At 35.7% G+C, this 57,671-nt stretch carries 61 protein-coding genes, 3 pseudogenes, 1 riboswitch and 1 other annotated feature (2 of these 66 only partly in view); of the genes and pseudogenes, 10 read left to right on the top strand and 54 right to left on the bottom strand.

The annotated features are described in order from the left end of the window. The 9 genes from BN986_RS17755 to BN986_RS17795 form a co-directional block, all read right to left on the bottom strand. On the bottom strand, positions 1–310 hold the 5' portion of the coding sequence (locus BN986_RS17755) for a short chain dehydrogenase (protein ID WP_040982626.1). The gene continues 290 nt to the left of window position 1, outside the view; 310 of the gene's 600 nt are visible here — the first part of the coding sequence; its start codon is at positions 308–310; its stop codon lies off the left edge, out of view. 185 nt (positions 311–495) lie between these two features. Next, positions 496–1,941 carry a Na+/H+ antiporter NhaC gene (nhaC, locus tag BN986_RS17760; protein ID WP_040982628.1) on the bottom strand — a complete coding sequence of 482 codons (1,446 nt, stop codon included), beginning with the start codon at positions 1,939–1,941 and terminating at the stop codon, positions 496–498. A 37-nt stretch (positions 1,942–1,978) separates the two neighbouring features. Further along, on the bottom strand, positions 1,979–3,130 hold the full coding sequence (gene iadA, locus BN986_RS17765) for a beta-aspartyl-peptidase (protein ID WP_040982630.1): 1,152 nt from the start codon (positions 3,128–3,130) through the stop codon (positions 1,979–1,981). A 184-nt stretch (positions 3,131–3,314) separates the two neighbouring features. Next, positions 3,315–5,351 (bottom strand): sigma-54 interaction domain-containing protein, encoded by a 2,037-nt coding sequence (locus BN986_RS17770; RefSeq protein WP_040982632.1) that lies wholly within the window; start codon positions 5,349–5,351, stop codon positions 3,315–3,317. A gap of 235 nt (positions 5,352–5,586) precedes the next feature. Next, positions 5,587–6,300, bottom strand: coding sequence for a phosphotransferase family protein (locus BN986_RS17775; protein WP_392392306.1), 714 nt, complete (start codon positions 6,298–6,300; stop codon positions 5,587–5,589). Positions 6,301–6,367: 67 nt separating this feature from the next. After that, positions 6,368–7,114, bottom strand: coding sequence for a class I SAM-dependent methyltransferase (locus BN986_RS17780; RefSeq protein ID WP_040982636.1), 747 nt, complete (start codon positions 7,112–7,114; stop codon positions 6,368–6,370). Positions 7,115–7,322: 208 nt separating this feature from the next. Further along, on the bottom strand, positions 7,323–7,661 hold the full coding sequence (locus BN986_RS17785) for a DnaJ family domain-containing protein (protein ID WP_040982638.1): 339 nt from the start codon (positions 7,659–7,661) through the stop codon (positions 7,323–7,325). Positions 7,662–7,900: 239 nt separating this feature from the next. Next, on the bottom strand, positions 7,901–8,332 hold the full coding sequence (locus tag BN986_RS17790; RefSeq protein WP_040982640.1) for a hypothetical protein: 432 nt from the start codon (positions 8,330–8,332) through the stop codon (positions 7,901–7,903). Between the two features lie 162 nt (positions 8,333–8,494). Then, complete coding sequence (locus BN986_RS17795) at positions 8,495–10,660, bottom strand: type IA DNA topoisomerase (protein WP_244445036.1); 2,166 nt, start codon at positions 10,658–10,660, stop codon at positions 8,495–8,497. A 345-nt stretch (positions 10,661–11,005) separates the two neighbouring features. Between BN986_RS17795 and BN986_RS27430 the strand changes: the two genes are divergently transcribed. After that, positions 11,006–11,155 carry a hypothetical protein gene (locus BN986_RS27430; protein ID WP_187378580.1) on the top strand — a complete coding sequence of 50 codons (150 nt, stop codon included), beginning with the start codon at positions 11,006–11,008 and terminating at the stop codon, positions 11,153–11,155. A 217-nt stretch (positions 11,156–11,372) separates the two neighbouring features. Here the strand turns inward: BN986_RS27430 and BN986_RS17800 are convergent, their stop codons facing one another. Continuing rightward, entirely contained in the window at positions 11,373–11,885 is a 513-nt protein-coding gene (locus BN986_RS17800; RefSeq protein ID WP_081922254.1) for a DUF4306 domain-containing protein, read from the bottom strand. Positions 11,886–12,033: 148 nt separating this feature from the next. Between BN986_RS17800 and BN986_RS17805 the strand changes: the two genes are divergently transcribed. After that, on the top strand, positions 12,034–12,738 hold the full coding sequence (locus tag BN986_RS17805; RefSeq protein ID WP_187378581.1) for a hypothetical protein: 705 nt from the start codon (positions 12,034–12,036) through the stop codon (positions 12,736–12,738). A 108-nt stretch (positions 12,739–12,846) separates the two neighbouring features. Here the strand turns inward: BN986_RS17805 and BN986_RS17810 are convergent, their stop codons facing one another. The 18 genes and pseudogenes from BN986_RS17810 to BN986_RS17895 all read right to left on the bottom strand — a co-directional run bounded on the left by BN986_RS17810 (position 12,847) and on the right by BN986_RS17895 (position 27,601). Continuing rightward, on the bottom strand, positions 12,847–14,196 hold the full coding sequence (locus tag BN986_RS17810) for a DUF6612 family protein (RefSeq protein WP_040982644.1): 1,350 nt from the start codon (positions 14,194–14,196) through the stop codon (positions 12,847–12,849). Between the two features lie 216 nt (positions 14,197–14,412). Then, positions 14,413–15,324, bottom strand: coding sequence for a sensor histidine kinase (locus BN986_RS17815; RefSeq protein ID WP_040982646.1), 912 nt, complete (start codon positions 15,322–15,324; stop codon positions 14,413–14,415). 15 nt (positions 15,325–15,339) lie between these two features. Beyond that, positions 15,340–16,089 (bottom strand): ABC transporter permease, encoded by a 750-nt coding sequence (locus BN986_RS17820; RefSeq protein WP_040982648.1) that lies wholly within the window; start codon positions 16,087–16,089, stop codon positions 15,340–15,342. After that, positions 16,086–17,003 carry an ATP-binding cassette domain-containing protein gene (locus BN986_RS17825; RefSeq protein ID WP_040982650.1) on the bottom strand — a complete coding sequence of 306 codons (918 nt, stop codon included), beginning with the start codon at positions 17,001–17,003 and terminating at the stop codon, positions 16,086–16,088. Before BN986_RS17825 ends, BN986_RS17820 begins: the two co-directional genes overlap by 4 nt. A gap of 105 nt (positions 17,004–17,108) precedes the next feature. Further along, entirely contained in the window at positions 17,109–17,789 is a 681-nt protein-coding gene (locus BN986_RS17830) for a response regulator transcription factor (protein ID WP_040982652.1), read from the bottom strand. Between the two features lie 75 nt (positions 17,790–17,864). Then, positions 17,865–18,147: pseudogene (locus tag BN986_RS17835) on the bottom strand (hypothetical protein). A 287-nt stretch (positions 18,148–18,434) separates the two neighbouring features. Then, positions 18,435–18,806: a cupin domain-containing protein gene (locus tag BN986_RS17840; RefSeq protein WP_052400882.1), complete on the bottom strand. Its 372-nt coding sequence runs from the start codon at positions 18,804–18,806 to the stop codon at positions 18,435–18,437. A gap of 35 nt (positions 18,807–18,841) precedes the next feature. Then, positions 18,842–19,642 (bottom strand): GNAT family N-acetyltransferase, encoded by an 801-nt coding sequence (locus BN986_RS17845; protein WP_040982654.1) that lies wholly within the window; start codon positions 19,640–19,642, stop codon positions 18,842–18,844. Between the two features lie 28 nt (positions 19,643–19,670). Continuing rightward, positions 19,671–20,960, bottom strand: a complete 1,290-nt coding sequence (locus BN986_RS17850; RefSeq protein ID WP_040982656.1) for an acyl-CoA thioester hydrolase/BAAT C-terminal domain-containing protein — start codon at positions 20,958–20,960, stop codon at positions 19,671–19,673. Positions 20,961–21,031: 71 nt separating this feature from the next. Next, positions 21,032–21,493: a GNAT family N-acetyltransferase gene (locus tag BN986_RS17855; protein WP_040982658.1), complete on the bottom strand. Its 462-nt coding sequence runs from the start codon at positions 21,491–21,493 to the stop codon at positions 21,032–21,034. A 213-nt stretch (positions 21,494–21,706) separates the two neighbouring features. Beyond that, positions 21,707–22,822 carry a 5-methyltetrahydropteroyltriglutamate--homocysteine S-methyltransferase gene (locus BN986_RS17860; RefSeq protein WP_040982660.1) on the bottom strand — a complete coding sequence of 372 codons (1,116 nt, stop codon included), beginning with the start codon at positions 22,820–22,822 and terminating at the stop codon, positions 21,707–21,709. 99 nt (positions 22,823–22,921) lie between these two features. Beyond that, positions 22,922–23,023: riboswitch (SAM riboswitch) on the bottom strand. A 75-nt stretch (positions 23,024–23,098) separates the two neighbouring features. Then, the gene (locus BN986_RS17865) at positions 23,099–24,016 is read right to left on the bottom strand and encodes a hypothetical protein (RefSeq protein WP_040982662.1); all 918 of its coding nucleotides are present in this window, start codon (positions 24,014–24,016) and stop codon (positions 23,099–23,101) included. Positions 24,017–24,177: 161 nt separating this feature from the next. Further along, a complete protein-coding gene (locus BN986_RS17870; RefSeq protein WP_040982664.1) occupies positions 24,178–24,930 on the bottom strand; it encodes a Fic family protein in 753 nt (250 codons plus the stop codon). Between the two features lie 263 nt (positions 24,931–25,193). Then, on the bottom strand, positions 25,194–25,472 hold the full coding sequence (locus BN986_RS17875; RefSeq protein WP_052400884.1) for a hypothetical protein: 279 nt from the start codon (positions 25,470–25,472) through the stop codon (positions 25,194–25,196). Positions 25,473–25,567: 95 nt separating this feature from the next. Continuing rightward, the gene (locus tag BN986_RS17880; RefSeq protein ID WP_040982666.1) at positions 25,568–26,146 is read right to left on the bottom strand and encodes a type 1 glutamine amidotransferase family protein; all 579 of its coding nucleotides are present in this window, start codon (positions 26,144–26,146) and stop codon (positions 25,568–25,570) included. Positions 26,147–26,423: 277 nt separating this feature from the next. After that, the gene (locus BN986_RS17885) at positions 26,424–26,951 is read right to left on the bottom strand and encodes a DUF6141 family protein (protein WP_040982668.1); all 528 of its coding nucleotides are present in this window, start codon (positions 26,949–26,951) and stop codon (positions 26,424–26,426) included. 22 nt (positions 26,952–26,973) lie between these two features. Continuing rightward, positions 26,974–27,363, bottom strand: coding sequence for a hypothetical protein (locus BN986_RS17890; RefSeq protein ID WP_040982670.1), 390 nt, complete (start codon positions 27,361–27,363; stop codon positions 26,974–26,976). 34 nt (positions 27,364–27,397) lie between these two features. Continuing rightward, the gene (locus BN986_RS17895; RefSeq protein ID WP_040982672.1) at positions 27,398–27,601 is read right to left on the bottom strand and encodes a helix-turn-helix transcriptional regulator; all 204 of its coding nucleotides are present in this window, start codon (positions 27,599–27,601) and stop codon (positions 27,398–27,400) included. Positions 27,602–27,880: 279 nt separating this feature from the next. Here BN986_RS17895 and BN986_RS17900 point away from each other — a divergent pair, with 279 nt between their 5' ends. Next, the gene (locus BN986_RS17900) at positions 27,881–28,453 is read left to right on the top strand and encodes a DUF2087 domain-containing protein (protein ID WP_040982673.1); all 573 of its coding nucleotides are present in this window, start codon (positions 27,881–27,883) and stop codon (positions 28,451–28,453) included. A 75-nt stretch (positions 28,454–28,528) separates the two neighbouring features. Further along, positions 28,529–29,758 carry an MFS transporter gene (locus tag BN986_RS17905; RefSeq protein WP_052400886.1) on the top strand — a complete coding sequence of 410 codons (1,230 nt, stop codon included), beginning with the start codon at positions 28,529–28,531 and terminating at the stop codon, positions 29,756–29,758. Positions 29,759–30,439: 681 nt separating this feature from the next. On the opposite strand, the gene BN986_RS17910 is transcribed toward BN986_RS17905, so the two are convergent. The 11 genes and pseudogenes from BN986_RS17910 to BN986_RS17960 all read right to left on the bottom strand — a co-directional run bounded on the left by BN986_RS17910 (position 30,440) and on the right by BN986_RS17960 (position 38,723). Further along, positions 30,440–31,270, bottom strand: coding sequence for a GNAT family N-acetyltransferase (locus BN986_RS17910; RefSeq protein ID WP_040982962.1), 831 nt, complete (start codon positions 31,268–31,270; stop codon positions 30,440–30,442). Between the two features lie 23 nt (positions 31,271–31,293). Continuing rightward, positions 31,294–31,698 (bottom strand): VOC family protein, encoded by a 405-nt coding sequence (locus BN986_RS17915; protein ID WP_040982675.1) that lies wholly within the window; start codon positions 31,696–31,698, stop codon positions 31,294–31,296. Between the two features lie 61 nt (positions 31,699–31,759). Next, positions 31,760–32,080: a MazG nucleotide pyrophosphohydrolase domain-containing protein gene (locus BN986_RS17920; protein ID WP_040982677.1), complete on the bottom strand. Its 321-nt coding sequence runs from the start codon at positions 32,078–32,080 to the stop codon at positions 31,760–31,762. A gap of 180 nt (positions 32,081–32,260) precedes the next feature. Continuing rightward, positions 32,261–32,788: a GNAT family N-acetyltransferase gene (locus BN986_RS17925; protein ID WP_040982679.1), complete on the bottom strand. Its 528-nt coding sequence runs from the start codon at positions 32,786–32,788 to the stop codon at positions 32,261–32,263. 50 nt (positions 32,789–32,838) lie between these two features. Continuing rightward, positions 32,839–33,159: a YqfO family protein gene (locus tag BN986_RS17930; RefSeq protein WP_040982681.1), complete on the bottom strand. Its 321-nt coding sequence runs from the start codon at positions 33,157–33,159 to the stop codon at positions 32,839–32,841. Positions 33,160–33,332: 173 nt separating this feature from the next. Continuing rightward, positions 33,333–34,403 carry a hypothetical protein gene (locus BN986_RS17935; RefSeq protein WP_052400888.1) on the bottom strand — a complete coding sequence of 357 codons (1,071 nt, stop codon included), beginning with the start codon at positions 34,401–34,403 and terminating at the stop codon, positions 33,333–33,335. A gap of 169 nt (positions 34,404–34,572) precedes the next feature. Then, the gene (locus BN986_RS17940) at positions 34,573–35,355 is read right to left on the bottom strand and encodes an MBL fold metallo-hydrolase (protein WP_081922256.1); all 783 of its coding nucleotides are present in this window, start codon (positions 35,353–35,355) and stop codon (positions 34,573–34,575) included. Positions 35,356–35,525: 170 nt separating this feature from the next. Further along, positions 35,526–35,974 (bottom strand): annotated as a pseudogene (locus tag BN986_RS17945) (ASCH domain-containing protein). Between the two features lie 74 nt (positions 35,975–36,048). Beyond that, positions 36,049–36,882 carry an alpha/beta fold hydrolase gene (locus BN986_RS17950; protein ID WP_040982685.1) on the bottom strand — a complete coding sequence of 278 codons (834 nt, stop codon included), beginning with the start codon at positions 36,880–36,882 and terminating at the stop codon, positions 36,049–36,051. 489 nt (positions 36,883–37,371) lie between these two features. After that, positions 37,372–38,145, bottom strand: coding sequence for a (S)-benzoin forming benzil reductase (locus BN986_RS17955; protein ID WP_244445037.1), 774 nt, complete (start codon positions 38,143–38,145; stop codon positions 37,372–37,374). A 14-nt stretch (positions 38,146–38,159) separates the two neighbouring features. Further along, the gene (locus BN986_RS17960; RefSeq protein ID WP_040982689.1) at positions 38,160–38,723 is read right to left on the bottom strand and encodes a TetR/AcrR family transcriptional regulator; all 564 of its coding nucleotides are present in this window, start codon (positions 38,721–38,723) and stop codon (positions 38,160–38,162) included. A 291-nt stretch (positions 38,724–39,014) separates the two neighbouring features. Here BN986_RS17960 and plsY point away from each other — a divergent pair, with 291 nt between their 5' ends. Beyond that, a complete protein-coding gene (gene plsY / locus BN986_RS17965; RefSeq protein WP_244445038.1) occupies positions 39,015–39,635 on the top strand; it encodes a glycerol-3-phosphate 1-O-acyltransferase PlsY in 621 nt (206 codons plus the stop codon). Between the two features lie 286 nt (positions 39,636–39,921). Here the strand turns inward: plsY and BN986_RS17970 are convergent, their stop codons facing one another. The 11 genes from BN986_RS17970 to BN986_RS18020 all read right to left on the bottom strand — a co-directional run bounded on the left by BN986_RS17970 (position 39,922) and on the right by BN986_RS18020 (position 51,276). Then, a complete protein-coding gene (locus tag BN986_RS17970; RefSeq protein ID WP_040982693.1) occupies positions 39,922–40,452 on the bottom strand; it encodes a GNAT family N-acetyltransferase in 531 nt (176 codons plus the stop codon). 464 nt (positions 40,453–40,916) lie between these two features. Beyond that, the gene (locus BN986_RS17975) at positions 40,917–42,086 is read right to left on the bottom strand and encodes an MFS transporter (RefSeq protein WP_040982695.1); all 1,170 of its coding nucleotides are present in this window, start codon (positions 42,084–42,086) and stop codon (positions 40,917–40,919) included. After that, complete coding sequence (locus BN986_RS17980; RefSeq protein ID WP_040982697.1) at positions 42,087–42,461, bottom strand: MerR family transcriptional regulator; 375 nt, start codon at positions 42,459–42,461, stop codon at positions 42,087–42,089. A gap of 224 nt (positions 42,462–42,685) precedes the next feature. Then, the gene (locus BN986_RS17985) at positions 42,686–43,915 is read right to left on the bottom strand and encodes an MFS transporter (RefSeq protein WP_040982966.1); all 1,230 of its coding nucleotides are present in this window, start codon (positions 43,913–43,915) and stop codon (positions 42,686–42,688) included. Positions 43,916–43,998: 83 nt separating this feature from the next. After that, positions 43,999–44,274: a binding site (T-box leader), on the bottom strand. 154 nt (positions 44,275–44,428) lie between these two features. Beyond that, the gene (locus BN986_RS17990) at positions 44,429–45,181 is read right to left on the bottom strand and encodes a PIG-L deacetylase family protein (RefSeq protein ID WP_052400892.1); all 753 of its coding nucleotides are present in this window, start codon (positions 45,179–45,181) and stop codon (positions 44,429–44,431) included. Positions 45,182–45,344: 163 nt separating this feature from the next. After that, entirely contained in the window at positions 45,345–45,833 is a 489-nt protein-coding gene (locus BN986_RS17995) for a GNAT family N-acetyltransferase (RefSeq protein WP_040982701.1), read from the bottom strand. Positions 45,834–46,027: 194 nt separating this feature from the next. Further along, complete coding sequence (locus BN986_RS18000) at positions 46,028–46,435, bottom strand: YrvL family regulatory protein (protein ID WP_052400894.1); 408 nt, start codon at positions 46,433–46,435, stop codon at positions 46,028–46,030. Between the two features lie 1,038 nt (positions 46,436–47,473). After that, a complete protein-coding gene (locus tag BN986_RS18005; protein ID WP_040982705.1) occupies positions 47,474–48,391 on the bottom strand; it encodes a class I SAM-dependent methyltransferase in 918 nt (305 codons plus the stop codon). 214 nt (positions 48,392–48,605) lie between these two features. Next, positions 48,606–49,139, bottom strand: coding sequence for a GNAT family N-acetyltransferase (locus BN986_RS18010; RefSeq protein WP_040982707.1), 534 nt, complete (start codon positions 49,137–49,139; stop codon positions 48,606–48,608). A 292-nt stretch (positions 49,140–49,431) separates the two neighbouring features. Further along, entirely contained in the window at positions 49,432–50,004 is a 573-nt protein-coding gene (locus BN986_RS18015) for a bifunctional transcriptional activator/DNA repair enzyme AdaA (RefSeq protein WP_040982709.1), read from the bottom strand. 27 nt (positions 50,005–50,031) lie between these two features. Next, the gene (locus BN986_RS18020; protein WP_040982711.1) at positions 50,032–51,276 is read right to left on the bottom strand and encodes an APC family permease; all 1,245 of its coding nucleotides are present in this window, start codon (positions 51,274–51,276) and stop codon (positions 50,032–50,034) included. 471 nt (positions 51,277–51,747) lie between these two features. On the opposite strand from BN986_RS18020, the gene BN986_RS18025 reads away from it, so the two are divergent. The 3 genes from BN986_RS18025 to BN986_RS18035 all read left to right on the top strand — a co-directional run bounded on the left by BN986_RS18025 (position 51,748) and on the right by BN986_RS18035 (position 53,629). Beyond that, complete coding sequence (locus tag BN986_RS18025; RefSeq protein ID WP_040982714.1) at positions 51,748–52,053, top strand: nucleotidyltransferase family protein; 306 nt, start codon at positions 51,748–51,750, stop codon at positions 52,051–52,053. Further along, positions 52,037–52,300: a HepT-like ribonuclease domain-containing protein gene (locus tag BN986_RS18030; RefSeq protein WP_040982716.1), complete on the top strand. Its 264-nt coding sequence runs from the start codon at positions 52,037–52,039 to the stop codon at positions 52,298–52,300. Before BN986_RS18025 ends, BN986_RS18030 begins: the two co-directional genes overlap by 17 nt. Before the next feature lie 90 nt (positions 52,301–52,390). After that, positions 52,391–53,629 (top strand): IS256 family transposase, encoded by a 1,239-nt coding sequence (locus BN986_RS18035; protein WP_040982718.1) that lies wholly within the window; start codon positions 52,391–52,393, stop codon positions 53,627–53,629. 89 nt (positions 53,630–53,718) lie between these two features. Here the strand turns inward: BN986_RS18035 and BN986_RS27725 are convergent. Next, positions 53,719–53,943: pseudogene (locus BN986_RS27725) on the bottom strand (NUDIX hydrolase); the annotation flags it as partial. Positions 53,944–54,210: 267 nt separating this feature from the next. Next, positions 54,211–54,594: a GyrI-like domain-containing protein gene (locus tag BN986_RS18045; protein WP_244445039.1), complete on the bottom strand. Its 384-nt coding sequence runs from the start codon at positions 54,592–54,594 to the stop codon at positions 54,211–54,213. A 231-nt stretch (positions 54,595–54,825) separates the two neighbouring features. Here BN986_RS18045 and BN986_RS18050 point away from each other — a divergent pair, with 231 nt between their 5' ends. Together BN986_RS18050 and BN986_RS18055 are read left to right on the top strand one after the other, a co-directional pair. Continuing rightward, positions 54,826–55,725, top strand: a complete 900-nt coding sequence (locus BN986_RS18050; protein WP_040982719.1) for a helix-turn-helix transcriptional regulator — start codon at positions 54,826–54,828, stop codon at positions 55,723–55,725. A gap of 71 nt (positions 55,726–55,796) precedes the next feature. After that, positions 55,797–56,366 carry a DUF6434 domain-containing protein gene (locus BN986_RS18055; RefSeq protein WP_040982720.1) on the top strand — a complete coding sequence of 190 codons (570 nt, stop codon included), beginning with the start codon at positions 55,797–55,799 and terminating at the stop codon, positions 56,364–56,366. 221 nt (positions 56,367–56,587) lie between these two features. On the opposite strand, the gene BN986_RS18060 is transcribed toward BN986_RS18055, so the two are convergent. Continuing rightward, complete coding sequence (locus BN986_RS18060; RefSeq protein ID WP_040982721.1) at positions 56,588–57,592, bottom strand: sensor histidine kinase; 1,005 nt, start codon at positions 57,590–57,592, stop codon at positions 56,588–56,590. A gap of 5 nt (positions 57,593–57,597) precedes the next feature. Continuing rightward, positions 57,598–57,671, bottom strand: the end of a protein-coding gene (locus tag BN986_RS18065) for a response regulator transcription factor (protein WP_052400898.1). The gene runs 610 nt beyond the window's last position; only the last 74 of its 684 coding nucleotides appear in the window; its start codon lies off the right edge, out of view; the stop codon is at positions 57,598–57,600.

Raw genomic sequence — 57,671 nt, forward strand, 5'->3', positions numbered from 1 at the left:
GATCCTTCAGATAGTGCAGGCCGATTAATACTAAATTCACTTGTCCAAGCTGTTTACTGTTTACGGCAATCATATTCTGCTCCGGTGTCAGTTCATCTACGGTTGCAAAATGCGCAGATCCTGCTGCACAAATAATTGCATCTACCTCGCCTACTTTTTCAAACAATGCTTTTATGCTTTCTTCAGAAGTAATATCTATCGGATATTCCGAAGAATTTCGGCTTGCTTGAATGATTTCTGCATCATTCTTTAATTCTTCATATACTACCTCGCCGATTGATCCAGTCGCTCCTACTAATAGTATTTTCATGGTTGCTCTCTCCTTTTGCTAAAAGATTCTATTACATACATTCCCTTGCTACAGTATCCCATAACGTTTTATGAGATGCATAAATTTTAGCTCATTATGTTTTTAAATAATTATTTGAAAACGAAAGAAACATCCTCCTTCTAACACTTACATATCAGAAAGAGGATGTTTCCACAGTCAACTATTTATTTTTCAGATGGAGCTTTCAAACCCTCGTCCGGATCCGCATCTTCTCTTTTGGCAATACCAATCCCTGTATAGCCCAGGATAATTGCAAAAATGAAGCCGGTATAACACAGAATAGCCCATGGTGCATAACTAAGTGTAGAAACACCCAGTGTACCAGCCATAAACACTCCTGCTGAAGACCAAGGTACAAGAGGAACAACAACTGTACCAGAATCTTCTAACGTACGGGAAAGGGTTTTTGCCTGCAGTTTATTTTTCTTATATGTGTCCTTAAACGTCTCGCCGGGCACAATAATAGAGAGATAAGAGTTCCCTGTAACCAAAGCCATGGTCAGACAAGAAAGCACTGTTGTTAAAATCAAATCACCAGTACGTTTGACCACCTTCATCAGCGCTCCAATAATCACATCCAAGGAACCAGATGTTGTCATAATCCCAGCGAAAATAAAAGCAGAAAAAGCTATTAAAACAACTCCTGTCATAGACTGCATTCCGCCCTGATGGACAAGATCAAGAACTTCCGTAATAACCGTATCCGGATTAAAATTAGCACGATTTACCATTGCTACATCAAATCCTGAAACGGTTGATGCAAAAATATCGGTTACACTGAATCCTTGCATGAATCTGCTGATTACCGCTGCAACAATAGATGAAAAAATAATTGTCGGCAGAGTTGGCTTTTTTCTCAGCGCACCATATAAAACAATTGCCGGAGGAAGCAGCAGCAAAATATTCCAATCAAACATCGATGCCAATGTATCCAGCATGACAGTCATTGTTTCAGGAGTGGAGGCATCAGCAGATGATACATTAAAACCGACAAACAAATATACAATGATACTGATAACAGCTGCTGGAACAGTTGTCCAGAGCATATGTCGGATATGTTCATATAATTCACTTCCAGCCGCTATGGGTGCTAAGTTGGTTGTATCTGATAACGGGGATAATTTATCTCCAAAATAGGCTCCGGCAACAACCGCGCCAGCAGTTGCCGGCAAACTTGCCCCAAGTCCAGTCGCAATTCCCATTAAAGCAACGCCAACCGTACCCGCAGAACCCCAAGAGGTCCCGGTAACAATGGATATAATGGCAGATACTACAAAAGCAATTAACACAATAAAGGTTGGATCAATAATCTTTAAACCATAATAAATCATCATTGGAATTGTACCGGCAATCATCCATGTTCCAATAAGAATCCCAATCGAGATCAGTATAAGAATAGCAGGCATAGCCTGTTTAATTTTTTCTTGGATACCCTCCATCATTTCATCCCAAGTATATCCTAATCTCCATGCAATAAATCCTGCATATACGGAAGCTAAAATCAGCAGAGGCTCCGGACTGAATCCATACACACCAAAACCGATAGCGAGCAACAACAGCATGACTACAATTGGAGAAAAAGCTTCAAATAAGTTAGGTTGTTTTTTCATTTATAAATCCTCCTCATTACCTGGCAACACAAATTCATTATTTTTCAAAGGTCCCTTTCACAAGAAGCTCTTTATTTTCAAGCATATGACGCCCTTTTGCAAATACATGCTCTAAAGCTAATGTCTCTTTATTTAAAAGAAGTACATCTGCATCTTTATCTTCTTGAATACTGCCTTTTTTACTCAGTTTCAAAGCATCCGCTGTATTACTAGTGACTAATGGTAAAATTTCCTGTAAAGCTATATTTTGATTTTTCACCGCAGCAATTACTTGCTGAAATAAGGTTTGTGTACTTGCTACTCCAAAACCAACCATTTTTCCACTTTCATCAAATTTGGGCAGACTGCCATTTCCATCTGAAGAAATGGTCAAATGTTGCATATCTCCACCATTCTCTTTATAGTAAATAACCCACTTTCCCGTTTCTTCATCTGCTGTTATATCAACATAAGCTCCTTTATTTGCCAGACGAATCGCATCATCCACTAACTCCTGACTACGTGTAATATGAGTTGCATAAAGATTCGAAGCAGGCAGTTCATAATCCTCTAAAAGCTGGTGCAGAAGAGCTAAATATTCTTTTCCAGGTCCTGTGTGAAAATGGGTTACCCCTGCTTTCCCACTTAACATCCCGCCAACACGCGCTTCTCCGACGATTTTAGCCAATTCATGTATAGAAGGTTGTCCAGAACGGGAATCGGAAATAGCAATCTCTGCCGCTCCAATAATTTTATCAAATAGAATAATATCTTCTTTTACACTAGATGAAATGGTGGTCGTAGGAACAGCATAATTCCCGGTATAAATAAACGTAGTCATTCCCTCTTCTTCCAAGCCGCGTGCTTTTGCAAGAAGAGAAGTCATATGTCTGGTAGTACCGTCTGTCCCTAAAAGGCCGACAACCGTCGTAATTCCTGATTGAATCATATCACTTAGTTGTATTTCCGGTGTCCGGGTAGCAAAGCCCCCTTCTCCGCCACCGCCAATCAAATGAACATGCGGGTCGATAAATCCTGGTACAGCATAAGCGCCCTCAGCATCGACTATTTTATAATCGATACCGATCCCTTTTATTGCTTCTTCATCTACTTCTCCTATTTTGGCAATTCTTTGACCTACGAATAAGATGGATGCTCTTCCTAACGGTTCTGGAGCATACACTTCTGCATTTTTAATTAATGTAATCATTTATCTGGCCTCCGTTTGCTAAATACTACTTATTTTCTGAAAATAATCCAAGCTATTTTCTATAAAATTTTCATGCAAAAAATATGCCAATAATTATTAGGCTTTTTTTATGCTATTCCAGCGTAGAAAAATAAATTTAGGAGTATTTATAGAATTAGAACAATCCTATAAATACTCCTAAATATCATATATGCTCGATCATGTTTATTCCTAGATTGGTTATTTTTGTTCCTTGCTTTTTAATTCCGGTTTCTACTAAGCCGTATTTCTTAAGTATATCCAATTTCGTGCGCAGCTTACTTTCAGAAATCTTATCAGAAAGCATTGCCTGCAATGTAGAACGTCCTATTCCTGCATTTTCTCCCTGAGTTACCATTAAACACTCTAAAATATCTTTATACAAATGAAGATCTCCAGAATGCTCCAGTAATCTTGTTATTTTATCTGGGTGCATATTGGAGGGAAAGCCATCTTGTATTTGGAATGGCAAATCCGTGATGCTTACCTCTCGTCCATTTACAATAACAGATAAATAGGTAATCAATCCTTCTAATTCACGAACATTACCTGGCCATCTATAAGAAGAAAGCTTTTCCATCACAGCCGGCGAAAAAGATAATTGACTATTTTTCTGTTCTAAGAAATACGTTATTAAATCCGGAATATCTTCTTTGCGTTCTTGTAAAGAAGGGATTCTCAAAGGCAGCTGGTTCAAGCGGTAAAACAGATCATCCCGAAATTCTCCTTTTCGAATCATATCCTCCAGCTGTTTATTCGTAGCAGCAATCACTCTAACATTAACTGGAATAACCGTACTTCCTCCAACACGCATAACTTGTCTTTCTTGCAAAACTCTTAAAATAGCTGCCTGAATTTTTAGTGGAGCATCGCCTATTTCATCCAAAAATATCGTTCCATTCTGTGCAAGTTCAAACAGACCGGCTTTTCCACCTTTTCGTGCACCCGTAAATGCACCTTCTGCATAACCGAATAATTCACTTTCTGCCAGAGATTCTGAAATCCCTGCAAAGTTTACTGCAACAAACGGGCCTTTATTTCTGGAAGAATACTCATGAATAGATTGAGCAAAAATCTCTTTTCCCGTACCACTTTCTCCAGTGATCAATACCGTATAATCACTTCGGGCTATTTTTTTAGCAAGCTGTTGTGTTTGCATCATGATCATACTGTTTCCAACATTATCTTCAAAAGAGTATTTGGTGGTTAAACCTGATTGTAATTTTTTATTCCTTATTTCTTGCTCCATCCGTTCTACATGCGTTACATCCTGAAAAACAAGAACAATCCCTGAAAAAGAGCCTTCCTGCAATATAGGAGTAAGTGTAGCTAATAAATTTAATCCATGCACCTGAATCATTTGCCTGGGAATTTGCTGTTTTGTTTCCATCACTTTATCAATCTGAAATTCATCCAATACATCCGAATAATGCTTGTATAAAACAGCTTGACTATCGATTTCTAAAATGCTGCCTGCTTCCTCGTTAAACAGCGAGACACGTCCTTCTTTATCAATAAAGACAACACCTTCCTGCACGGTATTCAGGACAGCCTGCAAGCTGGAATTAATGTAGTTCTCATTCCGGACAGAATTTGCAAGCTCCCTTCCAATACGGGCAACATTTTTCACATAACCCATGGTAATATGATGTGCATGATCAAAATTATGCTGAAGAATCTTTGAAATATCGAATAAAGTACTTAAATCAAGACGTCTGTTTCCTAAATCAATCACAGACTCTAACCCCTTAGGCACGAGATTTGCTAATCCATGAGTAATGGCTATATCAACATTTTTTAGATCAGGCGGGTTTTCCATGTCTGGAGAATAAGCATAGAAATCTAAGTAGTCAAAACCTAAATACTTCAGCATTGTGACAGATTCACAAGCAATAGCCTCATCATTACTGACAAGCAGACATTGAGCGTCTCTGGGTAATTCAAATAATTTTTCAAGCTTTTTAAAATCAATGGACCGGTTAGCAACTAATAATGGAGCTTTTGTTTTCTCTATATTGATGAAATCTTTGACTAAACTGTCCGGGACAGAAGAAAGAATTAAATCCACATCCTCCAGATAAACCGGTAAAAAATGATTGCTGCGCAGCGTGATGCTATTTCCAAAAACCTCGCGAATATTATCACGAAATGTATAATATAGGTCAATCTCTTTGGTGAGTACCAGAATAACCGGATTGTTCATCGGTGTTCACTCCAATCAGATGTTGCGTTATTTAACTAGTATAAATAATTCATTTCTGAAAATAAAACGAAACTTCATTCAGTGGGAGTTAGCGCCCGTTATCTCCCGCTTAAATAAATTCATTCTTACTCTTTATTTTGAGGCGGGAGTTTTACGGGCGGTTCTCCGTGATAAAACAAAAGCTGCTATAACAATCACGAATAAGAATAAAATAATACAAAGCTGCTCATTTCTGTCAAAAAAATTCGTAAAGTCCATTTTCAAAATATCGAAATTCACTTTCTGATACACGGTAACGATGATAACCTTCATAAAAAGCATTTAGTAATGCTTCATGCTGTATCCATTTTCTTATCGCCAACGATTCATCATATCTTGGATCTCCGACTGTCATTCTAGATACATCGATAAACAGGCTGACTTTACCATCCGTAACAAGCACATTATCCGTAGTACAATCCCCATGAATCATTGTTTGTTTGACAGGTGATGGTTTATTTTCTTTCAGGTTTTCTAATAGTTGTAAATCGCTGTCTGTTTGTCCTTGTTTCATATAGCCTTCAGCCTTATTAAGCTGGATGGACAACCAATCTCCCTGATGATTGAATGATTCCAGTAGGTCTATTTCGTGTAATCTTTGCAAAAGCGCTCCAAAATCCTTGATTAACCGTTTCTTCTCTTCCATATTTTCAGCGCTCTTTAAGGCAGCCGTTAAGCTTACTCCTTGTTCAAATGACATCAGTAAATGGCTCACATCCTGGTCCCCTCCAAAATAAACGTATCTTGGAACTGGAATCAAATGATTATGCTTTAATTTTTGCAGAACAAAAGCCTCTTCCTTCAACCATTCTCTATCCCTTTGCTTAAAGGAGCTTTTCAAAAGATAAACATTATCTGCTTCAACCTTACGAACTTCCGAGGTACAGCCTTGCTCCGCTAATACCTGCATCTTTTTTATTTTCTCTATCTTTTTTTCTATTTCTTTCCTTTGATTTGTATTCACACGGTATTCACCTCTATTTTTTGCCCAGCATCGTAAACTCCCAAGGAATATCCTCCCCATTCCATCCACGATGTTCATCAAATTTTTGCAGTTGAAATCCCGATTCAATTACCGCATTAATCATTTCACTCAATGTATGCAAGCGAACGTACACATTCGGAAAATCATGCTGTTCTTCTGTATTAAAAAAATCTTTATAAGCTAAATCAGCCAATTTCAAATTCTGATTATCAAAATAGGTTACCTTATCCTTATCACTAAGGAAAAATTGTCTTAACGGATGAAAATCACTCAAGATCATTTTCCCGCCTGTTTTTAATATCGCATACAACATATGCATTAATTTTTGAATATCGTGAAAGTAATGTAAGATGCCGCCTTCCAAGTACAGTACATCAAAATACTCTTGATACACTCGCAAATCAATATCATAAATATCCGTAATAATATAATTGATTGAGGTACCAGCGTGCTCTGCAAGCTCCAATGCATACTGTTTATTTTCTTCAGAAATATCGAACACTGTAACTTCCGCACCCAACAAGGCAATTGGAACAGCTTTTCGTCCATTAGATCCGCAAAGATTAACTACCTTCTTTCCTTTGATTTGTTTAAAATAGTCCTTATGTTTTTTCAGGTGAGCAGTAGGATGCTTTGTTATCTGTTCAGCTAATTCTTCAGGAGTTCCATACCTTTTATTCCAATATTCATATGCTCTATACTCCCAGGCAATTTTATTTTTCTTGCTTTGTTTATTCATATCTCCCCTCCTACATACCAAGAATTTTATTTTTAATAACGTTTCAACCTGTTTTATTTTGTTAAGCCATGTATTTAATTCATATCTTGCAAAATGCATTTGTTAACCGATGAGTACATAGGAAGGAGGAGCTCATGAAATCGATTGACCACTTTTATCCCAGCATTACCAAAAACCTCTGGTATCGCGAAGTCCAGTTTCTTTTTAACTACCATTCTTTCTTTGCTGTTTCAAGATTCTCTAAGCTGATATATTTCTTCTGTAACGGCGGCGGACAAAGACCATTATGCTTTTTAATCTGCTTATTAATTTTCTTAATATCCTTTTCTGTTTGAGCCTCCTGCAATAACACACTGATTTCCTTTTGCAGCTTCAACCAAGGCGGTAAATAACCGGCGTCCTTTGCTATTTTTTGAAAATGTTGAAATGTATCCTTTTGAATGTAATCCTTTGACAAAGGGTTTCCTTTCCCCGGCAAGTCTTTTTCATAGCTATAATCATTCTCTTTGATCATATCTCCAATTAAATCATTGTATTTTTTGTCCAACAAATAACCTCCCCTGCACTTATTTGTTTATGCCATCATATCAACCGTTAAAACCCAGAAATGTAAATAATACTGCTACTTTTCAGTATACTATCTTTTTATATTGCGTGCTATTTATCCCATGTATTATTCAAGGAATGGAATACATTTATCTCTCTTAACAACGAAAACCAAACAAAAAAGCTGCCCTTATTAAGTAAAATACCTAAAGGCAGCCCCATGAATTGCATTACGATTTATTACGACATTTTTTTCTTTTCCGAGAAAACTTTCCCTCTCTCCACCCATTGCTGTTTCGCTTCTTTTCTTCTCTTCACTTCTGCTTTCACAAGCTTTGGATAGGTATCTTCGGCAAAGTCCTGCACACTATCCCAATCCGGGAAAAAGACAACCTTCATATCCCTTGAACCATCCGCATTACGCCGTTTAGTTAAGCACACCCCGAAAACCCGGTTCGATTGCTCAATCATCCGTTTAAACAAAATAGGATGTTTTTCCTGATCTCTATACAACTCCTCCACCATTCCCATATAATGTGAATCATAATCATGGAATGGTGTATCCGCATTAATACTTTTACTGCTGCGATAGACTTTACGGTTGTTTGCGTAAATCCATATTAATGTACCATAATCCAGATTTTCCTTTGTACTTACGATAACCTTTTTCATGTTTGTCATCCTGTCTAGAGGAAAATTAGCATGGTAAAAATCATTTTGACATCTCCGTTTATTAAATAATGCTACCTCTACTCTTCAGTATACACTATTTTCCCTTTAAAAGCTTGGAAACTTGGGAATATACACTTCTTACCACTTCTATTTTAAACAAACTTACTTTGAAAACTCCATATTCCAGCTGTAATAGTCATTATCCTTATTCTTTTCATAGCTTAGATAAGCATTGAATTTCTTTCCTTTTTTACTTGTCAGACCCTTTACAAAAGCTTTCTTCTCTTTCAATAGCTGTTTCACCATTGTTTTCGTCGGCTTCTTCCGCATCGAAGCAAGATATTTATCATTTTTCCAAATGGCAAATGTACAGCCCTTCTTCCAATTACTGCAGCCAAAGGCCATATAGCCATCTGTCACCTTACCTCCGCATGCCGGGCATGTTCCTAACACTTCATTCGTTGCCCGTTTGGAGGTAACCTTATTAATAATAACCTCCTCTCCATGCTTGATCGTTTCCACTGATTCTGTTGTAAAATGAAAAATCAGACGCAGAAATTCTTGTTTGCTTTCTTTTCCTCTTTGAATATCCGATAATGCTTTTTCAAGACGGCCAGTAAATTCTAAATCAAATAAATTTTTTACAGGAAAGGTTTCAACAAGCCGTTTTCCAAGATCTGTACAAAGCAAATGCTTACTTTCCGTTGTAATGTAGCCGACATCTTTCAGTTTTTTAATGGTTTCAGCTCTCGTTGCAGCTGTCCCAATACTAAAACCAGTTAAAATACTGCCCAGCAGCTCTTCACTCTCATCCTCTTGATAACTTTTCCCACATGTCTCCATGACACGAAGCAAGGTTCTCTCTGTATGATGCTTCGGCGGTTTGGTAACATGAGAAGTAACTTCGGACCCTGCTACATGAACCTGTTCTTGTTTGCTTACAGCCGGCAGCAGTGTATCCTTCGATTGGATGTTCTCTACTTTTTTCCAGCCTTCTACAAGCTGTACCTTCCCTTTTGAATGGAAAACACCAGGTAAATCCACTTCCAGGATTTTTGTAACCAGCTTTGTCTCCTCATATTCTGCGATCGGCATAAACTGCATAATAAAGCGGTTTTTAATTGCTGTATACACAATTCCTTCATCTGCCGAAAGACGTTTCGGCTTCATATAAGTTGGCGTGATTGCGCTATGACTTTCCACTTTGGCATTATTAAAGACACGCTTTGTTTTCATAAATTTAATTTCATCCTGATAAGGAAGTCCTTCAGCATGCACTTTTAAGACATGCGCCGTCTTTCCAACCAAGCTCTCTTCTAAGGCTGTACTCGCTGTCCGCGGATAAGTAATCAGCTTTTTCTCATAAAGTGACTGAGCCACCTTCAGCACCTTATCGGATGTCCAACCTTTGAATTTATTTGTTATAAACCCTTGCAAATTGGATAGATTGAATAAAAACGGAGGAAACTCCTTTTTCTTCTCTACTTGCTTATCGATAATCATTGCTTGTTTGTTCTGAATTGCCTCATGGATCGGCTCTAATAATTCTTTTTTCTTAAATTTTTCCTCTTTGTTTTCTGTGTAAGTTCCTTCATATTCCTGATTATTCGCTGTCTGAAACGTTGCAGTCAGTTTAAAATAATTTTCCGGTTTGAAATTTTTTATTTCTTGATCACGGTCATAGATAATTTTTAATGTTGGGAGAAGAACTCTGCCTATATTTAATGCTTTGCTTTTCCCTTGTTGATATTTTAATGTTGCAACAGATGTCAAATTAATGCCGATAACCCAATCTGCCCATTGTCTGCTGACCCCGGCATCACGTAATGGCTGCATCTCAGCATTCGACTTGAGATTTTCCAAGCCCTGCAATACTTCCTTTTGCGTCCATTCATTCAACAAAAGGCGGTATACGGCAGCTTTCGGTTTCTTTCCACCCCGGTAAATAATACTATCTGCAATCAACTGCCCTTCCCGGTCATAATCACACGCCGAAATAATCGCTTCCACGTCGTTTCGCTTCATGAGCGAATGAATGATTTTTAATTGTTTTGCAGCCCCGCCATCTGTCTGCGCCCGATTTCTGGGGTTACTTTTCACTTTATATTTAAATTCAGAAGGGATGAACGGAAAGTTGTCCATCTTCCAGCTCCGCATTTTCCCATCATAGTCCTTCGCATCATACAGCTCAACAAGATGACCAAATGCCCAGGTGATCACATAGTTATCCCCTTCAAAATAGCCATCTTTCTTTGTTTTTATTTTTAATGCGTCTGCAATATTTTTTGCGACGGATGGTTTCTCTGCCAAAATTAATCGGATTCCCATTTCAAATTCATCGCCTTTCCTTTAGCGCTGTATCAGTTGACTTTTCGCTCTCCATTGCTCTTATTAGAAACATTCGTTCGACACCCTATTATGCCACAAATCGTACTTTTTTTCTAATGGATCCTCTACTAAAACAGCGGACCTTCCTTTTGTTAACCAAGATATTTTTATTTTCTAATCAACGACCAGATAAAGTCCTCAAAATCGGAAAAACAAAGAATGCATTTTTTTTGAAGGAACCAAGCGTAACGCTCCTGATACGCAGGATTATAATTTACCGGTTTATGGTTACACTAACTCCATAGGTGATACCAATCACCGTGAATATTTTCAGGAGGTGCACTTATGTCCGAACAAAATAAAAACCGTAATAAGGATAAAGGAAAGCAAAATAATCGTAATAAACATAATAAACAGGGGAATGATACGGAGTTTGCAAGTGAAAATAGCGAGTTCTTGAACTTGGACAATAAGAAAAATAAACGAAAAAGATAATATTTTTATAAAATGTGCCGTTCGCTTGGCCTGCTTTTCTGCTTCGGCTAATACATCCAAGGCTGCAGGAATGTTTCTGCTCTTCCCGCAGCCTTGGTTAACGTACACTGTATCTGTCAAAATTTATTTCTTCGTGACAATATATATTTTTAAGCGTAAAAGCTAAATGAATAGCAAAATGTTGACTCAGTTTTTTCAATCATGATGTACCAACACCTTATACCTCCATCTGAGGTTTCCAAGGAGATTTTTTAAATGCGTAACCAATGCTCAAACAGCTTATACCACTGATCAGTAAAGCAGTAAATATCGCTTTGCCTCCCTGCGTATCAGCATCCAATAATAGGATAACACCTAAGATAATAAGCACTGTTGCAAATCCAAACAGAAAAGCGGGGAACTTTTCCTTATTTCTAAGAAACATATATGTTGCCAAAATAATTAAATAAGTAGCAGATAATAACATCACTATTGGAAACAAAGGAGCGAATTGCGATGCATACACGAGTAAATCGAATATCACAATATCATTTGCACCTGTAACTTCCCCATGGATCATTCTGGTAAAAGGTGTGGAATGTTCCCATGACGTTGTATAAATTAAAACCGGGCTGCCCTCATACAAAGCAGCAGCTGTAGCAATAACTAGTAAACAAATACATAAGCCAACCTGTAAACCAATAATCAACGTTTCCCCTCCTAATTCAATTACTTGATAGACGATTTTCATTTAAATAATCATGCTATGTATGAAATTACTTTGATTCTCGAAGTTTTACAACCTGACTAGAATACTTTATGATTAGTTTATCATATTTCCTTCATTATTAAATGAAGACACATAGAAAAATTGCAATTTTATTCCATAGAAAGGATAGATGAATACAATGAAGAACAACATAAAAATTATCTGCTGCCTTCTTCTGCTATCCATCATTTTTTTACTCGCCGCTTGCTCAAATAGTCAGGATAACAATGACTCTTCTACAAATGATGCAACGGAAGAACAAGACCCCGCGGATGGCGAAAATCAAGCTGAAGACGACACAACAACAGATGATTCCGCTGCAGATCCAGATGAAAATGAAGCCAATGATAACCAAAACGAAGAAACAGACAGTTCAGATGATGAATCCAGTGAAGAAGAAGAAAACGAAGATAATAATACATTATCCGGTTATTCTTCCGAAGAAATTGAATATGCCCGTGTCTGGCTGCAGCTCGGACCAAATCAGGATATTGATGAACTTTATGTTGAACATATCCCAGCCGGTACGCCGCTTGATCCAAATGATGAAGACAATGATGTCAGCTACCCTGAGGATGTTATACAGGTATCCGGCTCTCGAATTGCAGACGGTATGATAACATATAGCGGCAATGGGGACGGCACCATTAATGTCTATGACATTCCATATGGAAATCGCTGGTACGGAGGAATGCCCCGCCCGGATGATATTGATTTAGAAGACGTCAAGGAGGATATGAGAGAGATGCTGGAAAATCCAGAGTCTATCTACATTGAACCAGGTGAGGATGAAGCAATTATAAATATTATTGAAAAAATGTATATTATAGAATAATACATTGCCAGGTTAGTTTTATAAGGATTCAAATATTTGATAATCAAAAATTATCGTATAAAAAGCTCCCGTTCAACCTGCATGATCGGGAGCTTTTTTCTTGATACCTTATTGAACAAATCCTGCTAAATATTGATCCTGAGCAATCACTACATAGGTGCCATCAGGGTTTTGCATGACATGGACATCAAGCTCTACAGGAGGCAGAAGCTCATCGATATCATTGTATTGTTCCATTAACAGCTCGATGTTTTTGGAATCCAATTCATCGTCCTCAATTTCACCATCTGTATAGAGCGTAAATAATTCTTGTTCCACTTCCTGGTTGATGGACGTATCACTTATTCCTTCAACAGAAATAGTAACAACGATATCATCAGATGCTTCTGCATGCGCATCAACAATTTCATACTCTGTTGTAGACAGAGCACCCATCACGGCATCTGCTAAATCAGTAATATCTTCCTCTTCTATATTGGCGCCTTGCATATTTTGTTCCGTATTTTGGATATAGATCTCTTTGAACATATCCCGCTGCATTTCAGCTTCTGTTTGCTTGTTATCTTCCGAATAACCGTCCGGTAAACGGTCGATAGCCGCTTCCGCATCCTGGAAGACGGTTGCCTGGATAAGCGCATCGAGATAATCAGATGCTTCTGCTTCCAGCGTTTCTCTTTCTTCCTCACTTAAATTATCCTGCTCCGTTGTTTCTACAGGATCCGTATCCTCCGCTTCTACAGTGACTGCCGGGATTTCAATTTCCTCCGCATCATTGTGATTGGAATATGTATACAAATAATCCTGTTCATTCGATATATCATTGAAAGTATATGTCAATTTCTGTTCCATTTGCTGCAGATGATGTGTCTCTTTTTCAATGACCATTTCAAGCGCGAATGCTTCAATGTCCATTTCGGACGTTTCAATATCCAGTCTTTCAGAGCCGTCTGTCATGCTGATCGTTTGTTCAGCAATTCCTCTTCCTAACTCTTCCATGTCAGCTTCATCCCCGTTGTATGTCAGGACATAATCTTCATCTCTTGTTTCTATATCAAATTTGTTATGAATATCCGGATCAATTGTTACAAAAAAGGCAAACGGCGTTTTCATTCTCCCTAATTGATCACTAAATATTTTTTCCAGTTCTTCCTGCTCGGCAGGAGTCTCTGCAAAACTTTCCGCTACCATGCCATCAGCCGTTTCAATCAGAAAGTCACTATTGTCTTTGTACAGGGCAAAGTCCCCCAGATTGTAATAGTCTATATTATTTTCAAAATCAAATACCCCATTCCCTGCTAACGTTTCTCCTTCTATGCTTTCTTCAAATTCCACGTCTAATGAGGTCATATCCTGTTCTACTTGTTCCATTTCTTCCAGAATTTCTGAAGCTTCAGGCTCAGAACATCCAGCTAAAAATAATAAAATAATTAGTCCAATTCCAAAAATATAATTTTTCAAAATAAAATCCTTCTCCTTCCGTTTGTCATGTGACCGTTATACGTATATTATACGTGGCGGGCAACTGATTGACTACAGAACCAGATAAAAAAAGGCATAAATACCCATATGAAATACCACAGTACAAAATACTGTGGCAGCGTTAATTTATATACTTTTAAAAAGAAAACCTGTGAATTGGCCCTGGTCAAACTGTGATTATTTGTTCCATACGATTTATACCCACTTTTTAAATGATACAACAATCTGAAATTTATTTTCCTCCATATCGGCGTCTATCTTGCCATCTAATTGAATAACCAATTGCCTGACAATATGCAAACCCAGTCCCAGCTGTCCGCCAGTTCTGCTGCTGTCCATCCGATACGAACGGTCAAAAATCCGATGGAGCTCCGTTTTATCATCAGAGGCGCTGATATCATTCTCTGCTTCCAGCCTAATCCATTCCTCTTCTTCTATCAGTCTGATAGTAAAATAACTTTCCGCATATCGTAACGCATTTTGAACAATATTACTGATAATCCGGTAAACTGCTTTTTCATCCGCTAAAATGGGGGAAACAGCCGTCTCATCTATTTCTATCTGCAGCTTATTTTTCTCAAAATCATGATAGAACAGCAGCATTGTATCCACTGCCAGCTGATTCAGTGATACCTGCTGGATGCTGATTTTCTGATCGGAAGATTCTATCTGCGAAAGCTCATAAAATTGATCCACCATCATCGTTAAACGATCAATTTTCTTTTGAATAATAGCCAAAAATTCTTTTTTCTCTGCATCTGACAAAGAGGGATCTGCCATCAATTCAGAAAATCCTTTTATCGATGTTAAAGGTGTTCTTAAATCATGCGAGAGATTGGTAATTTCCTGTTTTAATGCGTCTTCTCTTCCTTGCTTACGCTGTTGATCCTGCTTAAATAAATGAATCAACTGATTGATATTTGCAATAAACCGGATCAAACCTCTGCTGTGTGTATTTGTACGGATTAATTCGTTTGTACCAAAGTTTTCATTAATTTCTTTAAGCTGACGGGTTATCCTTCTGATATCCCAATAAAGTAACAGCAGCATGCTGATACAAACAATTAACAGTATGCTCAATATAACGACAATCAACCAGCTGCTCACTGTCACCCCTCCTCATTAATCCATATCCTGTTTCGTAAATCTGCCCGCTCCTATCCACAAAGCAATGACGCTGATAACAGCACCGGTCACCCAATAGCGATAATCCAATTGTACAGATTGATTCATAAAGTGCATTAAATTATTTGTCAATTGAGCACCTGGAGCAAACATATATAACTCATTCAATCCATTCACCTGACGGAAGATATAGCGCAATACATCATCAGAGAAAACATATACAAACACGACAATAATGATATTATATATATCAGCGATTTTCAGCATTTTTAATGCGTGTATCAGAATAAAACCGCTAAGTACAATCGGCAGCATATTAAAGCTTGCAATGATGAAAATACTGACGACGCCTTGATCCTCCGCAAAGAGACTCTGCCCTAATCCAATCATCAGGAGTAAGCCTGCTGCACAAACCAACAAAAAATAACTTAGCGTCACAAGCAATTTTGACCAGAAAATGACACTTCGGGAAATGCCAAAAGAAACAGCCTGTTTGGTCAGCGAAATATCCTTCGCCGTCAATATGGCATTATACAGATAGGAAATAATAATAATTTGTGTCCCCATTCCGATGACGTTTGAATAGAAAAAACTGCTGGTTCCGTAACGGAAATCTGCATCCACGCTGCTAAAAAAATACAAACTAAATGCTGCACCTGTAATCAGGAGAAAGCAGACCGCAGTTGTGAGATACAAGCTTTTTTTATGCAATATACGGTAGTTTTCACTTTTCAAATAGTTAATCATTTCTCTTCCGCCCCTTCCACTAATCCTAAGAAATATTCCTCTAAATTCAGTGCTTCAAGCCGGAATTCCATCACAAATACATCATTTTTGATTAAAAGGCGGTTTATTTCTCCAGCCTCTTCAATGTGATTTTGTATCATGATAACCTGATCAGGAAGGGATTTATATTGGATATCCTCATAAGTACGTTCTAATAGCTGTGCTGTCTTGGCTGCGTCATCCACCTTTAAATGGATTTGTTTCCTGCTTTTTTCATCCAGAAGCTGCTTGCTTACATCCTCGACGATCACCCCGTTTTTGATAAATACAAACCGCGTTGCTAATAGCTGCAATTCCGTTAAAATATGACTGGAAACTAAGATGGTTATTTGCTTTTCTTGATTTAACCGGATCAATAACCTGCGAATTTCCATAATACCTTCCGCATCTAAACCATTAATTGGCTCATCAAGTACTAAACAATCCGGGCTGCTTAAGAGAGAAAGCGCTATTCCCAGCCGCTGTTTCATCCCCATAGAGTATTCTCTAAATTTTTTCTTCTTTTGATTGGCCAGCCCGACAATTTCCAATACATCATATATCCGCTTCTTTTCCGCAACTCCCCTTTGAATCCGGAAATACTCCAGGTTTTGAATTGCCGTAAAATCCGGGAAAAAGACCGGCGTCTCTATCATAAATCCCATTCTTTTTTTCGCTTGCATCATCTGTTTGCCTGACTTTCCAAATAAGTAAATTTCTCCTGTTGTCGGCGTTATCTGTCCTGCAAGCATTTTAAAAATAGTCGATTTTCCAGCACCGTTTTTACCAATTAAGGCACAAATCTCACCCTTCTTCACAGAAAAATCAAGCGGTTTAATGACTTCTTCCTGTTTAAATTTCTTTGTTAAAGTATACGTCTGAATAACAGCATTCATCTTCTCGGCTCCTTCACTCTATTTTCTTGTTTCCAGTTTAGCGCAAGAGCCATTAAAATCCTTTAAGCAAATCATAAAGAATTCATAAAGAAAAACAAATATGGATTAAACCAGCATGAACCCGACTCCCCAAATTGTTTTGATATACTCTTCAGAAGTAATTTCAGCCATTTTTCTGCGCAGATTGGAGATATGTACACTAATGGTGTTATCATCACCGACATACGTGCCTTTCCAAATTTTTTCGTAAATCTCTCTTTTAGAAAAGGCATGCTCCGGATGACTGACAAATAAGGACAAAATATCAAATTCCGCATTGGTTACCTGCAATGATTTGTTCTCTAGTGTGACAGACAGCTTTTCTGGAAAGATAGTCAACCCTCGCCAGACCTTTTCATCTTCCTGTGAGGACTGAGCAATCGATTTTCGCAGCTGTACTTCCACACGGGCTTCTACTTCCTTCTGGTGGAATGGCTTGGTTATATAATCATCTGCTCCCATTTTCAAGACTTGAACTTTATCCTCTACTCCAATCTTTGCGGAAATCACAATAATCGGGATTGCGCTTTCCTCTCTGACCTGTGTAATAAATTCTTCACCGCTTATTCCAGGCAGCATCAAATCTAATAAAATCAAATCGAATGGATTGCTTTGCAGCTGGAGTAGACCCTCTGTCCCTGAATAAGCAGATACTGGTGTCATTCCCATTTTTGTTAAAATAACATGCAGCAGTTTGCTGATTTCCTGATCATCTTCAATAATTAAAATTGTTTTTCCCTCATTCACATTTACCACTCACTTTTATAAGTATCATCACATTTTCAGATATATAATTATTTTTTTCTTTACAAGAACAATTCATTATTTCTTACCTTTTCGTTCTAAAAGTATAGGTGCTATATTTAGTAAGATAGAAGCAATTGTCAAAAACCATAATACGCTTTCAAAATTAGGTACTTCCCCTAAAGCTGACCAATCCTCCCTTTCTACCCAATCCGATACGAGACTGTACTCTGCACAAAGTGTTAGTGCTGTAAATGATAATCCTAACGCCATGGCGAGCTTATAATCCTTTCCTTTTGCATACATATAAAGATTTATAAAAGTTACTACTATTGCAATACCCCCCTAATATTAACCACATACCTATTCCTCCATATATTTTAGATATACACTGAAATCATACTAATCTGTTTCTTTCCATTTTTGTTTAAATAACATACAGTAATTTCCTGGTCATCTTCAATAATTAAAATTGTTTTTCCCTCATTCACGTTTACCACTCACTTTTATATAATTGCTATTACTTTATTATAATAATCACTCTTTCTTCAATTGAAAAGTGCACCTTTATAAATCTTCACCAAAACAAATAAAGGAGTGCATTGGAAATCGATGATGCACGCTCCTTTATTGAGAAAAAATAATCAATTAATACCTTGTTACAACATTCTTTAAAACAGGCATATTCCGGGAATTTAGATCCTTCCCCTCTAATACTAAAACAGTCATTCGAGAATCTGTTCCTGCACCATGAAACTCTCCCATTTTCCAAAAAGCTGCTTTACCAGAAGACAGGATAATTTTGTTCTCATCCTCCCCGCAGACCCAGCCTTCTCCAGATACAACCATGAAAAGCTGATCTGCCAGTGCTTCATGAAAAGGTATTTTATCATTTGCTTCCAGGTACATATACCCCATTCTAATACCATCAGCATCCATTAAAATTCGATGTGCAGTAAATTTCGTTGTGTCCGAACGCATGGAAGCTCCGAATTCTTTTTCAAAAGATATAATTTTCAAAGCATCCCCCTCCTTATTCTTATTAAAATAGAAACCTATTCGGCTTCATAACGAATCATCGTCCACATCCCGATATCTTCAAAACCTAATCGTTTATAGATATTTCCGGCTGCCGAATTATCATAAAACAGGCAAAGCGACTTTCCTTCTGCTAATAATGCCGCACATAATTTCTCCATACACTTCGTTGCATAGCCCTGACGCTCATATCCCGGTCTTGTTCCCACGCCGACAATCATCGCGGATTGGGAATTTTCAGCTGTAGTCGATGCAGACGCCACCATTGTTCCTTTCTCATCACGGATAAAATAAGTACGCCCTGTCTTATTTTTCTCTGCATCTTCTCTGGATTCTTTTGTTACATTACTTGTTGAAAATTCCGGTATGGATCCCAGCATATCAATATTTTCTTCATAATCCGCAGTGGTCAGATATTCTACCTGGTCTATTTGCTCTGCACTCACCGGGTAACGTAACTTTTCGCAGGCTGCATAGTATGTTTCTTTATGTACACGAACGTATCTATTAATATATGTTTCTAAAGGGGCAATCAGATGCTTCAGGCCGCTTAAATCGAACCGCTGTTTATGTGCATTTATAATTTCCGCAAAGCCTTTAGCATCATATTCCCCTTCACTGTAAATCACAAAATAAGTACGATAACGTTGGAGAACAGCGATTAGTTTGTTCTGCTCCCACTCTCCCCACACATCTTGAATATCAGAATCGTAGCCAAACGCTTCAATGTTTCCAATAATAAACAAATTTTCTGCTGCTTTTGGTTCGACCAGCTCCATCACTTTCACATGGTCCGCTTTTGTCAGTTTTCGTATCATTCCCGTCCCTCCAGTAAATATAAAATGATTACTTTCTATTACTCGCAGCAAGAAATTCCAATATTTTATCCCAGGAATCCTTTGCTGCATCTGCATTTGCTTCCTTTGTTCCGCCAAACGTCATCGTCATGCCTCCCCCTACTTGCATAAATACATTAGCAGGCAGTTGAGCAAAGCTATAAGGAAAAGATAAAAAATGACCGCCATGTTCATAATATAAATAACGGTCTTGATACGGCTTCTTCAAATTCTTCCGCGTCTTTTCCATTAGATTTACATAGCGGCTGGATGGCCATAACTGATCATCGCCGCCAGAAATAAACATGACAGGAGACTGAATATTTTCAACCGGAATTCTGGCTTCTGCCGTCTTCTCCTGATCCTTTAAGGTATGCTCCCATATAGCTGAAAAGGATATCGGCTTTTTGATGAGCCAATTCTTCATGGTAGAGAACATCATCGAAAGAGGGTACTTAAACTTGATGGCAGGCAAAGCTTCCTGATTGAAAATCCAGGACGTTATAGGAGCAAATATCCCATTTTTCATACCTGGTGTTATATAGGCGCTGGGGACACCTGCGATAATAGATTGATAGTCATTGAATGTTGCTCCTAAAAGCAGGGCAAGCTCTCCGCCTCTGGAATAGCCAATTAAGCTTACATCTCCATTGACATATTCGTGATGTTTCAGCCACCTTGTTGCTTCTTGAAAATATTCTAACGGAATTTCCTCAAGGTCTTTCGGCACCCCTTCCTCCCCAAAGTAAGCGAGCGCCAATGCAGTATATCCTTTAGAAGCTAACAAAGCCGCTGCATGCTCCTGCATACCGCCATCTGATCCGCTTAATATTAAAACAGCAGGATAATTTCCCTGCTCTTCCGGATGAAAGAGTGTTCCTTTTAGTTGATGATGCTGCACAGTTTCCTTTATTACTCCCTCCCTATAAAAATGCCGATAAATCGTGACAGTTTCTTGTTCTTCCTCATTCACTTTCAAAACCAAAGTGATAGAAACTTTATCCGAACTGCTCTTTTGATAATAATCTCCCCATTTGGAATCCGTATGGTCCATCGACCAGAACAAGCCAAAAGCATCAGCTTTATCATAAGTACCTTCCACCGGCTTTTGCAAAGATACATCCACAACACCGTTATCATCTGCTATAAAAGCCGCATAAGAGTGAAACTGCTTATGCGCTTCATCATAGGTGGAGGCATGGATGGAAACTTTCGTATTTGCTGAACAGCCAATTACCTTTATGTAAATTGTCTCATCCATATAGGAATCTATTGAACTGATTTGCAGTTTAGGTGACATAACGTCCCTCCGATCGAATCTTATCTTATTACTCTCTGTTATTTTTAAGAACCTTTATCTTTCATAACGATTTATTCTATTTCCTTACGAAACAGAACACGATCATTGCCAACCCCATCATAATTTGATTTCACAGCTACACCATCCACTGTTTTATCTCCTTGTTCAATCATAAAACCCATTTTTTGATGAAACGCAATCGATGTTTTATTTACTGGTGAAGTGATACAGCGGATAACTTTCCGGTCAGCCATTTTAACTTTGTTCAAAAAGTTATCGTAAAGTATTTTTCCTATGTTTTTCTTCCTGTAATCCGGATGTACACCTACAAAATGAATATATACTTCGTCTGACTTGTCTTGCGATAAAAATCCAACAATCTCTTCATCTTCTTCCACAATAAAGCTGGTATCCTTAAAATGATTAAAAAATAATTTAGGCAGCATCCCTGCCATGTCACGTCCGCCCCACCAATCATTTATCTGCGGAATCAAAACATCGTAATCAGAACTCTGTAAACTGCGAATTTCCATCTTCATTTCTCCTTTATAATTGGTACTATGTACTGCCCATTTGTTGCTTCTATTATCCGTGATAAAACAGTTCACTATTCTTATGGTAATTACTAATATATCAAATAATTATATGGATTTCTTTCTTTGTTTGAAATTTTTTGTAATTTAAGTTTATTTAAAAAGGAGATTCGGAAAGATAACCTCTCCAAATCCCCTTTTTCTTCTAAAAATTTATTTCCAAACGTCCTCAGCAATCCGGACAACATGCCGGATTTTTTCCCATTGCTGTGCTTCACTCAATAAGTTTCCTTCTTCTGTGGAAGCAAACCCGCATTGGGGGCTTAGACAAAGTTGATTCAACGGCACATAGTCCGCAGCTTCAGCAATCCGTGCTTTCACTACTTCCGGATCTTCCAGTTCACTGAATTTAGATGTAATCAATCCGAGCACGATATATAAATCATCACGATTCACATGCCGCAACGGTTCAAATCCGCCCGAACGGTCATCATCAAACTCCAGGAAAAGCCCGTCCACCTGCAGACTGCCAAAAATCGTTTCAGAAACCGCTTCGTAACCGCCGCTTGACATATAGGTAGATTGAAAATTGCCCCGGCAAATATGCATCGTCACCAGCATATCATCCGGTCTGTTTGCAATCGATTCATTGATTGCTCTTGCACATAATTCAGCTGTTTTCTCCGGATCTCTCCCTTTTTCAATCAAAGAATTTCTGCCTTCCTCTGAGAAAAAGGTAGCCCAGGAAGTGTCGTCGAGCTGTAAGTAGCGGCAGCCTTCATCATATAATGCCTGAATCACGCCTTGATAAGCAGCGACCAAGTCATCAATAACCGCTTCATCATTTTCATAAATCCCTTCTTCAAAATCTGCCCGGAAAAAGAGCATATTCGGACTTGGAATCGCAAATTTGGCAACAGCATCTCCAGCAATACCATGAAGGAATTTATAATGCTCGATCATATAATGATTACTGAAGCCAATTTGATCTGTTACTTTAATACCCCGTTTCTTCGTTTCCACCCCAGTGAACTGCAAACCCTGCTCTGCGGTATAACCTTCCACACCATCTAAACCTTCCAGAAAATCAAAATGCCACCAGGCACGGCGAAACTCGCCATCTGTCACTGATTGAAGTCCGGCTTCTTTCTGCTGTTCTACCAGTTTCGTAATTTCCTCATCTTCAATTTGACGTAACTGCTCCTGACTAATTTCTCCCTTTGCCTTTTGCGTACGCGCATCTTTCAAACGCTTTGGACGGAGAAAACTCCCTACATGATCTGCTCTGAATGGAGCACGTGTATGTTTCGTTTCTGCTGATATTGTCATCGAATACCCCTTTCTATTTATCTGCTAAATTCATTCTTTAATCCAATTTAAAAACCCCTTCTAAAAATAGAAGAGGTTAAGTATGATGGATGAAAACTCTTCTTATCTTCAAGCAAAAATGCTTCTGGAATTAGCACAGTACAAATCAAGTCTGCTGCCAAGGCTTCAACGGGCCAGTCCCTCCGCCTTTCTGGATAAGAATGATATGAAATTATATGAATACTTATAAATTACTTTACAAGTGAGCGAGTTATTCGTCAAGGAAAATCCCAAAATCTAGGGAACAGCAGGTGTAAATAATTCATCGAACAGCTCTTCATTCACCGCATCTTTTTCCAGTTCTTGAGTTATTCTCCACCACTCTTCCTCTGATGGTTCTTCCACTTGAAGCGGAATATTCTCCGCAATGACTGCTTCTTTAATCTGTAGTGTCTCTTCCATCTTAGCATTGTTATAGCCAAAATTATCGAAAGTAAACGTATTTCCTTGTTGATCCGCAAAATGAAAAGCAAATAGCGGCGTCGTTTGAGGAGCACGATTTCTGCCACCAGAAGTAGACCTTGTAAAAAGCTCTATGGTCACCTGATCTACTTCTTCCCAACCGGCTTCCTGCTTTTCACCCAACGAATTAATAGCAACACCCTGTTGTAAATCAATCATACGAAAGTCATCCCAAGATAATATAAGAAGTAAGGGTAATAATAGCAAACCAGAAATGAATGGAATAACAATTCTTTTCATTTTCCATCCCATTCCATGAAAGATGGGACCGCCAGTGAGTAAAATGACAGCTGCCAGAACAGCTTCTGCAATGTCAAATCCACCATTGCCATTAAGGATGATATATGTTTCATTGTCCTGACGAATGGATCCTTCCTTCACATCATACAAAAATTCATAGCTTAAGAGAATGAATGGAACAAAAACGGAAAGATACATTAACATTCGAAAACTCAGCCAAAATCCACTTTTTATATTCCGGAAACCTATTCTTATTCCCATTCCTATATACCATAATGGGAAAGTCAATACTCCAAGCATGACAAGTAAAAGAACGATATCGAATTCTTTGAATAAACTTGAAACTCCTGCCATACCTATAAAAGCAGCTATTGCCTGCAACAGATAACCAACGCTTGTTTTTCCAACTTCTCGAACAGATTCGAATTTTTTCTTATGAGGAGGTGCCTGCACATGAATCATCTCCTTAAGAACTGTTGCTATGTATTACGTGTTAATGGGAAAATAGTTTCTAAAATTCAAGAAATTCTGTTATCGATGGTGGATTGCTCATGATGCATCTGTCTCATTATCAGTTATCAATAATTGAATGACTGGATTTTATTTTTCTTAAGTTATAAACCCTTTAAAAAATCTAAATGTTTCTCTAAAGTGCTTACCGCCCGTTCTGCTATGAACAATACAAAAGGTTGATAATCTCCTTTCGTACCAGAAATATCCAGCACTTCATAATACCTAAACCGGTCGTCTTTCTCAATTGTGATTGGAGGAAACCCAGACTTCATCAACTCAAAATTCATCAATAATCTAGATGTTCTTCCATTCCCATCAGAGAAAGGATGAACATTTACAAATTTGGCATGTAACAGACTCGCTTTTTCCACAGGATGTAAATCAATCATATTTTCATACCAATACATCAAGCTATCCATCTCATCTTGAATTTTTTCAGGAGATGGAGGGGTATGATTAGCACCGGTTGTCAAAGCAGCAGAATTTCTATATTTGCCAGCAATTGTTCTGTCTATCCCCTGCATTACTATTGCGTGAATGTCTTTTATAAAACGTTGGGTTAACGGAATATCATCATCTATTAATTCCTCTACATACGTAATAGCTTCTTTATGATTATTTGCTTCAGCATGTTCACGAAAAGATTTACCCCGGATGGTAATACCGTCTTCTAAAACGGCCTTTGTTTCATAAAGAGTTAACGTATTTCCTTCTATCGCATTGGAATGATACGTATTTTTAATGTAGAAATCCTCTTTCATATCTTTTACCAGTTGGTAAGGTAAAGGTCTTTTTTTAACTAATAGTTCTTTTAAAACACTTGATTTATTTAATAATTTCTTTTGCGCATCCAAATATATCCCTCCCAACTTTTTTGAAAAATACCTGCTCTTTAATGTTTAAAACTTTTGAATAAAATTTTAATCGTTTCCAATGATGTTATACATTAGTATAGCATCAACCAAACCCTTTACAGCTGTATCAAATTCCACAATAGAATTATTATACATCGACAGCTTTCCTTCATATCTGCAACAAAAAAACCATTGTTCTATCTTAATGAGATATACTAATGGTTTGAAATGATCTATGATTCATTTTTCACTGCGTAACAGGTTTATCTAGCTTTTTTTAGAATGTTTACATCTGCCCTGGTAGATAGTAATTCTGTAGATAACACATCTAATTTAGAATCTACTTTGTCTACCTTCTCTTCTAATGAAACAACTCCAGTATTTATCTTGTCTGTCTTTTCTTCTACGGAAGTGATTCTGGAATCCAGTTTATTTACCTTTTCCTCCAGAGAAATCACTCTGGTATCCAGTTTGTCTACTTTCTGTATTATTTCCTTTATAGCAAGCATTAGATGCTCATTTGTCACTTTTTCTTCACGCATGTGAACTCACCCCTTCACCACATGATTTCGATATTTTTATTATACATGAACAATGGTTCTTTTTCATCTCTTCCCCTTAAAGCTGAACCTGAACATCACTTAGTGTAAAAGCCGATTTTAAACATTTGAAACCAATTTTCCAATTCCTTTGGCTTCATCAAATCAAAGTATTTTAAAATTTCCCGGGAAAATTCAACTGCAGCGGTACCATTGGCAGTAATAAAACCTTCTGCAGAAACAGCTTGTTTTTCCACAAAATGTGCAGTGCCTTTATAATGAGGAGCAAATTCTTTTAGATGATTTGCTGAGTTTCCGGTATGCTTTATATTATCTAAAAACCCCTTATCCGCTAAGAAAGTACAAGCATCACATATTGCCGCAACGGGAATTTTCTTTTCTGCGCACCTATCTACGATCGGCTTTATAGCTTCATTTTTCCTCTGCGACCAGGATGTACCGCCAACTAGAATAAGCATGTGATAATCTGTAGGCAGGTCATTGATCGTATAATCCGGAATAACAGTAAACCCGCCCATTGATTTAACCGGGTTGTTTGTAAGTGATAGTGTTTTAACAACAAATCCAGTGTCCGGGTGATTCAATTCTGAGCAGATATACGATCCTTCCCAATCAGCATAATTATCTGACAAAAAAATTAAAATTTCTTTTTTCATCTGTTAACACCCCTTCATCACCATTTTCTATTCCCTTGTTTACTATCTAATTTCAGTTCAAGAAAATGACTTAGGGTTTGGTACTTACACACAAAAAGAACACTCGTTCGATGTATTTATTATATCAAACAAATGCTCTTTTACAAGTCATTTTTATAAAAATTTCAGGTCGCCATGTTCTCCGTAATTTCCTATTGTGCAAATAATTCAGTAATCATTTAATTTCCCTATTCCTTCACAGCAAATGCGGAGATTACCTGATAAAACTTTTCCAATGTTATACCTTAATCTGATCTGAAGACTGTCTGTTAAACACGGTTTGTATAGCAGCTTCTAGTGCCTCCGGTTTTTGCGTGCCGATCACCACGGTTTCATATTTTAATTTTAATTTCATCCCTTTATTTCCGTAAATATTATAAGCTTTTTCACCATTCATATTTATACGCAATCCCCAGCCTCCAAATCTTTTTATGGAATTATAAGTGATACTTTCATAACTATTCATATCTTTAAAAAGAAATCGCTTATATGGAAAAGGATAAAAACGGACATAAATGCCATCATGACGTACTTCAACAACCAGCTTAATTCCTAAAGTAAAGATTGGAATAAACACTCCAAAAATAAACCAAAAAATGATCATAAATAAGTCTGGAGCCGGGTTGTTCCCCACAGGTACACCAAAGATAATTTGTTGAATGAACAAATACCACATGATCCCGGCACATAATAAGAGCGGCAGCCATATCCAAATTTGCCGTGGCCGTTGGATTTCTTGATATACAAGGTTATTGTCTTTTTTCATACCAGTATACTCCCTAACCATTTTAATAACGTTTAGATAGTACAACAAAGGAAGAAAAGACACTCACTATCGCCAATGTTGCTAAAATACTTACGGTCTGATAGCCATTTAAGTGAACAACTCCAAATTGAAAGAGCGGCATAAGAATAATCATAGAACCTAAAATGATAAAATAGCTAAAAAACATGCCTCGTTCCCGTATTTTTTTTGTCCGTTCATCATTTTCTTTAAATTGCGGATACAAATAAGCCAGACAAAAAGACATAATCGTTACACCAAAATAAACAAGTTCATGTCCTGCAAAGAAATTTCCTGTTGCTATACTGGAAAAGCCTATTAATAAGGTGTAAAAAAGAAAGATAAAGCCCCCAATCAAGAAAAAGATTCTTCCTGTTTTGCTGTTCATTTTCATATACTGACACTCCCGTAAAAATTAGATTTGCAGATTACTTCTCTTCCTCTTCTAAAATAAAAACATTCTCCACTGTCGTATGAAAACAACGTGCGATTTGAATAGCAAGCGGCAATGAAGGGTTGTAACGGCCTTTCTCAATCGAAATAATTGTTTGTCGGGATACACCCAGCATATTTGCCATTTTTTCTTGAGAAATTCCATTTTCTTGTCTTAATTGTTTCATTCGATTCAGCATATTCGCGAACATTCCTCTCTATAATTCTCATTGTAAAGTAAAGGAAACTTGACTGTCAAGGAAGGTTTACATTTGAATAATAAATTTTCATATTTGATGATCTTCATACCGTATGTTGCGTTAAAAAACACATTATTTTATTTATTAAACATACCATACACGATGGAGTACGAAGGCTTTTGAACACAAATTCACCAGTTGGTAAATATTAATTTCAAAAAAACGGTTTCCATATCCATCTAATTAGATTATAATCAAATTAGTTAAGGAGGAATAGGTATGCAATTAGATCGAATCGTGCATTTTCACAAAACCATTGGAGATAAAACCCGAATACGTATTATTAGCTTATTGAAATCCGGACCGCTTCATGGACAAGCAATTGCTGGCAAATTAGGATTGAAACCGCCGACCATTTCGCATCATTTAACTAAATTAAAGGAGATTGATGTGGTTTATCAGCGACGTGATAAGAATACGATTTATTTTTATTTAAACAAAGATAAACTGGAACGAAAGGCAATGGAAATTATTCGGATCGGGAGTGATGAAATGTTCGCAAAGTTTGATATAACAAATGAAGAAAAAGCAAATATCATTCGAAACTTTATTGATAGTAAAGGAAGATTAAAGTCATTGCCTGCCCAAAGAAAGAAAAAGCTGATTCTCTTAGAATATATGCTGCGTGGTTTAGAGCACGGAAAAACATATCAAGAAAAAGAAATCAATGAACACATTCAGCAATATCATCCAGATTATGCAACGATTCGGCGAGAATTTGTGATGGCACATTTTATGTATCGCCAAGATAGTATTTATGAGCTTAATCCGGTTGATATGTGGCCTGTTTAATCAGGCTATTCTTTTAAATAACTAATTAGATATATGTCTATTTAGATATACATCTACTTTATTGGAGGGATATTTTTGCCTGGTTTTCAGATATTAAAAAAAGAACCCAACTATCAAATTGTATTTTGGAGTTCTGTATTAAATGGAATTGGTGGACGGTTCGCTCAAGTCGGATCCTTTGCGCTCCTTTATCTATTAACGGAATCCGGAGTTGCTCTAGGGATACTTATGGCTCTGCTTGTCTTACCGACAATTATATTTGCCCCTATCAGCGGATACCTGGCTGATCGTTTTCATAAGGCAAAGCTCTTATTTTGGACAGACCTTTTAAGAGCACCGTTCGCATTACTTCCAATTTTGGGAGCAATGACAGAGCAGTTGTGGCCCTTGTATCTTAGTACATTTGTTATCGCCAGCGGGCAGGCTGTGTATAACCCCACTCGTTTTTCGCTTATTCCTGATATTGTCGAAAAGAAAAACTTGGTTTCCGTTAATGGATTAGAACAAAATGTAGTAGGCATAACACTTGTTTTCGGCTCACTGCTTGGAGGTATCATTGCTTTTTTAACCACTGTGTATGTTTTATTTTTTTCTCATGCAATCTGTCTAATGTCAGCAGCTATTTTAATAAGCCGCTTAATCAGAAGTAACATGACGAACCATTCAAAAAAGGAAGCTGCAGAATCTTCATGGCGTGAAAGCGGGCTTCTTATTATAAGAGTTGCTTTATTACGCGTATTCTTAATGGTTATGCTGCTCATGCCGCTTGCAAATGGCGTGGATAATGTCATATTTAATCTAATTGCCTTAGAAGTGTTTAATAAAGGAGACCTGGGAGTTGGTTTTATTTATGCATCCTTAGGAATAGGTTTTGTCTTAAGCTCTACGGTGGTTAAATGGATTCGCGGCAAATATATTGCGATAGGAGTTTTCATGATTTTACTGGAGGGCATAGGTCATTTACTACTCAGCCAATCGGGCTTTTTTATGCAAGCTCTAGCGCTTGCCATATTTATAACGTTTGTAGGCGGAATAAGTAACATTTGCTTTGATACAGTTTTGATGAAGATACTACCTGCTTCTAAACGGGGATTTTTATTTGGTGCTTTATCCATGTTTCAGAATAGTTCCATGGGCATTGCAATGATTGGAGCGGGTTTTTTAACAGAATGGCTTTCCCCCTTGCAAAGTTCTTTTCTCGTAGGTGTGACCTATATCCTATTTGCATTCATTTTTATACTTGCATTTAGAAGTGTAGATTTTCGTGCTTCCATCCGAAAATTAAAACGATTGGATTTCAAATAAAAACAAAGGTGACAGATATAAGACAAGACATATATCTATCACCTTTTCAGGAAATCTTTTATAAAAGCATGTCTCAGACATTGTAATCATGTAATACCTTATATTCTGATGAAATCATTGCTGCTGAAAAAGGAAAAACTGTTAAAATAGCAAGCAGAATTCTTCTAAAAGATTAGTTAAACAAATGATCAAGCCCCACAGACAGCAAATTCATATCAGATAATAAATAAGAAATTGATTAATTCCTTAGGTGTCCTTCAAACATGTTTTCTCAAGTCACTTATTTAATCGCTGGAGATAAGGTTCCATATAATTTTTTGCTTCAGGTGTTAAATCATCTGGCAAACCATCTAAATTAAAATACCTCAAATCGATCGATTCATTTTTATCCATATTTATTTCACCCTGTATATCTCTAGTCAAATAAACTGCGATTAGTTCCTTTTCTCTGTACGCTTTAAATTTTTATCTCTCTCTTCTATTTGAACTGTAATATTTCTTTTTCTAGGAGATATAGATTCATTGATTTCAAACAAAGCTTTAAATTCTTTTCACTCTCCATTAACAGAATTTTTTTCGCTTTGTTTAATCATGATAAATTCCTCTTTTTTAGTATATTTTAGCATAAACACCTAAGTTATTGTAATAATTTTCAAAAAATAACAAACATTGAAGTCACAATCACCCCAACTTAAAGTCATACCCTACATAATGAAACTTCATTCTAAATCCAATTCTTTCTGCAACAGCAATGGAAGGCTTGTTAGATTCCATACAATCCCAATACGGAATGAAGTTATTTTTCATGCAATCTTCTACATAAGCTGAGGCAATCTTTTGTGCTAATTTTTTACCCTGATGCTCTTCCAATGTTTCAATAGCAATACTGTGTACATTATCAACAACAAAATTTGAAAAACATATACTTACAATTTCATTTTTATAAATGACACAATAACCTACACCTTTATGGAGGAAGGAGTCCGGTGAAGACCAAGTCTCTGCAATTTGGGAGTGTAAGAAATCAATATTTTTTATGGATTTATCCTTATTTTCAAAAAGCGCTTCACTCATTCTGACAATATCATATCCTTCTTCAATCATAAGATTAAAGTTACTTGTGTAATCATTTTTTTCTAATGTGTAAACCCTTTGTTTCCAGCTTCCTAAATGACGATTTGCAAACACCCTTTTTATCGTGTCATCCCATTTATGATGATCTCCAATTCCCTCAAACCAGGTTAACCCTACTTTCTTTGCCTCTGGTGTAATCACTGTGTCAACAAAATGATTTAATTCATTATTGAATCTTTCATTTCTTTCGTTTCCAATAAAGAAAAAACCATCATTATTCCCTAACCAGATCACTCCAGATGCTGGTGTATTTATATTATCAACAAAAATACGGCCTGGATTTATTCCTTCTACCACGGCTTTAGCTTCTGGTTGACTTTGCTTCAATAATAAATCTTTACACCTATGAAATTCGGACATTTTTAATTCAATTATCATCATTAACCACCATCCTACTCTACTTACATATAAGACCTGTTCATAAAAACCACTCTCCAGCCATCTGGGTCTTCTACCGTGACGCCTTTTTCTTTCCAATATTCATTTTCCGGTTCTACTTCTTTATGCCCCATCTTTGCCAGCCTATGAACAACATGCATTATTTCATCTTTATTTTCTATATAAAAAACCAGCAGATTATCTTTCGTAGGAGCTGGACAAGGACTACCATCTTGATGTGAGGTAAATTCTAAGTGGTAGTCTGTATGAGGCAACCCGAAGATAACGCCTTTAAATCCTCTCTTCCCTTCGAACACTTCTATTTTGGTTAAGCCAACCCCTGTTTCATAGAAGCTGATTATTTCTTCAAACTTATCTGTCGGCCTGGCTATTCTTACTTGCATTGCTGAAAAATCATTAAATTTCATGGTGTCACCTGCTTCTTATTATTTTTAAATAACTTTTCATGTTGTTTCCCACACTATATACTTATTCATAAGAATAACGCTTTAACAGCTTCTCTTTATGAGAATGAAATACTTCTTCTAAAGAAATATTATATTTATTGGCAATGACAATGACATTCCCCAACACATCTCCTAATTCTTCTGCTAAAGCATTTTTATTGTCCAAAAATGATTCTATATCTTCGTCCGGTCGATCTCTGCCAATTTCAAGAGCTCTTATAGCTTTAGCCACTTCTCCAGTTTCCTCCGCTAAAAAGCCGATGCGAATGAAAATATCTAATTCAGACCAGCCTCTATTTTCATAATAATTATTTACCCATTCTTGAAACTCTGTTACATTCATTTTTTACCGCTCCTTTTACTTCCATTATTATGAAGTTTAACAAATTACAAATTCGATAGCCTATGTAATTCACTTTCTTAATAATTTTTCTGTGTTTATTGAAGTAAGTCAGGAAAACTTCCATTGCATACCGCATGCCATATTATAAATCCGTCTCTTATAATGAAATTCTCTATTTTATTACATTCCTCTCCATTCATCCTCTAACATACTCATCTCCCATAAGCTCCAATATTCATCTCCTACTTTCCTAACGTCTCGGAGCAACCCTTCTTTCACAAAGCCAACTTTTTCATAGCTCTTTATAGCTGATTCATTAAAATCAAATACACCTAACCCGACTCTATGTAAAGACAGGTGATCAAAAGCAATTTTGAGTACTTCAGTAACCATTTTCTGCCCGATCCCTTTACCACGTATGGCATTGTTACCTAATAATACTTTTCCTATTCTTGCAGTACGGTTCTTTAAATCAATATGGTTTAGAGAAATATGTCCAATTGTTTCATTGGTTTTATCTAAAAAAACTTTAAAAATATGTACTTTTGCGTTTTCTTCATTAGCACCTTCCATATAATGGTTTAATTGTTCGACATCCAAGGGATATTTAAAATGCGGTCCTGCCCATTGCATAAGTAACGCCGGTGAATCGATCCAACTTATAAGCAAATCAAAATCTTGTCTGCCAAAATGTTCTAATCTAATCAATAACATCCATCTCCTATCATTTTGTGTTGCTTAGAAGTTAATGAAAAATCTTAGTTTAATAGCGATACTACGTTAATAACCGGTTCTTCATAAGGATGAACACTTCTAATTGTGTTTTCTACATCTTTTATATTTTGATATAAGCAATTAAATTCCATTTTACACTCTGTGCCAAAAGATATCTCTCCAACAGGACCATTAAACGGTGTGGCTCCTTCCAACGGTCTCCAATATCCTTTTACAGCCGAGTAAGAAATGACATGATCATAATTACCGACTCTTAAAGCTCCGATATCATTTAATGCATTTCTTACCTTTTCGATATATACTTCCGGCAATAAAACTTCCACTTTCACATATTTATTTTCCAATACATTTCTCCCCCTTCATTACACTCTTCTGTACAAAGAATTCAACTATCGTTACCTTATATTTTACAACACGAAGTAAAAAAGGTATGAACATAATATTCGCTTCATACACCGATGTCATTTATTATATTTCTTATCTTTTTATGTACTTTTTTGAAAGCAAGGCCGTCCTGCTATCTATCTAAACATAAATATTCTAATTGTTTTAAACATAAGAAAAGCCTGTTCTTGATGACTTCTTTACTTCCCATTTGTTGTAAAGTCTTATAGCTTACATTTTCTTCATTCAGGACTTCAAAATGTTCATAAACCTCTAATAAAACCCACAAAATATACTCATTCATTATCCGTTCAATGAGATTTACGTCATTCCTGGTATAACCGCTTATAAAGCCGTCAGCCATTTCACTTAATGTATTCGCGTATTGACAATAGGAATTATTACGATATCTTGGCGCATCAGAATAAGCTGGAAGAAGGAATTTATAGCAAAAAACAAAATAACCAGCATATTTAACATCAAAGTCTAACCTTAGTAATGGATCAATTATAGCAAGGTGTTCTATATTAGTTATTATATTTTCTGGTGTTATATCTTGATTTACGATTGATATTTTTTGTGGATTTTTACGACGTGCTTCAATTATACTAACAATCTTCGCTGCAACTATTTCTATATCAAATTGTAAATCAGCCGAAAGCAATTTATTTAATATATTTATATAAAAGTCATTATCATCTTGCCAAATGTGTTCAGGTTCCTGCTGAATACTTCCTTCAAGGTTTTCCCCGCTCCATGTCAAATCACCAAATCCCTTGAGATGAGGTACTTTACTATGCATCTCCTGAAAGAAATAACCTGCCTTTTCTCCAATTAAAAATGCCTCTGTCTGCTCTAATTTTTGAAGTGTCCCCTTCCCCATAAAACTTTCGATGGTAAATACCAATGATGGATTCAGATAGTAATCAAAATAAGAGGGGCACAGATTATGGGAACAAGTATTAGCATAGTGATAATACATCTTTGTTGATTCATATTCCGAAATCAATTCACCCTCATTATATTCTTGTAAAACCCCATAAGTATATTTTTTCTTAACTCTTAATGCTAAATCCTCTTTCCCTTTCCTTTCTATTCTATATACGGTATGCCAAGCACCCTCGCCAATCTTTGAAATATGTTCCTTCTTTATATTTTCTACTTTTAATTTTTCAACGGCGTTCATAATATTCTCATCTATCACTAATAATTACCCTTCCTTCATCTGCTTTGATCCGTGATTTTTCAAAAAATACGCAATGAAATCTTTTTGGGCATCCCTCAGCCTAAACCGTCAATAGGAGATTTCATAGCCTTTCCAGATCCAACAATAGAAAATTTCACAGAAAAAGCCCGCTCTATCATGCTTAGAATTAAAACTGCACGCTAAACCCATGAAAAGAATGAATCCCTGTACCAAATCGCACGAAATCATGCTTCCGTAAATATTCCACTGCATTTTTCACTTCATCTAAAATTTCGGGAGCAAGCCCCAATGTATTATGAGATCCATAGATCATGGAGATATGGCCTATTTTAGTGAGCTTCTCTAACGAATTTACTAAGTCTACAGGATTTGTCGTTTGGTAAAAAGCATAGACTGGTGTTTCATCATATAATAAATCACCAGTGAATAAATAGCCGGTATCCTTATCAAAAATTACAATATGACCCGGAGAATGGCCGGGAGTATGGTAGATTATTAACGTTCTATTTCCCAGCTCCACGCAATCACCATCTTTTAATACCCCCGTCGGCTCGCCTTGAAAAGGTTTATATGTATTCGGATCAAAGCTTTCCGGCACAGGAATCGTAATATCTCTCGCCGTATTTTCTCTAATTTGTTCCAGCGGCAATCCTACTATTCCATGAACCAGCCAATCCCTTTCCGCTTCATGTACAAATAACCGATCATATTCTCCATGACTTCCAATATGGTCGGAATGTACATGCGTCGTGATAACGTCAATCGGCAGATGCGTAAGCTGATCTGTGATTCGCTTCATATTATCAATACCTAAGCCTGTATCAATTAATGCTGCTTTTGTATCTCCAATAAGCAAAAAAGAATGCACTTTTTCCCAATGACCAAGCTCACTAATGGCATATGTTTTTTCATCTATTTTTCGGACAGTAAACCATGGATCGTTTAACATAAGCATTTCCTCCTGTTTTTTCTTTAATGAAGATAAAACAAACTTTATGAAAGAGCTTCTCGAAAGATCACCCTGCAACTTCTGATATTCATATTATTTACCAATCATCTGTCGCATCTTCTTAGGATTATCCAACAATGATTTGATAGATCTTTTGACGAAGCAAACCTTTATTCCCCTTTTACATGAATCACTTCAAAACGCTCACAAACAAGAAGCATATCTTCCGTAAATTCCCGTCCGATTGCATGCAATTCATTTTTAAAGAATTCCTCATGGACTTCCCACCAATATTGGTAAGTTCTGTCCCCTTCCCCTTCTGCAATAGCAAATTCTTCACTGACCTCATTCATTGGAATGATCGTAACCTCTACTGTCTTCGTGATTGCTGCGGCTTATCATCATTATTTAATATGATATTATAATCTTCCGTTGTTGGGAGCGGTTCATTCTCGAGCTCGTAGAATATATGCCCTGAACAGGTTGCTGTTTTAATACCATCTACCACTAGCTTGGCGAGCGTATCAGGGTCATCCCCGAATTGCCATGCACTAACTGATTCAGGCTTTGGTTGGTTTTTCCAATACGCATTCCAGTATGCTTCTGCTGCTTGATTCATCATGTATCTCCTCCATACTCTGCTCATTTAAATATCTCTTTTTCTTTCATCTTCCATGGAATTCTGCTATATCTTTATACAGTCATCCTTACAAACGCTTTAAACTTCTCTTCCTCCTCAATAAACGGATTGTGATTTGATTCCTCAAAAACAATTAATTGGGAATGAGAAATAAGTTCTGCGATTTCTACACCAAATTCCACAGGACATTGCGCATCATATCTACCGGCATATATATAAGCAGGTATATTTATATTGTTTAATTGATTCCGAAGATCATAGTTTTTCACTTCTACTTTTCTAAAATGATCCAGGTTTTCTCCAACCGTTCGACCGCTATTTGGACGTTTTTTTGCTTCCATTAATTTATCTTCCGAATAATAAGACATTAAAGCCCATTCATGCCCTAATTTTTGACGTTCTTCCAGCTTTGTATCAGGATTGTTCAATAACTCCATGATTTCAACTATTCGTGAAAAATGCTTATTTTCTGAACAGTAGATGCTGTTTTTATGTGCAGCATATTCTTTACTTGCTGCTGTACATCCTGCAATTATTTTTGTTAAAGCATCCGGTGCCTCTATTGCATATTGTAATGCCAGCATTCCACCTGTTGAATGTCCGGCAAACGCCCATTTATCAATACGTAATGCGCTTCGGATTGCTTCTAAATCTTTTATAACCTCTTTCATGCTAAGTTGATTTTCGTTTTCAGCCTGTACAGAATGGCCTGCTCCCCGTGTATTAATTAAGTAAACCTTATAATGCCCGGTAAAAGGGTTTGCCGATAAGCTTCCACGTTCGTCAAACGCCATATATAAGTGCGCAATAGCTAAAGGGGATCCTTGACCAGCTGTAAAATACTCGAAAATACCTCGTTCTGTTTCTATGAATCCTTGCTTCCACATATCGTTTATTCCCCGTTTCTAATCTAAAATAAGATGCACATAATGATTGTCTACATAATCTATTCGAAAACCGTTTCTAAAAACAATACTATATGTATGGAATTCGATTCCCTTCCTTTTAACCTTAACACTATCTGATTCGCTTATTTAATAAGGTGATGGAGAGGATATCTGTTATCGCTTTCGCAAATAATATAACGAAATGAAATATAAAACGGTAACTATATTAAACCATGGAAAATCCACTTCATTTGATTCATCAAAATAGGCATTTGAATTATCGTATTTGCAAATTAGCGGTTTATAATGAAGTTTCGTTTATACTATGACACCCTTTTTTCATGATGGAAATCTTTTCGCCCTGCCTGCTGAGAAGACCTTTTCAGCTCACCTGAGGCCACACATTTGTGTGTCTTGGCAGGCATGTTTGACTTTTAATTTTATCTTCCCAGCTTTGATAATTTTTTCTATTTCAAACCAACAAAAAGACTATGAAATAGAAAACAAATCTTCAACAACCGTTGTCCTTCCAAAATCATCACTGCATAATAATTGAATTAATTTTTCTGCCGTATATTCAGCAGTTTGTAATTTCCCTTGTTCCGCTAATTGTCTGAACTGATCTACATATGGAAAGTCTTCTTTTCTTGTAGAACGGATTTCAGATTGCATTTGCGTATCAATCACACCAGGGTAAACGGATACAACTTTAACAGGGTATGATTTATGTAACTGTTCCAGGCTTACACTTTTAGAAAATGAATCTAATCCAGCTTTAGAAGTGCTGTAACAACTTTGCGATGGCAATAAATATTTTGCTGAGCCAGAGGATATATTCATCACACGTTTATCAATATTATATGTGTTTGTATGCTTAATAAAATTTGAAACGCACGCCATAGGAGCTAGTAAATTGATAGCTACGTTATTTATTATGTCTTCCGTTTCATTCGCTTCAATCGGTCCAATTGGATTTAAAACTCCTGCATTATTTATTAAGGATATGGATTCTATATTTGGAACAGAATCAATTGTTTCAAATATTTGTTCAAATAATTGATCCATTTCATTCGTTCGGCTGAGATCAAACGAATAATAACTTAATCTACTGCTTTTATTTTCAGAGGTATCGATGAGTTCTTGATTAGGCTGTCTTGAAATACAAATAACATGACTATTCTCAATATCTAATAATTGTTTAGCTAAAGACGCCCCAATCCCCTTAGATGTGCCCGTAACAATAAAATATCTCATTTGTTTCATCCCATCCTTTTTGTTTAATTTATTCTTGCATCTTCCTTCAGTACACTATTAACTGTTTCCTTCCATACTTCCTGATAATCTATTTGAAAATTCATCATCATACTTCTCGAAATATTATCAATGACCAAAGCAAGAATCTGTGCATGTGTATCAATTTTTTCAGGCAATACCACTCCTAACTCTGATCCTTTTTTTAAAATGCTTTGAAAACCAACTAAAAATTCTTGCTGGATATGTACGATTTCCTCTTTATATTTTTCATTTCGTTCTGCTATCAGCATAAATTCATTTAGAACCTTCAAGACAGTAAAATGTTCTTTATCTTCTTGCGGCAACATATTTAGCCCACATCGATACAATTTTTCTCCAAAATTTTCTTTGTTAAATTGATCCATTCGAAAGTAATTTTCAAATGGTTCTCCTTTAAACGTGGATTTAAATGTTTGTTCAACCAATTCTTCTTTAGATGCAAAATGATAATAAATGGAAGGTTTAGTGATCCCTACTTCATTAGATATCATGCTTAAACTCGTATTCTCAATACCATATTCAGCAAAAAGAGAGAACGCTGCATCCATTAACTGTTTGGCTGTAAATTCCTTCTTATTAATTTTTATCTCCTCCGTATGAGATTATTTTGTTTATGGAAAGCAAGCACAAAAATAAATTCATCAAAATAAAAATTTACCTAACGGTCGTTAAAATGGTATAATAAGTTTATCAAAATTGTCAAGTAAAATTAAAATAATCAAAATAATGAATAATTTATTCTTGGATGTTACTGTAAGTCATATATTTTAAATAGAATGAGAATTTCAGATACCATCCAACAAATGAGCCAGATGATGGAATTACAGGGGGAAAAGATGATGGATATTTTAAAACTTTTTGTAGCCTTAGCTGCTGGTTACTTTTTAGGTAGTCTGAATACAGCAGTAATTGTAGGGAAAATATACGGCAAGGATATTCGAAGTCATGGAAGTAAAAGTGCCGGGCTTACAAATACGCTAAGAGTACTTGGAAAATCTGCTGCAATGTTTGTTCTTATTGGAGATATCTTAAAAGGAATACTTGCCTGTATTATAGGCTTGCTGCTCGGCGTCTACTTTTATTCAGGGGAGATGATGGACTCTGTAAGCCTTTTAGTGGCAGGAGCAGGGGCGGTAATCGGACATAACTGGCCTGTATATTTTAAGTTTAAAGGTGGAAAAGGAGCGCTGACAGCAGTGGCCGTACTGTTTATGATTAACTGGGTGATCGCTCTTTTATGTATTTTATTTTTTATCTTCATAATCGCTTTAACACGTTACGTTTCATTAGGCACCATCTCTGCAACCATGCTTATTGCGATTATTTCATTTATCCCTGTTTTTGGACATACCTTATATTTCAATATGTTTATATCCCTGATCGCTTTTATTGTTATTTTTAAACATAGGGGAAATATACAGAGATTGCTTTCAGGAACAGAAAATAAACTTACTTTTTGATTTTTAAAAGTATTGGTTAGTCACTTTTTCAAACGAGTACTTATGTTAAATAAGGATCAGGATTCTTTCATGGTAAAAAAGAAGAAACAGGTTTTGCTTCAAATAACTAAAACAAAATAATTACTCCCCTTATAGTATTAAGAGAATTTTATATTTTCTCTGACTGCTATAAAAGGAGTAGATTAAACCGCAGCTGTCTCTCTAAAAAAAAAAGATTGATTTCTACGTTATTTGCATAACCTATGGCTTGTCTAAAACTTATCTATTCAAAGTTAAGGACTCCTTATCAATTAGTTGGAAGTAACGAATAAACATATGTATCATATGCTTTTCCGTTTTGGTACATATAATCTCTTAAAATACCTTCTTTTTGAAATCCCGCTTTGGCAAGCAATTTAGTGGAAGCCTCATTATCTTTAAATACGACCGCTCCTATTCGAGTAAGGTCTAATTCATCAAAACCATATTGTGTGACCTTCCATACTGCCTCAGAAGTATAACCCATTCTCCAATATTCTGGATGGATTTCATATCCTATTTCTGCGCGTTTATGTTTCGGTAACCAAGCATTAAAACCAATAGTTCCAATGATTCCGTGCGTTCCTTTTCTTTCAATTCCCCACCGTATTCCTTTTTCCTCCTTATAACTATTTGCAAAGAAATCCACAAATTTTTCAGCTTGTTCTATACTTTTTAAAGTATCTTGCCCATAATATCTCGTTACATTTTCATTAGAAAAACAAGTGAATATGCCCTCTGCATCATCCTTCGATATTTCTCTTAGAATTAATCTGTCTGTTTCTAGTATTGGGAACATTTTTTTGCCTCATCTCTTTGTAAATTGTAGTATGTTGTTTCATAAGCTTAATCGTTTTAACCATTTTTTTATCAGTATAGCTATTATAGTCAAGGGGTAAATATTACATCTTTTTAGTTGATTCATTGGAGTACATTTGTTCAAACCAATATCAAGGTCATTTTCAAATTTTGAATATAAATCAAGTTTATCATATTGTTTTCAGATAACAATAATAGTTAGAAAATTATTGAATTTAATTTTCTAACTATTTACTATAGTAATTTCACTTTGGAGGAGAAACAATTCTTTGCTTTTATATTAATTGCTTCTTATTTAATTATGAATAGTTTTCCTCAGAAATTAGTAATATCTACTATACGTATTTTGTAATTCCACCTTATTTTTTACAGTAAATAAAAAGTCTATAAAAGAATAATAGAATCTGCTTTGAAAAATTCTGAAAAACGAATTATTTCTCTAATTCAATACGTATTCCTCTCTTTCTTACCCGTAGATTTATGAATCATAACAAACAGCAACAAAGCAATAAGCACCAATAGCCCACTTCCAGCGCCCACATAATTTACCGAACTCATACTAATAACACCTCCGCCAACAAAAGCTCCTAATCCAATTCCCATATAAAGCGCCGATGCACTAAACGATAAAACCATTTGCGCTGATTTTGGATTCAATGATATAAGAAAGGTGTTAAGAGCAGGATTCATCCCAAATCCAGGAACGCCCCATAGAACAGCTACAATAGACACCATTATAATCGCAAATGTTGATGGATTTAATAACGATAAGAGTGAGAAAGAGGACAATAATACAGCAAATCCTCCAAGAGACAGCATGAGTGTTTTGGGAGCGCCAATTCGATCTGTAAAATATCCGCCTATCAGGTTTCCAAAGAGTGCTCCAATCCCAAATAACATTAGAAAAATACTGATATTCTCCATATTGGTAATTCCCGTAATGATCGGAGCAATATAGGTATAGGTCATAAAACCGCCCGTAGTACCAATTATATTTACAAGTAAAGTTAACAAAATAACCTTATTAAATCCTTTTAATCTTTCTCGAATCGTCATCTCTGCTTCTCTTTTCATTTTAGGTAAAAATAGAAAAACTCCGATAACCGTAATAAACGAAATAACAGATACAAAAATAAATGAATAGCGCCATGTGGCTGCATTACCAATCCATGTTCCGATAGGTGCTCCTAAAACTAAACCGATCGTTATACCAGCTAATATAAACGATAATGCCTTCCCTCTCATTTTTTCAGACACCAAACTGGCAGAAGCAGTCATTGCTAAAGGAGTAAATATCGCCGCTGCCAAAGCAGCCAATATTCTGGTGAGAAAGAGCATTTCAAAAGAAGCTACTATGGCAGAGAGTGCATTCGCAATCGCAAATACCAGCATAGATACAACCAATAATCCTTTTAGAGGTAAATTCATTGTTAAGGTTCCAAAAAGTGGTGCCCCTATGGCATAGGCAATTGCAAAGGCTGTAACCAGCTGACCTGCTGCAGCAATCGTAACATTCATATCACTAGAGATATGTGGCAACAAACCAGCAATCACAAAGTCGTCTGTCCCGATAATAAATGTTCCCAGTACAAGTATAAGAAGCCGATAATTCACTTAATCCCCACCTTCTTCTTTTTTCATTTCCCAATACTTCATCAGTTTTTCTAAATGCAGTTCAATTTCCTGCAAATGGTTAATCTGTTCACGAACACTTGTTAACCTATCCGAATAGAGATCTATGGCGTCTTGAGCACACTCCTTATTTCCAGCAAGCTGAAAATCACCACATGATAAAACATGATAGATCTCCTCTGTATTCATTCCCAGCTTTAAAAATAATTGAACAGCTTTTACCGTTTCAATATCTGATTCCTCATACTCCCGATATCCATTTTCCTTCCGGGGAGGATGTATTAGATTCTTCTTTTCGTAATATCGTAATGACCGAATACTTACTCCTGTTTCCTTTGACAATTCACCGATTTTCATTGTTTTGCCCCCTTTCTCTTAAGTAATATCATCATAAGCCCTAACACCGTGTCAGGGTCAATTACTTTTCTTTTGGATTTCTTTGCAAAAAAAAAGACTTACTGTTTTTTAACAGCAGGCCTATTGTTTGTTAACTCCAAAATACTTCTCTTATCTATAAGCAAATTTTCTTACTATACCCTTGAAAGCAGAAAATAATAAGATTTATTTAGATAAACTACACCTCATAAGCTCAAGTTAGAATACGCTTCTTCTTGATGATAGTAATTCCTTTTCGAATTATTCAATACAACCACATTAATGACTACTCCCAGGATTAAAAACGCAATGGAACCCGCAATATACGTTGCCCGAATCTCAAATAATTCTGCAAACATTCCAATCGCAGCTGTAAATAGAATAATGAACATAGCCTCTATCAGACCAAAAACACTTGAAAATCTCCCCATCATCTCTACGGGTACGTTGTTTTGATAAAAGGTTAAAAATCCTGTATTTGCGAATGACAAGGCGAATGTTAATAGAAAAAACCCAATAGCCGCCAATATAAAGTTGCTCGAAAAGGAGAATATCAAATAGCCAACAGAAGTAGAAATAGATCCAAATCCAATGAGAATATATAGTTTTAAATACTTCGTAAATAAAGCGTTTATCAATGAACCAGCGATAATTCCCATTCCTGCTATACTTACTAAAAAGCCATAAGTACTTTCAGATAACGAAAGAACTTCGGTAGCAAATGCAGCTTCTAAAGAATCCAGCGCACTCATAAATACAATTACTCCACTAAATAGTACATAAACCAAGGCGATATGCGTATGGAGTTTACTAAAGCTGACAACTCTTTTCCAATCATTAAAAATGATTGCCATACTGACTTTTTCCGAAATTACTTTTTCATTCCGTAATTCCAAGTTAGGAAGAAATAGAATAATAACAGCTGATATAAATAAAGCAACCGCATTTAATTGAATGGCTAAATAGGGAGAACCGAATAGAAACAGGACACCTGCAATAGAAGGTCCTAATATAAATCCGCATGAATTAATAAAATTTCGAAGTGCATTAAATCTTTGCCGATCTCCTTTAGGAACTAATTTCGTCATATAAACCATTGAAGTCGGCTCAAAAATAGAACTTGCTATATTAATCATAAAAACAAATACATAAATCAGAACGATGGAATCCATAAATGGCAACGCAAATATAAGTACCGCTCTAATGACATCCAATACAATCATTAAATTTCTTTTATTTAGCCGATCAATAAAACTGCCAGACCAAAAATTGGTGCATAATGTCGCTACAGGTATCAATATATAAAGTACGGATACTGCTAATGGGGAAGCCGTCATATCCAATACAATTAAGTTGAGCGCAATTAAATAAACCCAAGCCCCTAAATTGGAAATCCCAATCCCTGATAAAAGTAGTAATGGATCCTTCCATTTCATAAACTTCATTTTAAGCCCTCCTAAATTCAAGATTTTTTATTATTTCTTAATAAAAAAAGAATCTCACCCCCAAAGTTATTTACTTTGAGGACGAGACTCCTTGAATTTAGAAGTTCGTGGTGCCACCCCACTTTGTTTCTATGTCACCATAGAAACCTTTTCAAGTACGATATCATCTCAAATGATATGTATACTCTATCTCTATAACGGGAGAACCCGGCACACCATCCGTCATTGAAAGAAACTTCCCATGTGCGACTCCGAGACTTGATTCAATGTATGCTTACATCCTCCATTTCCAGCTGCTGGAGTTCTCTGTTATGCTTGCATACATTTACTCTTCTCTTCCTTGCCTTTTGGATATATTTAGTGAATCAGTTAAAATTTATTAAAGAGAATATTATCCTAGTGAATTATTTTTGTCAATCATTATTTTAAAGGTACTATGCATTTAAAACTTTTTATTTAATTATTATTTTTGACTAATAAAAGAAGACACCAATAGTAAAACTCTTACATATCTATTGCATCTACATTGCTGTGTAAAAACATGAGAGGTAAGATTTTAAAACCTTCCGCATAGTTGCAATCATCCTCTACTTGCTTTGCATGTTCCGTTGCTTTATATGAAAGATAATTTGTTATAAACGTTAAATAGTCCCCGGAAAATTGACTTTTATGCGCTTGGAGAGCTTTTAATTTTTTCTCCCAAAAGCTATCCACATTGATAAATGTGTTAGGATTCTTAGTCGTATAATATCCCATCACCTGAACTTTATGTTCTTTAAGATCCGCTTGCAATTGCTCTGGATAAAACCTTGCATTTCCACTCATCCTTGCTGCAAAAGATGCAACTTTACCAGTAACGATATGATCGATATGCGTTTCATAATCGAGCCAGGGATCTACGGTAAAAATAATATCAGGGCATACTGTACGGATTACTCTTACTAACTCTCGCCTCAGTTCTTCACTATCATATAAATGTCCGTCAGGAAAATCCAGCCAGTGTAATTGATTCACACCTAGAATGGAACTGGCTTTTTCCTGTTCCTTTTTTCTAATTTCTATTAATTCTTTCGTTGATAGAGTCTTATCATTACTTCCAGAGCCACCGTCCGTAACGGTTAGATAATGTACATCCACCCCTTCAGAAGCAAGTTTTGCAATTGTCGCCCCTGCTCCAAATTCATTATCATCATGGTGGGGTTGAATAAATAATGCCCGTTTCATATTGAAAGGATTTGGTATTTCAAAAGGAATCATCTGCTTCACCTCGTTTATTATTTAAAATCATGATCACTTTATAAATTACTATAATTTCTATGTCTTTTCAGCGTCTTATTATCATTCCACACAGTATTATTTAGCCTTTTAACTTAAGTACTTTCCACTGCAATGATACCTATTGCAGAAAAATTCATTGAATTTAATTAGAAGATGTAATTGAATAGATTGCTTGTTCAGCTCCGAATCTGCTAATTGTTTTTTCTAATTCCATGCCTAACCTCTCCAAAAGCTTACAAGAGGATGTATTTACAGTTTGCGTTTCAGCAACTATTTTAGGGAGGTTTAATTCATTTAAGCCATAATCAATTACCAACTGAACTACCTCTGTTGCATAACCCTTTCCCCACCAATTTGGTAAAAATTGATAGGAAACTTCAAGGTAAGTGCCATCATGGTGAGGATCAAGCGAAACTAATCCAATAAAGGTATCCATGTGTTTTTCTCTTACAACCCAATAAAAAGAATTATCATTTATTTTAAGCATTTCATCCAATGCTGCTTCAATTGAATCCTCTTGACGTACACCACCAAGAAATTTTCTTACTTCACGATCTACATATAATTTTTTCACATCCACATAATCAGATTTTTGGAAGGTGTTAATGGTACATCGTTTTGATTCAAACAATATAATTCAGCTCCTGATATCAAATTTATAACCTTTTCATCACCTTCTGAAAACTACTCTCTTTGATCTAATAATCCATCGTAATAATATCCTCTTATTTCTTCTTGTTCGAATTAAAGATACGTTAACATCGTCATGGTTTTCATGGTTTATAATTACTTTTGTATATCATCATGCAATTTAAGACAACTTTCTTAATCTTTTTTTTTATCTTGAAACAATAATTCAGCGAAAGTTAATATAAGTGAAAGGATTAACTTTGTTTCCAAAGAAAGAATAATACTGTTCATAAACGCATCTACAGTCATAATAACAATCCAATTTGTTGCAAATCCAAATAGAAATTCGATGACAAGCGTGGTTATTTTCCCCGATAATTTTTCAACGGTTAATTTAGCCAAGGCGCCCATAAATAAATCAATTATCAATCCCAGAATAAAAGCACTTATGACAAAAATGATTAATGACCAAATGGATTCATATTGAACACCAAGCAGTACAAAAATTCCTGTTATGCCAAAAAAGTAAATTGCCATTAAAATTCCTACTATAAATATAACAAAGAGTGTCATTCCAATTATATTTTTTGTCTTTTCTTTCATAGATAGATATATCTCTCCTCTTCTACTAATTGCCTCAAATGTTAAATGAAAATATTGTAAATTTACTTTAACATATATTTATCATTTTGAATGAAATTTCGTTTAATGTGCTTTTAACTTATTAACTAGCAGCTAATGAAAAAGCAATTTTGGCACCAACAGGAATAGAAGCCCATGTTATTAAAAGCGATATAATAAAAATAGGTTTGAAATCTTTAAAAAACTGAATCACTGCTAATATCGCCCCAATCCCCCAAATAACAAGGATGGTAAAAAACTCAGGTGCTACAAAAGTTTTGTCTGTATAGTTTTCAGCAATTGTTCCTTAAGCAAAAAACAAAGAAATTACAAAAGCAACTACCCCAGTTATTAAAATATTTACCAAAGCGGTTGTCTGTCGTTTACTCATCTTCTCTCCCCTTTCAGCTTAAAAATTTCAGCTGCATATTTAGTAGATCTCACACAAGCTCTCAGAAGGAATAATAAAATCACACAAATATTCATTTTGACTTTTCATCAAATTCTACGAGTATCACATTAGGTTAAATATGGTAATAGTTCTAAATACATGAAAAAGCACCCGTAACCCTTCTATAGTGAAAGTACCAACAAGTCAAAATAGCGAGGTGTTACCAGTGCAGTTTCATTTTATCACGGAGAACCGCCCGTAAAACTCCCGCCACAAAATAAAGAGCGAAAATAAATTTATTTAGGCGGGAGATAACGGGCGCTAACTCCCTGAATCACTAAGGCTAATTCAGTGGGAGAAGGGCGTAAACTCCCACTGAATGAAGTTTCGTTTTATCAATAAATTCATCCAATTTCCAAAAAACGTGAAAATATACAATTTGATGATACAATTCATTTCATCATTTACATATTCCCTATCAACGAAAATAAATGGATCTCTTTGTCAAATGGATCCTTATATTCAACCGTATATCCCTATCAATCGTACATGTAGTTGTGACGATTAGGCCAACGCTGTTTGACGCAAAGTTTACTGATAAGAAAGCATTGCTTTTAGTTTCATAATGATTAACTTTTCACAGCATGAATGTAATGAATTGTCTCGAATGCAGACAAATAGTCTGTACGATTGCGAAAGAATTTTTCATTAATAGCAACAGGTGATAAATGTTCATTAATGTGTAATCCTAAGCTTTCTAACAATCCCTCGATTTCATCATAGGTAAAACATGATTTCATCGGTTCACCACTAGCGGAAGCCATTTGAACCATATTTTGAACACGATGAGACATTCCTTTTTCTTTAAAAAGATTTTCATCTGCATAATCAAAAACGATTGAGCTCCCTGATGGGACTTCGGTAAATAATTTATTCATTAAATTGACTATTTCCTCTTTTGTTAAATAATAAGAAACACCTAAAAGACTAAATAAAGTTTCTTGGTTCGTCTCAAAGCCTTTTTCTACTAGATTTTGAACAGTAAAATTCTTGGTGAAGTCGGCTGAAACAAAATGAAGATTGTCTGGAATTTGATAATCAGCGTCTGCTAATCTTAACTTTTTAAAATCTTGTGTTGCAGGGTGATCGATTTCATATATTTCTATGCGGTCATTTAATTCTGGGTGTCGTAAACAAAAGGTGTCTAATCCTGCCCCTAAAATGACATACTGTTTCACACCTTGCGACATTGCATGAAATAATACATTTTCACAATAGGCCGCACGCGCTAAAGGGGTTGGAGAAAGCTGGACTTGTGTAATCCATTTTAAAATTTCTTCCGGATCATTTTGAAACTCACTTGCAATTTGACTATTAAAGAATTGAATTCCATTAATCATGTTCTCACGAATATCCGAAAATTCTTTTTGAGTAATTATTTCTTTGGCAATATAATCGTCAAAAATTTTAGGTGTATCATATTTACTGTGGTACGCTCGTCCAAAAGCTGAGATTAAGGAAGTTAAACTTGCTTCATTTTTCTTCATGCAATCATCCTGCTCCTTATAAAAAAATAAGATTCCCCCGGCCAGGAGAACCTTATTATACACAATAAAATTTTAATTGTAAATTATAGCATAAATAAATTATTTTGTCAAATTTGAACACTATTAAACTTACATAAAAATGATTGGATACTTCTTACCCATTACTTCTTTTCAACATGACGTCCATTCGTTTTGTATTAAAAAGACAGACTAATTATCTATACGTTTTTTTCAAAATACCGTACACTTCTACATCCTCATAGTTTCCCATCCTAAAAACATCTTCTTTCAATGTTCCTTCGTAGCTTAAACCGATTTTTCGCATTACTTTTGCTGATGCTATATTTTTCTTCATAACAGGTGCCCAGATCCGGTTGAGATTTAATTCATTAAATCCAAAATCAAGTATTCTCTTTGAGGCCTCTGTAGCAAATCCTTTTCCCCAAAAGTCTTTTCCTATCCAATAAGCCAGTTCTCCTTTATTATGTACCTTATCAATTCGGATGGTCATTGTTCCAATTAACTGATTTTCATCTTTTACCACTACTGCAAATGGATAAGCATCCCCATTCTTCAAAAGCGTAGAATGACTATTTATCCAATCTCCCACTTTCTCTGTTGTATATGGGTAGGGAATAAAAGTTGTCTCTGCAATGGCTTTATCATCAGCTATTTTCTGAACAGTAGATATATCAGATATATGATACGGTCTCAAAAGTAACCGTTCTGTCTCTATTTGTTGCAGCATTATTCATCACACCTCTCTTTGCCTATATTAAATTATCATGCAAGAAAAGATAATAACCGTTACTCATTTCTACTGTGCCGAACACGGTGCCTCTACACCCGACATAGAAATTATCATTAAAATGTAGGGCCCTTCCACTTCTGATTTTATCAGAGTTTTCCTTGTTTCAGATAGAATAGTATTTACGGTTGCTGAAGTAGTGTTTATATTAATTACCTTCCCTTTTTTCACCGCACATAGTAGCCCAAGAAGAAAATATTTTTGTTAACCAAATTTCCTAATTTAACTTTCATCATAGATCAAAAATAAGCTTGTTTCTATATTGTTGAGGAGATTTCTGTGTCTGTTTTTGAAATGCATGATAAAAACTGGAATAACTTTGAAATCCTACTTCATAACAGATTTCCATAATGGTTAAATCCGTATTTTTCAAAAGTTGAACAGCCTTATCCACTCGAATATTCTCTAAGTAAGAACGAGGGGTTCTTGATGTATGCTTTTTAAAAATTCGTCCTAAATGATATGGGCTTATGCCGATATTTTGGGCTATTTGTTTCAATGTAAGCTTTTCCGTATAATGTCCCTTGATATACGCTTTCGTATCATTAATGATCTCCATGATCGGATTAAAATCAAGCCTATCTGGTTGGCATCTTTTGCAAGGTCGAAAACCTGCTTCTTTTGCCTCTTCAATTGTTTGAAAAAAAGTGATATTTTCTTTATTAGGGGTTCTCGATTTACAAGATGGTCGACAAAAGATTCCTGTTGTTTTTACCGCATAGAAAAATAGACCGTCATAGGAATCGTCACAGCTATTAGCAATTTTAAGCATTTCATTAAAAGAAAACTTTGTATAAACAGCCATTCCGTTCACCTCCTGTTTGTTCATGTTTTACTTGTTTTTCTTACAAAATATATAAGCTATATAGATAGAAACAACGATTAATGGCACGATAATATATGAGCGAAAAAATGGAAGAACAAGTGTACATAAAACCATGGCAACTAACGAGCACCACCAAGGCAATGTTCCTTTTTTAAACAGTTTAACACCAGCAGCCATCGAAAGAATATACACCAGAATTCCTAAAGATGTTGGGATAAATAAAATATCGTTAAATGTAAGAGAAAGCGCACTTGTAATGAAAACTCCTGCTCCAGCGAACAGAACAACGAACAAAACCATACGTCTTGATATATGGATTTTGGGATGTAACTTAGAAAAATAAGCAGGAAATGCCCCATCTCTGCTTAGTGAATATCCCAGCTGGGTCAGGCTTGCGACGAATGCGTTTGCTGTACCTGTACAAATGATAAAAGCAAGAATACCCGTAAGTAATTGAGCATTTACTCCAAGAGTATCATTCATAATCATGGCAATAGGGGATAAATTACTTTCTTCATTACCATACGTCCCCGTCCCTATCGTTATGAAGCTAAGTGCAAGAAAAAGCAAACCTATAATGATGACACTAATAATGGTACTTTTTACGATATGTTGTTTAGGCTGTTTAAAATGATTAGCAAGATTGCAAATGGCTTCCCAACCAAAAAATGCCCAAAAAATGACGGTTATAGCAGATCCAATGGAACCACTTCCACTTGGGAAGAACGGAATGAATTGACTCCAGCTTATACTAGGGATGGACAATACAATCGCCGTTACTAACAAAAGAAATAAACATCCACTTAATAATAATGCTATTTTACCACTTACTTGAATACCGAAATAATTCGTAATCCCGGCAACAACTAAAATGAACAAAGCAAAAAACGAAATTTGAGTTGGAGAAAAATCAAGAGCATTGCCTAAATAATAAGCACCTGTTAAAGCTACAATCGTCTGTCCAACAGCTGCTGTAACAAAATAGAACCATCCGACGATATTCCCTAAATGTTTCCCAAATGAATTACGTACAAACGTAGCAGTTCCTCCAGCGTCCGGGTATTCTCTTGCTAAACAAGCAAAGGAGTAAGCAAGTGGAAAACTAATAATAATTACAATCAGCCAAGCTATTATGGAAGCTGGACCAGCTATGGAAGCCGTAACACCTGATAAAAAAAGCACACCTGACCCTAAAACCGTTGCAATATATAAAGCAATACCTTGAAACAGTCCAATAGATTGATAATACATGTAGTCACCTCTTTTCTACATGCATTATACTAAGGAAGGTTTGCAATACACATTCGGATTTTTGCTTTTTAATTTTTTGACAAAAAAACTACATTTTAAACTATTTTTAGCCAATATAAGTGGATAACTTTTTTTGACAAGATTTCAATAAGCCATTTTTATTTATCTTTTCTTTTGGGTATCACTCATTAAAATAAGTAATAAAAGCAATAACAACGACCGCATCGAAACAATTTAAGAATACATGCATTACAAGCCTGGTGGAAACCAAATGATTATCTTGGTGTGGATGGAGAAAAGTTACTGACAATGACATGTCACAAGAAGATGTCGTAGAACTGATTTAAAACCAGCAGCAAAGGTAATTGGTAAGGTTGGAATAAATGTTAAGCTTTTTTACGGGAATAAACATAAATAATAATGGTATAATTCAATAATAAGAAGCTATTATTCAGAAATGGCGGTGATGATATGTTATCTCAAAAAGAAATCCTTGATGCGTTATCAAAAAACGTACGTACATGGAATGAAAAGTATTGTGTTAAGCGGATTGGTTTATTCGGTTCATATAGTCGGGGGGATTTTAAAGAATCCAGTGATATTGATGTAATCGTAGAATTTAATGATATGGATTTATCTTTTGATAATTATATGGATTTGAAATTCCAACTTGAGGATCTTTTTCAGAAACCTGTAGATTTGGTTATTTTAGATGATATTAAACCTGCTTTAAAAAACAGTATTTTAAGAGGCACAATTTATGCAGAGGGAGCCTAAAGTTTTTTTAGATGATATCTTATCTGCTGCCGTTAAAGTGGAGAAATTCACGAAAGATGTATCTTATGATGATTTCTTAGATAATGATTTAATTACTGATGCAGTTATTAAGAATATTTTGGTTATTGGAGAAGCAACCAAAAATATTCCAACAGAAATTCGAAAAGGGTACCCTCAAATTGAATGGAGAAAGATGGCTGGAATGAGAGATCTGATAATTCATGGATACTTTGGGAGTGTAAACTAAACTGTGTAAGTAAGAGAGCGTACGGCTCTTACTACGCAGTTTAGTTTTTTATTGTTAGAATAAATATATAACGATTGGGAGGTTATTCTATTGTCTAAGTCAAAGCGAGAAGAGAAATCAGCTGAATTAGCCAAACAAATTCTAGAAAACTACCAACCAGAGAACGTGGAAGACATGCAAAACGCATTGAAAGACATTTTTGGGCCGATGTTTGAGTCCATGTTGAAAGGTGAAATGAATCATCATTTAGGTTATGAATCCAATGATAAAACAGAAAAAACAACAGAGAATAGACGAAATGGTTATGGTAAGAAGACCATTAAAACAAGCTCAGGAGAAGTAGATATCAAGGTACCAAGAGATCGAGACGGCTCCTATAAACCGGAACTGATACCGAAACGAAAAAAAGATGTATCAGCCATTGAAAATAAAGTGATTTCCATGTACGCACGAGGCATGTCCCAGCGAGATATTTCCTCCACCATTGAGGATATTTATGGCTTTTCTGTCTCTCATGAAATGGTATCGGACATTACCGACCAAGTTCTTCCTGATTTGGAAGAATGGCAGGATCGTCCCTTGAGTAACTGTTATGCCTTTGTTTTTGTTGATTGTATGTATACCACCATCCGCAACCAATATGAAACAAGGAAATATGCAGTCTATACCATTCTGGGCTACACCATCGAAGGAGAGAAAGAAATACTTGGATTATGGTTAAACGAGACAGAAAGCAAGCATAAGTGGATGCAGATTTTTGATGAAATCAAAGCGAGAGGTGTAGAAGATATTTTCTTTCTATCGATAGATGGAGTGAGTGGCTTAGAAGAAGGTGCACGAGCTATTTTCCCTGAAGTCATTGTGCAGCGTTGTATGGTTCATTTAATTCGTAACTCGATCAGATACGTGCCAAGCAAAGATTACAAGGCTTTCACCAAAGCTTTAAGAAAAGTCTATGGAGCACCAAGTCTCAAGGCTTGTTTAAATGCCTTTGAATCCTTTAAACAACAATGGGCGACTTACCAGGGCGCGATTGATGTATGGACAAGGAATTTTAGTCATGTAGAGCAGCTTTATGATTATGGAAGTGCCATCCGGAAAGTCATGTACACCACAAACGCTGTAGAAAGCGTCCATTCCAGTTTTAGAAAAGTAACGAAAAAAGGAGCATTCCCTAACGAGAACGCTCTGTTAAAAGTGTTATTTTTACGGATCAGAGAACTGGAATCCAAGTGGGAAGGCGGCCATATCCAAAACTGGGCAATGGTCATGAACCAACTTTTACTTCATGATGAACTGAAAGATAGAGTGTTAAAGTACCTTGAGTGAATGGGAACTTACACACTTTATTTGACAAACCCGATACTTTTCCATGAATTATCAGATTGTTTGGGATAAGAAATATTTATTTTCTCATAAATCCCCTTTTTTACTTTTAATTCATCAACTACTTCTACAATATATCCTGTTTCCTCTTTGATCTCCCTAATACAACATTCTTCAAAAGTTTCATTTCTTTCTTGACCACCTGATGGCACAGACCAAGTTTTCTCCTCTTCAGGTTTTCCTTGCAGTACCATTAGCAGTTCGCCATTTTCATTTATACATACACCTGCCGAACCAAACCATTTTGAACACAAAATACTCCCTCCTTTTGTGGAATAAATAACGAAATACAATACTCATCTCCATATTTAAAAGAATAAATTGGAAACAATCATATCTTAGTATTACCATAGCAGATTATTATAGGTTATCAATATTTACTCTACATCCATTCAAACATGGACATATTCAATTTCCTGTATTTTCGATTTGAATACGGTTATGTATATTTTTTCAAATCAACATACTAGTAATTTTCATGATTATTAAAGATTACCTGCTTATTTTACCATCGTATACTATTTTTAAATAACAGCAATAAAAATCGCAACATCTCCATCCGGGTAATATTTTTCAAAATCAAACGTATATGCCCTATTTAATTGACCGCTTTCTTCTTTTGTCCATATTTCATTCCATGTATTGAAAACCCCTTGTTCTTCGTTAGGATCGACTTTAAAAATTTCATATTTTGTATCATTTGGAATAACTATGGAAGATTCATCTTTACTTTCAATAGCAACACATAATGTATAATCTCCTTTATAATCAGATTCATATTCATGATACAAACCATATACATTGTCATTCTTGTTAGATAATACAGTTGACGCCTTTTTCCACATCTCCGTAATCTTTTGCATTACATGCTCATCACGGAAGTTATTTGTCCTAATTTTTTCAATCATTTTTAATTCCATCAAAATCCCAACCTTCTTCTTTTTAATTATAATATGAAACTTCCTCTAGTGGAGTTTTCTTTCATCCTCACTGAATATAGTACCAAACTAATACTGACAACCTATGTCAGTGTTTAAAAATCTATCTTACCTGTCTATTTTTAATCAAGATAGATTCGTACAGAACCTGTGTCATTAATTATGTGATATAATTCCATCTAAATATAGGGAGTGTTCATTTTGAAAGAAAGTCGTTTATTTAAAATTATGTATTATCTTTTGAATAAAGAAAAAGCTACCGCTTCGGAATTAGCTGAAAAATTCGAGGTTTCTCTTAGAACCATATATAGAGATATCGATGTCATAAGCAGTGCTGGAATACCGATATATACATCTACAGGAAGAAATGGCGGAGTATATCTTGTAGACAACTTTGTCTTAAATAAAGCTCTATTATCCCCGGAAGAACAGCAAAATATATTAATGGCATTACAAAATTTAGAAGTTACGAAAAACGGTTCAAATCATGATACTATATTGAAATTAAAAGCCTTGTTTCAAACGCACCTGCATCAGTGGATAGATATTGATTTTTCTCAATGGGGAGAATACAATAACGTTCATGATACATTTGAGTTAATTAAAACGGCAATTTGGCGTAGCGTGCAAATACATTTTGAATATGCTAACTCTAAAGGAGAAGAAAGTCACAGAGTAGTAAACCCTGTCAAATTGCTATATAAATCAAATGCTTGGTATCTTCAAGCTTTTTGCGTAGATAAAAAAGATTTCAGGATATTCAAGCTAACCAGAATGTATGAAATTACCATTACGGACAACCAATTTGAACCTTTGGATGGTCCTGTTTTAGATAAGAAAAGCTATGCAGAGTATGTTCATCTCGATTTACTTTTTTCTGAAAAAATCGCATATAGAGTCTTTGATGAATTTAATCGAAACCATATAACACGACAAAATAACGGGACTCTCCTGGTTTCCATTGATATGCCAAATGAAGAATGGTTAATTAGATATTTATTATCCTTTGGTACATTTATCAAGATTCTATCACCGGCAAGCATCCATTCCCGCTTTTTGGAAGAAGTTAGAGCTATGTATGCATACAATAGTGATTTATAAAGCTTGACATACGTTGTCAGGATTAGTGTGATACCCTGATTATAATATGATTTATAATTAGGAGGAAAAGCATGAAAAAACAGGCGGCAATAGGTAAACATTTAGATGTCAATACTTTCCGTAACTACTATTACTTAAAAGAAGAGCTTATAACATTTTGTAAACAGGAAAATATGCAATCAACAGGTTCGAAAGAAGAATTAACCAATCGAATCGCGCATTACCTTGAAACTGGCGAAAAGCTCAGAATGAAAAGATCGTCAAAACAACGTAACAACATTGATAAAATTGATCTTGAAAGTAACATTGAAGCTAATTTTGTATGTACGGAAGCACATAGAACTTTCTATAGAGAAAATATAGGTAACTCTTTTTCTTTCAATGTCAAATTCCAACAATGGCTGAAACAGAATACAGGGAAGACATATCAAGATTCCATTACAGCATATTATCAGATTTTAGAGGATAAAAAGAAAAACAAGACGAAAATAGATAAGCAATTTGAATATAATACTTACATTCGAGATTTTTTTCAGGATAATAAGGACCAATCTTTAAAAGCTGCCATCACCTGCTGGAAGTACAAAAAGTCTATTCCTGGTCATAATAAGTATGAAAAAACAGACTTGCATATTTTGTGAAATCAAAAAAGAGGTTAGGATTCAGCAAGCAGCTCAAATAGGATAATCGTATGGGCAAATTGGGTCTAAACGCTTCCTAATGGCCAATCTTCCCTCTCATCAATTACATAGAATCTGGTTTTGCTATTCTATTTGCATAAAAATTGTAACTGCGAGAATCCTTTCCAGATCTAAACACTGTGAGCTACATCCCATTTGACCCTCTCTTGCCAGTTCTTTCTCTATCTTTTACTTAAAGTAATTTTTGTACCAGACGCATTACTCTCTATTACAATGTGGAGATCCAGCAGCTTAGGAACCTCATTAATAATATTTAGCCCTTTTTGATTGGATTGCTGAAGTTGAGTTTCCAAATCGAATCCTACACCATCATCCGTTATAATCAACTGTTCTTGATCATTTTCTTTGATCCCCTCTATGGTTAAATGGCTAGCCTGGGAATGATATAAAACATTTTGTAAAATATTATCAAATAGTCTTTCAAACCATACGCTATCCAACTCCCAAACAATATTTGCTTCTATATCACTTGTACAATGTATTTTGTTATGGCTTAAAGCATTGTTCCATTTTTTTATAATCTCAGTTATACAGTCATTTACATTAATTGCCGACATATGAGTAATGATAGAATTCGCATTCAAGTAATTTTTATGATAAATTCGTTCGCTTAATGTCGATATGATATCTGTATTTTTATTAATTTCTTCAATTGCCTTATCGACATTTTGATTCGTTTGGAGGTAATATAAATTAATCTTTATGATAGATAAGGGCGTTTTGATATCATGTGAAAGTTGATCTAAATATCTTTTTCTCATTTCTTCTGATTCCTTGTATTTAGCTTGATTATATTTTAATTCGTCAATTAATATATTTACTGACTCACCTAAATGTTTCATTTCATTATTTTTTAATACTTGAAGTTCGACTGGCTCCGGGTAATTTTGGTTTTTCCCTATAACCCTGATAAGGTCTGAAAGCAGCCTTATTTCAGATGAAATATTTATAATAATTTTTGATAGAAAGAACACGTATAATAAAATCAAAATAAAAAAAATAGAAAATACATATACATAATTTTCATATGCTATAAAAGGAGTATCCGTTCCATTAATATAATCATGTAACAAATGGGCTCCTAACACAATATAGTTCGAAATAATAAAGGCAACCGGAAAGAACAAAACAGAGATAAGTGTAAATAAATAAATCTTTTTTTTCAATACTATCATTCCTTTAAATCTGATAATTTATATCCATAACCATAAATCGTTTGAATCAACTTGCCTTCTATATCTACTT

The sequence above is a fragment of the Oceanobacillus jeddahensis genome, from assembly GCF_000750635.1.
In the GTDB taxonomy this organism is placed as follows: Bacteria; Bacillota; Bacilli; order Bacillales; family Amphibacillaceae; genus Oceanobacillus; species Oceanobacillus jeddahense.

What these genes read in the sequence shown, in the direction of transcription:
- BN986_RS17875 (WP_052400884.1), bottom strand. Translation starts at nt 25,472, where the DNA reads ATGCGTGAAGAAAAAGTGACAAATGAGCATCTAATGCTTGCTATAAAG.
- BN986_RS18020 (WP_040982711.1), bottom strand. Translation starts at nt 51,276, where the DNA reads ATGTATTATCAATCTATTGGACTGTTTCAAGGTATTGCTTTATATATT.
- BN986_RS17780 (WP_040982636.1), bottom strand. Translation starts at nt 7,114, where the DNA reads ATGAATAAACAAAGCAAGAAAAATAAAATTGCCTGGGAGTATAGAGCA.
- BN986_RS17990 (WP_052400892.1), bottom strand. Translation starts at nt 45,181, where the DNA reads ATGATTCCTTTTGAAATACCAAATCCTTTCAATATGAAACGGGCATTA.
- BN986_RS17855 (WP_040982658.1), bottom strand. Translation starts at nt 21,493, where the DNA reads ATGGAAATTCGCAGTTTACAGAGTTCTGATTACGATGTTTTGATTCCG.
- BN986_RS17980 (WP_040982697.1), bottom strand. Translation starts at nt 42,461, where the DNA reads ATGAAAATCGGTGAATTGTCAAAGGAAACAGGAGTAAGTATTCGGTCA.
- BN986_RS17895 (WP_040982672.1), bottom strand. Translation starts at nt 27,601, where the DNA reads ATGCTGAATCGAATGAAACAATTAAGACAAGAAAATGGAATTTCTCAA.
- BN986_RS17940 (WP_081922256.1), bottom strand. Translation starts at nt 35,355, where the DNA reads ATGTTAAACGATCCATGGTTTACTGTCCGAAAAATAGATGAAAAAACA.
- BN986_RS17955 (WP_244445037.1), bottom strand. Translation starts at nt 38,145, where the DNA reads ATGAAACAAATGAGATATTTTATTGTTACGGGCACATCTAAGGGGATT.
- BN986_RS17900 (WP_040982673.1), top strand. Translation starts at nt 27,881, where the DNA reads ATGCAATTAGATCGAATCGTGCATTTTCACAAAACCATTGGAGATAAA.
- plsY (WP_244445038.1), top strand. Translation starts at nt 39,015, where the DNA reads ATGGATATTTTAAAACTTTTTGTAGCCTTAGCTGCTGGTTACTTTTTA.
- BN986_RS27430 (WP_187378580.1), top strand. Translation starts at nt 11,006, where the DNA reads ATGTCCGAACAAAATAAAAACCGTAATAAGGATAAAGGAAAGCAAAAT.
- BN986_RS18045 (WP_244445039.1), bottom strand. Translation starts at nt 54,594, where the DNA reads ATGATTGAAAAAATTAGGACAAATAACTTCCGTGATGAGCATGTAATG.
- BN986_RS18055 (WP_040982720.1), top strand. Translation starts at nt 55,797, where the DNA reads ATGAAAAAACAGGCGGCAATAGGTAAACATTTAGATGTCAATACTTTC.
- iadA (WP_040982630.1), bottom strand. Translation starts at nt 3,130, where the DNA reads ATGATTACATTAATTAAAAATGCAGAAGTGTATGCTCCAGAACCGTTA.
- BN986_RS17860 (WP_040982660.1), bottom strand. Translation starts at nt 22,822, where the DNA reads ATGACAATATCAGCAGAAACGAAACATACACGTGCTCCATTCAGAGCA.
- BN986_RS17920 (WP_040982677.1), bottom strand. Translation starts at nt 32,080, where the DNA reads ATGAATGTAACAGAGTTTCAAGAATGGGTAAATAATTATTATGAAAAT.
- BN986_RS17915 (WP_040982675.1), bottom strand. Translation starts at nt 31,698, where the DNA reads ATGAAATTTAATGATTTTTCAGCAATGCAAGTAAGAATAGCCAGGCCG.
- BN986_RS17850 (WP_040982656.1), bottom strand. Translation starts at nt 20,960, where the DNA reads ATGTCACCTAAACTGCAAATCAGTTCAATAGATTCCTATATGGATGAG.
- BN986_RS17800 (WP_081922254.1), bottom strand. Translation starts at nt 11,885, where the DNA reads ATGAAAATCGTCTATCAAGTAATTGAATTAGGAGGGGAAACGTTGATT.
- BN986_RS18025 (WP_040982714.1), top strand. Translation starts at nt 51,748, where the DNA reads ATGTTATCTCAAAAAGAAATCCTTGATGCGTTATCAAAAAACGTACGT.
- BN986_RS17960 (WP_040982689.1), bottom strand. Translation starts at nt 38,723, where the DNA reads ATGGATGCAGCGTTCTCTCTTTTTGCTGAATATGGTATTGAGAATACG.
- BN986_RS18000 (WP_052400894.1), bottom strand. Translation starts at nt 46,435, where the DNA reads ATGAAAGAAAAGACAAAAAATATAATTGGAATGACACTCTTTGTTATA.
- BN986_RS17795 (WP_244445036.1), bottom strand. Translation starts at nt 10,660, where the DNA reads ATGGGAATCCGATTAATTTTGGCAGAGAAACCATCCGTCGCAAAAAAT.
- BN986_RS17910 (WP_040982962.1), bottom strand. Translation starts at nt 31,270, where the DNA reads ATGATAATTGAATTAAAAATGTCCGAATTTCATAGGTGTAAAGATTTA.
- BN986_RS17890 (WP_040982670.1), bottom strand. Translation starts at nt 27,363, where the DNA reads ATGAAAATGAACAGCAAAACAGGAAGAATCTTTTTCTTGATTGGGGGC.
- BN986_RS17880 (WP_040982666.1), bottom strand. Translation starts at nt 26,146, where the DNA reads ATGAAAAAAGAAATTTTAATTTTTTTGTCAGATAATTATGCTGATTGG.
- BN986_RS18005 (WP_040982705.1), bottom strand. Translation starts at nt 48,391, where the DNA reads ATGAAGAAAAATGAAGCAAGTTTAACTTCCTTAATCTCAGCTTTTGGA.
- BN986_RS18015 (WP_040982709.1), bottom strand. Translation starts at nt 50,004, where the DNA reads ATGGCTGTTTATACAAAGTTTTCTTTTAATGAAATGCTTAAAATTGCT.
- BN986_RS17825 (WP_040982650.1), bottom strand. Translation starts at nt 17,003, where the DNA reads ATGAATGCTGTTATTCAGACGTATACTTTAACAAAGAAATTTAAACAG.
- BN986_RS17950 (WP_040982685.1), bottom strand. Translation starts at nt 36,882, where the DNA reads ATGTGGAAGCAAGGATTCATAGAAACAGAACGAGGTATTTTCGAGTAT.
- BN986_RS18010 (WP_040982707.1), bottom strand. Translation starts at nt 49,139, where the DNA reads ATGCTGCAACAAATAGAGACAGAACGGTTACTTTTGAGACCGTATCAT.
- BN986_RS17805 (WP_187378581.1), top strand. Translation starts at nt 12,034, where the DNA reads ATGAATACAATGAAGAACAACATAAAAATTATCTGCTGCCTTCTTCTG.
- BN986_RS17775 (WP_392392306.1), bottom strand. Translation starts at nt 6,300, where the DNA reads ATGCAGGTATTAGCGGAGCAAGGCTGTACCTCGGAAGTTCGTAAGGTT.
- BN986_RS17820 (WP_040982648.1), bottom strand. Translation starts at nt 16,089, where the DNA reads ATGATTAACTATTTGAAAAGTGAAAACTACCGTATATTGCATAAAAAA.
- BN986_RS17885 (WP_040982668.1), bottom strand. Translation starts at nt 26,951, where the DNA reads ATGAAAAAAGACAATAACCTTGTATATCAAGAAATCCAACGGCCACGG.
- BN986_RS17845 (WP_040982654.1), bottom strand. Translation starts at nt 19,642, where the DNA reads ATGATACGAAAACTGACAAAAGCGGACCATGTGAAAGTGATGGAGCTG.
- BN986_RS17790 (WP_040982640.1), bottom strand. Translation starts at nt 8,332, where the DNA reads ATGAAAAAGGTTATCGTAAGTACAAAGGAAAATCTGGATTATGGTACA.
- nhaC (WP_040982628.1), bottom strand. Translation starts at nt 1,941, where the DNA reads ATGAAAAAACAACCTAACTTATTTGAAGCTTTTTCTCCAATTGTAGTC.
- BN986_RS17770 (WP_040982632.1), bottom strand. Translation starts at nt 5,351, where the DNA reads ATGAACAATCCGGTTATTCTGGTACTCACCAAAGAGATTGACCTATAT.
- BN986_RS17970 (WP_040982693.1), bottom strand. Translation starts at nt 40,452, where the DNA reads ATGTTCCCAATACTAGAAACAGACAGATTAATTCTAAGAGAAATATCG.
- BN986_RS18030 (WP_040982716.1), top strand. Translation starts at nt 52,037, where the DNA reads ATGCAGAGGGAGCCTAAAGTTTTTTTAGATGATATCTTATCTGCTGCC.
- BN986_RS17985 (WP_040982966.1), bottom strand. Translation starts at nt 43,915, where the DNA reads ATGAAATGGAAGGATCCATTACTACTTTTATCAGGGATTGGGATTTCC.